Raw genomic sequence first — 54767 nt, 5'->3', positions numbered from 1 at the left:
AGATATCACTCAGCTTGCCGTAGAGCGGGGTGCTGACCGTGGACGTGATCAGGTACGCCGTGGTGGCCCACGCCTGGAGCGAGAGGCCGTCCAGGTCGTTGGCGATGGTGTAGATGGACGTGGACACGATGGTCTGGTCCAGCGAGGCCAGGAACATGCCCAGCATCAGGCCCACCATCACGGTGACGATCTGGCGCTGCGTCAGGGTATCTCCGGCGCCGGGCGCGGCAGTGGCTTTGGACATAGGTGCTCCAGGGGAAGAAAAGGGAAGTAAGCATTTGATAGTTGCTTTCAGTAACTATCTTACCCGTACTTCCATTCCCCGGCGCGGGAATTTTTTTGGCCGCCGGGTTACGGCTCCACGAGGATGCCGTCCGGATCGCACCAGATCATGGCGCCCGTGCGGATGGTGACGCCGTCGATCACCACGTCAACGTCCACTTCGCCCGCTCCGGCCTTGGCACTCTTCCGGGGGTTGCTGCCCAGCGCCTTCACGCCGAGGTCCAGCTTGGCGATGGCTTCGCGGTCCCGGATCGCCCCATTGATCACGACGCCGGCCCAGCCGTTCGCCACGGCGCTTTCGGCGATCATGTCCCCCATCAGGGCGGTCCCCAGCGAGCCGCCGCCGTCCACCACCAGCACGTTGCCGTTGCCGGGGGTTGCCAGTGTGGACTTCACCAGGGCGTTGTCCTGGAAGCAGCGGATGGTCCGGGCCTGCCCGGAGAAGTGCGTGCGGCCGCCCAGGGACTGGAACTGCAGCGCCACGGACGCCAGCTCATCGCCGCGCTCGTCGTAGAGGTCCGCCGTGTTGATGGCAGGGGTGGTAGCAGCGTTCATGTGGTTCTCCTTCGAGCCTCGGGGTGCCGCGCGCTCACAACCGCCCCGGCGTGCGGCACAGACGCCGGGCAAGGCCCACGATAGTCTGATTTCCAGCATCAGCACCTGCCCCGGGGGGAACCAGCAATGAGCACGTCCAACACACCGGTCCCGCCGGACGTTCCACGGACCACGTCCGCGGCGCTCGCCGAGCCGACGCAGAAGGTCACCGCGCGCTGGGTCACCGGGCTGGTGCTGGTCAACGTGGGCATCAACGCCGCGTTCTTTGGACCCATCAATGTCTTTATCGCCCAGCAGGCCACTGGCATCGACGAAGCCAACAAGGAAGCCATCGCCTCCCTCATACTTGGGTGCGGAGCCGCCGTATCCCTAGTGGCCAATCCGCTCTTCGGCGCTCTGTCCGACCGGACGGTCTCAGGTTTTGGCCGGCGTTCCCCCTGGGTGCTGGCGGGTGCCATCCTGGCCGCGGCAGCGTTGCTGGCAATGTCCGGGGCTACGGCTGTCGCCCTGCTGGTCTTGTTCTGGTGCCTGGTCCAGCTGGGCGCCAACGCGGCCTACGCGGCCATCACCGCCGCCATCCCCGACCGCGTGCCAGTGCTACAGCGCGGCGGCGTGGGGGGACTGGCCGCCCTTGGCCAAACGGCGGGAATCCTCCTCGGGGCAGTCTTCGGGGCGGTGGTTTCCGGCAACTTCATGGTGGGTTACTGGCTGTGCGCCGGAGCCCTGCTGGTCTCTGTGCTGCCCTACCTGTTCCACCGGAATGACCCGCCGCTGCCCGGGGAGCTCCGCCCGCCCTTCTCGTGGGGCAAGTTCCTCCGCGGCTTCTGGATCAGCCCGGCCCGCCATCCGGACTTCGCATGGGCGTGGCTCACCCGCTTCCTGGTCAACGTCTGCAACCAGCTCACCATCGTCTACCTGATCTTTTTCCTCACCGACGTCATCAAGCATGAAAATCCGGCGCTGGGTGTCCTGACCCTTACCGGCATCTATGCGGCGCTGGTGATGATCACTGCGGTGATCGCGGGGCCGTGGAGCGACAGAGTGGGCAAGCGCAAACCATTCGTGATCGCCTCCTCCGCCATGATCGCCATGGCAGGCCTCACCATGGCGTTCTTCCCCGTGTGGACCGGTGCCCTGATTGGGGCCGCCATCCTCGGCATAGGCTTCGGCGCCTACCAGGCCGTTGACTTCGCCCTGCTGACGCAGGTGCTCCCGCAGGCCGCGGACCGCGGCAAGGATATGGGGGTCATTAACGTGGCCGCCTCACTGCCGCAAGTATTCGCGACGTACCTCGCTTACCTGGCGGTGACGCAGTTCGGCGGGTACGGCACCCTCTTCACCACGGCGGCCGTTATCGGCCTGCTGGGCGCCGTTTTCGTCGTCAAGATCAAGGGCGTGGACTGACCCTTCCGGCGGCCGTTGGTAAGGCCACTGACGAGTTGCAGCGCCGGCTGGTGCCGTATAGTTGAGCCGGCTGCGGGGCTGTATGGATGGGGGAGCTCCGGCAGCAGTAACCCCAGGACACAACCCCGGAAAATGCTGATGACCGAGACTGTTTCAGACCATCCGCCCATGGCCGCCAGGCCCACTGCACCACGCCAGCGCCTTCGCTATGCACGCATGCTCGAAGCCGCTGCCTCCTCTGCCCGGAAGGGCCTGGACTCCGTGGACCTGTCAGAGATCGCCGAGAAGGCAGACGTTCCGCTGGGGACGGTGTACCGCTATTTTCCGTCCTCCACGCACCTGGTGCTGGCTCTGTACCGCCACCAGCTGGAAGAGCTGGAGGCCGCTGCGCGGCGCGAGTCGGACCGGTTCCGCGGCCGCGCCCTCCCCGGTGTCGTGATGGAGATCTTCCACATGCGGGTCATGCAGCCTGCCGTGGAACGGTGCCTGAGCCGCGGGGTCTACCTTCCCGACCGGGACACCACGGCCCTGCTGCGCGACATCGACGCCCTGGGCGAAAAGGCCGTGGAGGCCGCTGCCGGCGATGCCGTGGCGGCCAGGGTCCTGCTGCTGTCCGTCACTGGTCTGGTCCAGTCTGTCCGGAACCGCCGCCTGTCCCTCTTCGAGGCCGAAGAAGACCTAAAAAAGGCCTGCGCCCGGCTCTCCCCGGCCGCGGATGCCCGGTTCACACTCCACCAGTCGGCGTAACCGGTCTAGACCAATTCGGCATTAAATACGCCTTTATGGCGTGTCGTGAGTCACAAATAAGCTTGAATAAACGATTTGGCGGCTGTTTCCGCTGTCAAGACCGCCGTTGCGGGCTCCGGCGCTTGCCTACCATTGATCCAGCGGAGCAGCAGGGAGCGAACATCCCCGGGGGCTCCTACGGACCCGCCACCCCTGGGTTTCCTGTCGCACCATTTTCCCTGCCGGAGCCCGCATGGGTCCGGCCCCATGTGCCGTGCGTGCACGGCGAGCACCAGGAGACAACGACGTGTCCATTGACGCAGCCACAGCCACTGATAATTCCGCAGCCACAGCACTGACCGAAGCCGAGATCTTCGACGCCCATCAGGGCGGAAAGCTCTCCATCGCCAGCACCGTCCCGCTGTCCAACAAGCGCGACCTGTCCATTGCCTACACCCCCGGTGTGGCCGAGGTCAGCCGCGCCATCCACAAGCAGCCCGAGCTCGCCCGCACCCTGACCTGGGCCGAGCGCCTGGTGGTCGTTGTCAGCGACGGCACCGCAGTCCTGGGCCTGGGCAACATCGGTGCCAGCGCCTCCCTGCCCGTAATGGAGGGCAAGTCCGCACTCTTCAAGAGCTTCGGCGACCTTGATTCCATCCCCTTGGTGCTGAACACCAGCGACGTCGACGAAATCGTGGAGACCCTCGTCCGCCTGCGTCCCAGCTTCGGCGCCGTCAACCTTGAGGACATCGCCGCTCCGCGCTGCTTCGAGCTTGAGGAAAAGCTGATCGAGGCCCTGGACTGCCCGGTCATGCATGACGACCAGCACGGCACCGCGGTGGTAGCACTGGCCGCCCTGACCAACGCCGCCAAGGTGACCGGCCGCAGCCTGGACAGCCTGAAGGTAGTGGTTTCCGGGGCCGGTGCCGCGGGAATCGCCGTCGCCGAAATCCTCCTGGCCGCCGGCATCCCGGATGTCGTCCTGCTGGATTCCCGCGGCGTCATCAACAGCACCCGTGCCGACCTGGCTGCAGACACCTCCAGCAAGAAGGCGGACATCGCCGGCCGCAGCAACCCCCGCGGGGTGGAAGGCGGCCCGGCCGAGGCGCTTGCCGGAGCGGACGTCTTCATCGGCGTTTCCTCCTCCAAACTGGACGAGGCACACCTTGCCCTGATGAACCAGGACGCCATCGTGTTCGCGCTCTCCAACCCGGACCCCGAGGTCCTGCCGGAGGTCGCCGCCAAGTACGCCGCCGTGGTGGCCACGGGCCGCAGCGACTTCCCCAACCAGATCAACAACGTCCTGGCGTTTCCCGGCATCTTCCGTGGCGCCCTGGACGCCGGCGCCCGCCGGATTACGCCGGCCATGAAGCTGGCGGCGGCCAACGCCATCGCCGAGCTTGCCGCCGAGGACCTGGCCGCCGACTACATCGTGCCCAGCCCCCTCGACCCCCGGGTTGCCCCCGCGGTGACAGCGGCCGTGGCCGCGGCGGTGGAAGCGGAGTAGTCCACCCCCCGTAATGCGCGACGGCGGTGCCTCCTTCCCCGAAAGGAGGCACCGCCGTCGGGCTTTAACGCGGTCCGGGCCGGCAGCTGCGCCACCCTAGACTGGGTGCCATGACTTCCGAGACCGTGGTGACCATCCTGTGCGGCCTTGCGATCCTGGTGGGTGTGGCGGGGACCATCATCCCCGTCCTGCCCGGCAGCATCCTGATCGGGGCCAGCCTGCTGGCGTGGGCCATCTGGGGCGGCGCCGGTCCCGCCGGCTGGGTAGTGTTCGCCGTCGGCATCATCTTTGTGGCCGCCGGGATGGCCGCCAGCGCCGTCCTCACCGGGCGGAAGCTCAAGGAGCATGCCATCCCCAGCCGCAGCATCGTGGTGGGACTGGTGGCCGGTGTGGCCGGCATGTTCATCATCCCGGTGGTGGGCCTGTTCGTCGGGTTCGCCGCAGGCCTGCTCCTCAGCGAAGTCCTGCGCACTCGCAACCTGCCCACCGCGGCCCGGTCCAGCTGGGCCGCACTCAAAGCCACCGGCATCGGGATGCTCGCCGAATTCGGGCTGGCGTGCCTGGCCGCAAGCGCCTGGGTCATCGGGGTGTGGATTGCCGCGGTGAACGGGTAGTTCCCTTGCGCCGGGTCAGGCAGGCGCGTACAACGGGGGGATGACCGAGCCCGTGGAAGCAGCCCTGCACATCGCCACGTGGATGGACAACTACCAGGCCGCATGGTCCAGCAACGATCCGGAGCACATCCGCGCACTTTTCACGGAGAATGCGCGGTATGAAACCCGGCCGCACGACCCCGACGCCTGGACCGGCCGGGACGGGATCGTGGACGGCTGGCTGGCTGCCCGGGACGAACCCCAGGACTGGACCTTCAGCTGGGACCTGCTGGGAACCGACGGCCCCACGGCCTTCGTTCAAGGCGTGACCGTTTATGCCGGGGACCAGCCCAGCTATGACAATCTCTGGGTGGTGCGCTTTGACGGGTCCGGCCGCGCCGCCTCGTTCACCGAGTGGTTCATGGCGAGGCCCTGAGCCCGGCCGGCAGCGGAAAACCTGCCCCGCGTGGGCAGCGGCCGGTCTTTCGTTAGCATGGAAAGATGACTGCCGGGGACAGCGCACCGATCTACTGGGACAGCCGTGACCTGACGCCGTTCGGCCAGGCGCACCTGCGCACGCCTGTCCACGACCTTGCCGGGGGAGTGGGTGGCCTGCTGACCGGGGTGCTGGGCGCCCGCAACCCGTCGCTGCTCGCGATCAACGGCGAGGTGCCACGGCTCCGGCGGATGCCCCGGCCGGCCAAGGAGGTTCACGACGCTGTCTTCTCCAGCCGTGAACCCGAGCGGCTGATCGCCCTGGCCCGCACCTACCCGGGCTGGGCCGGCCTGTGCTACCTGATGTCCGGGCTGCTGGTCTACCAGCACGGCGGGTACCTCCGCGCCTCGGAGCTGCTGCAGCGCGGGCTCACCACCCGGAACGACGACGACGCGAACCGCTACTCCGCCACCTACCTGCGGCGCATTGTCACCCGGATCGAACTGGCGGAACGGGTGGAGGTTCCCGTCCTGTTCAGCGAGGAATCGGTGTTCCTGGCGCTGGCCCACGCGTTGCGCGAGACCGGCCGGACCGAGGCGGCGCTGGACGCCCTCACCGGGCTGCCGCCGTCGCTCCCCATGGCCCTGGCCCGGTGCTCGCTGGCGCTCAGCCTGGGCCGGAGCCGCACCGTGATCGACTGGACTGAGGGGCTCCTGAATGCCGATGACCTGTCTGCCGCGCTGCTCCTGGTCCGTGCCCGCGCCCTGCGCCGGGAAGGCCGGCTCGACGCCGCTCAGCAGGCCATCACCGAGGTGCTGCGGCGCCGCAAGACTCACCTGGTGCTCCGGAACGATGCCCTGACCGACAAGGCGCTGCTCCTGCTCGACGCCAGCCGGCGCTCGCTCAATCCGCGCGACTGGGGCAGGCGGCACGAGGACCCGGTGCCGCAGCGGGAAATCGCCGCTCCGGTTCCCATCCGCAAGGACCAGGAAATGCGCCGCATCTGGGAACAGGACTGGAAGAACCTCAGCGAGGACTAGGCGCGGCCCGCCACCAGGGGAACCAGCTGTTCGCCCAGCAGCACTGTCCCCAGCAGGACCATGATGATCCCGCTGGCAAGGGTCACGGCCCGTGCTGCCCCGGGCCTGCTCTGCAGCAGCGTGCGGGACAGCAGCGCCACGGCCGTGTAGACCAGCCCGGCCAGCGCCACGAACGTCATGCCCAGAAGCCCGGACTGCACAGGTACCGGCAGTGAGGCGTCCGCGCTGACGAACTGCGGGATCAGGGCCACGTAGAACAGCAGGCCCTTCGGGTTGATGCCGCTGGTGCCCATGCCCTGCAGGAAAGTGCGCAGCCGCGTTGCGCCGGGACGTCCGACGGCGCCTGCCGCACTGAAGGACGCCCCGCGCCACGAGCGGAGCGTGCTGATGCCCAGCCACATCAGGTAGCCGGCGCCCGCCAGCGTCAGCCAGCCCAGCACGCCGGGCATGCCCGTCAGCACCGCGGCGAGCCCAGCCACCAGCAGGGCGGTGTGCAGGACGTAGCCGCCGCACAGCCCGGCCACGGCGGGCACGAAACTGCGCTGTCCAAGCCCTGCCGTGATGGAGTAGGCCCAGTCCACGCCGGGGGTGCAGGCGAGGGCTGCGGCCACCAGCACAAAGGCCAGGAACAGCTCCGGATTCATGGGTTCTCCTGTCAGGGGATCGTTCAGGAGTAACTGTAGGAAGTTTCAGGCCGGAAGTGCTGTCCGGTTTTCGCGCGGCACGCTAGCCACGCAGTAGGATTTTTGCGTGATAGATGCCATCGACAGGAATATCTTGCGCCACCTCAAAGAGGATGGGCGGATGACCGCCACCGCGCTTGCCGCCAAGGTGGGGCTGACCGTGGCCCCGTGCCACCGCCGGCTGCGCGACCTGGAGCAGTCAGGGGTGATCCGGGGCTACAAAGCGGACATCGATCCAGGGGCCGTGGGCCTGGGGTTTGAGGCGATTGTCTTCGTCACGCTGCGCCAGGTGGACCGGCCCACCATGGAGATCTTCGAGAACCGCGTGGCGGACAACCCGAACATCGTGGAGGCGCAGCGGCTCTTCGGTTCGCCGGACTACCTGCTGAAGGTCATCGCCGAGGACCTGCCCGCGTACCAGCGCTTTTACGACGCAGAGCTGACATCCCTGCCCGGCGTGGAACGGCTGACCTCCACCCTGGTGATGAAGAACCTCAAATCGAACGCCGGGCCGCCGGTGTAGCGGCTGCCCGTTCCCTCAGTCGGCCGGGCGGACGTGGACGATGATCACCTGGGTGTCCTTGCCGCCGTCGTACCTCAGGTCGTAATTCACGTCCAGGCCGGTGGCCGTTCCGGAGGTGATGGAGAAATCGCTCTTCCCCTCCGGGTCGCTTTCGGTGCTGCTGATCCACCGCTCGGCGGAGTCCCCGTCGATCCCGTAACGCTGCACGCCGTCACGGATCAGGGCGAAGTACTCCTCGGCGGATGGTGCGGTGAGGAAGTAGGTGACCTCGCTGAAGTCCGTGCGCTTGTCAGTGGTGTTGAACCGGATGCGGTCCGTTTCGCCCGTGATTTCGCCGCTGGGCGCCACGATGGTCAGGTTGATCTTTCCGGCGCCGCGGGTGTTGATCTCGGGGCCGTAGCTGTCCGGAGTCACCTGGACGGCGGCCTTGTCCAGCGTGCCGGAGCTCATGTCCAGCCGTGCGGCCCCGGTGCTGCGGATGGTCTCTACGCCGGCGGCATCAAGGGTGGAAAATTCAGAGGTTTTCACGGTGCTCCCTGCAGAAGGTGATGTGGCGGAGGACGGGGTGGCGGGATCGGGCGCGGACAGCTGGCAGCCGCCCAGGGCCAGGCCGGCGGCCAGGACCGGCAGGAGGAGTACGACGCCGGATGCGCGCCTTTGCTTCCCGGCTGCGGCTGTGTGGGTGGTGCTCACTGGTGGACCTCCGCGTCGAAGCCGTCCAGGAATCGGTCCATGATCTGGGGGATGTTGTTGGTGGGCCGGTACTGGTCCACCCGGGAGTCAAAGTCGGAGCCGATGATCTGGGCTGCCCGGTCCGGGTCAGAGGCCAGCAGGTCCTGGTAGGCGGGCAGGGTGTCCTGCCGGATGAGTTCCCAGCGCTGGTCCGCGTTGGCAATGTTGCCGTCCGGGAAACCCGTGGTGAAGTCGGTGCGGAACTGCGTGGGGTTGTCCCAGTTGGTGAACGGCACGTTCTGCGGGCCTGGGCTTTCCACGCTGAAGGTGTAGGGGAACACCTCTGCGTAGCTCCTGGCCCCCGGGATGGAGGGCTCGCCGGCCAGGGTCACCATGTAGGTCACGGCTTCACCGCCGGGGTGGCTGCGCATGTTGTCGTAATCGTCGGCAATGATTTCGTTCTGCTCGCGGTACAGGAGGGCGGTGTTGCCTTCCTGGACGCGGTCCGGGTCGCCGGAATCGATGTTGGCCCAGGCCTCCGCCGTTCCGGCATCGATGGCGCCGGAATCATGGAGCCGGTTGATCTCGTCCAGGCCGCCGTTGAGGTACGCCTGGTGCTGGCGCGCCTGGTCCAGGAAGATTTCCTTGTTCATGTCCAGCATGCTGGTTTCGTAGAAGCGGATCTCGTCATCGGTCATTCCGGCCAGCTGTTCGATCTGGTCCAGGATGGGCAGCGGGATGTTGGACGCCGGATTGTTGGCGATCTGCTGCGCGAGGTCCCGCATCATGGCCATGTCGCGGAAGCCGCCCGCGAAGGACGGTCCGATCATGTTGGCCATGCCGGCCCACTGCAGGTCCGGGTTGGCCAGGTAGGCCTGGCCGTAGAAGTCGTAGACGCTGCGGATGGTGTCCCAGTTGGCTTCGGTGCCGTTGGCGGTATCCCAGGTGGCCGGATCGATGCCCATGTCCAGCATGGCCTGGTTATTCCAGTAGTCGCTGAGGAAATCGGCGTACTCCGGGGAGTTCTTGTCGATCAGGCCGGAGTCCGCTGCCGCATCCATGGCGGCCTTGGCGGCTTCCGGGTTGGCCAGCGCCCATTGCCTGAACTCTTCGCTCTGCAGGTAGTCCCGGCGCTCGTCCGGCGTCATCGAGTTCAGGGTGTCGGTCAGGTCCTGCGCTGTTCCGCCGCCCCCGCCCGACTGGCCCGGGCCACCACCGCTGCCGCCGCCGGCGCCATTGCTGGCCCGTTCCTGTTCGTCCGCGTTGGCCAGCAACGCCTTTGACGCCGATTCGAGCCCGGCCGTGGCGGACCTCAGCAGCTTGATGTGGGAGGACGTCCATTCGCTGCGGAACCTGTCGCCGTCGTGCCCCTTCCACAGCCCGGAGCTGATGGTGCTGTTGAGCTGCTGGCCCAGGGCGTTGAGCCGGTTGGCACCGCCGGCGAGGTCCTTGGCGAGTTGCCGGAGCTGGGCCACGTCGCCGCCGTAAAAGGTACCCGCCATGATGATTCCCCCTGTGTGGATGTACCGTGCCAGCCTATCCGGGAAGGTTCAGCGGGGCGATGGGGAGGGCTATCCGTCCAGCAGACCCGTGGTGCGGTAGGGAATGACTTCGCGCAGGAACATGCTGGTGGAGGTGCGTACGATTCCCGGGCACAGCCGGATTTCCTCCGATACCCGGTACAGGTCATCCGGGCTTGTGGCCACCACCCGAATCAGGAGGTCGGTGTCTCCGGCGGGTGCGTGGCATTCCAGGACCTCCGGAATGTTCCGCAGGGCGGCGATGGCCTCATTGAGGTGGCTTTGGTCCAGTTCTGCGCTCACCGACGCCGCCACCCCGCGGCCCAATGCCGCGGGAAGGACCCTGCTGCTGTTGGGCCGGAGCGCGCCGGCCGCCGTCATCCGCTCCAGGCGCGACTGCACAGTGCCGCGTGCCAGCCCCAGCCGCTGCGCCAGCACCATGATGGGAACCCGCGGGTCCTCGTCCAGCGCCCGGAGGATCCGCCGGTCCGTGGTGTCGAGTTCCTGCAATTTGCCTACTTTCGTCTGACATAGTGCGCATGGATTAGTCAGACTGACTAACGAACGCGCGGCCGGTTGCACCAACTGTATGGCTGGTGCTGAAATGTTGGCAACACGGCAGCGGTTACCGCCACTGCCCGCAGGCCACCGGCCTCCGGTACACCACCCGGGCGCCGCGAACAGCTTCCCGCAAGGAGGCCGCCGCTGATTGACTCTTGTTCACGCATCGTCTTTCCGCACCCACTGACGAGAGCCCCTGGGCTACCGATCCACCGGATGTCCGGTCATATCGGTGGCTGAGGGGCTCTTGTGCTGTTCCGCATAGGCTGGATGCATGACTTTGGCCGGCCGCTTCGCCCCTAGCCCTTCCGGCGAACTGCACGTGGGCAACCTTCGTACCGCCATCCTCGCCTGGCTCTTCGCCCGCTCCACGGGCCGCAGCTTCCTCCTGCGCGTTGAGGACCTGGACAGGGCCCGCGCAGGGGCCGAGGCCGTCCAGTTGCGCGACCTCGCCGCGGTAGGGGTGGACTGGGACGGTGCGGTGGTCCGGCAGACTGCACGCGGATCCTTGTATGAGGAGGCCATCGGGCGCCTGCAGTCCGCAGGCCTCACCTACGAGTGCTTCTGCACCCGCCGTGAAATCCAGGAAGCCCCCTCCGCCCCGCATGCACCCCAGGGCGCCTATCCCGGCACCTGCCGCAACCTTGAACCCGCAGAGCTGGAGTTCAAGCGCTCCACCCGGCCAGCGGCCATCCGGCTGCGCGCCGACGTTGCGGAGTTCACTGTCCGGGATGTCCTGCACGGCGCCTACACCGGTGTGGTGGATGACTTCGTGCTCCGCCGCAACGACGGTGTCACCGCATACAACCTGGCGGTGGTGGTGGACGATGCCGACCAGGGCATTGACCAGGTGGTCCGCGGCGACGACCTGCTTCCCTCGACCCCCAGGCAGGCATATCTCGCCTCCCTCCTGAATATTCCAGTTCCGGAATATGCCCACGTCCCGCTGGTGGTGAATTCCGACGGCGTCCGGCTGGCGAAGCGCGATGGTGCCGTGACGATCGGCGACCTCGACGCTGCGGGCGTTCGGGTGGACCAGGTCCGGAACCGGCTGCTGGCGTCACTCGGGCTCCCCCCGGTGCCGCTGCGCCAGGCGCTCGGCGCCTTTCATCCCGCCCGGGTGCCGACCTCGCCCTGGGTTTGGGAGGGCTTCGTCAACAATCGTTGACGCGCACCCACGCCGTCAACTAATGTTGACGGCGTGGAGGTGGACCGGATGAAGACACTCGTTGGATCAATGGACGGCAAGGGCCCCGCCGAGGCCCTGCAGGCCGTTGCCGAATTGCAGAAGGAAGTCAGCCGGGCGGAGGCGGCCCTGGTGCGCGGCGCCAGGCAGGCCGGCTTGTCCTGGGAGGCCATTGCGCTGTGCCTGGGCGTCACCAAGCAGGCGGTACACCGGAAGTACGGCAAGCAGTAGCCCGGCCGGACTGCTTTGCCCTACGCCGGAAGCCCCGGCTCCGCGCCCGTCTCAAGCTTCGACAAGGCCGCATGCACCCGGTCGCTGCCGCGTTTCTCGTCAATGACGATCGAGGCGGCCAGGGCGGCCACGATGACCAGCAGGCACACGGGGACAGAGGTGCCAACCGCGGCCAGGGCCACGGCACCGCCCTGGACAGCGATGACACCCGCCGCAACCGCGATGACCATCCGGTCGGTTCCCATCATCACGATGTACAGCCAGGTGAGGGTTGCCTTGAAGACTGCCACCGGAATGGCGATGCTCGCCACGGCTGCCGCAGCGCTGATGTGGGCCTCGTGGTCGATGTAGTACGCGGCGACGTGGAGGCCGGCGCCGGTGGCGGCGATGGCCGCGAAAATGGGGATATGGCCGTAGCCGAACAGGTAGGACCGGTGCCGCCGCAGGTGCAGCGCCCGCCCGGCAGGCAGCATGAAGTACACCCACCACATGCCAAAGGCCAACGCCGTTCCGCCGAATCCCACCAGGGCCGCGTCCATGGTCCACCCGCTGTTGGCTACAAACGCGCGCAACGTCTCGATGGCACCGATCAGGCACTCACCCAGGGCAATGATGGCGAGCAGTCCGTACCGTTCGGCGATGTGGTGTGCATGCCATGGGGTGGTTGCCCTGCGCTCGGCAAAATAGGGCGTGGCCATCTCCAGTGCCACCAGCGGAACCACCATCAGGAGGGTGGCGGCAACCCCGGTGTCGAGGATCAGCACCGCCACCCAACCCAACTGGACGATGGCCAGGTACCGGGCGTAGCGCAGGCACGTCTCGCGGCGGGCAGGATCCTGGCGCGCAGCCCGCATCCACTGCGCCACCAGGGCCAGGCGCATCAGGATGTAGCCGCCCACAATGACCCTGTTGTCCACGTGCTGCCCCTCGACGATCGAGTGGAACATCGGTTCGATTCCCATGGTGAGGATCAGGACGCCCACGATCTGGACCATGGTGACCACGCGGAACACCCAGTCGTCCGTGTCGTAGGCGCTGGCGAACCAGGTGAAATTGATCCAGGCCCAGATCACGGCGAACATCGCGAAGGCGAACCCGATTAGCCCGGGCAACACGTGGGCTTCTGCGATTTCATGGGCGAACTGGCTTCCCGCCACGCCAAAGGCAATAACGAACGTCAGGTCGAAGAAAAGCTCCAGCGGGGTGGCTGCCCGGTGTTTCTCATGAGGATCGCGGCCGCCCATGCGCGCGAACGCATGCCGAAGGGGGTTTGAGGACATGCCTCAAAGATAGCCGGACCGGACCCGTTCAGACCCTGCCCAAAGCGTCTATGTCTTCGAGGAAGTCCTGGTGCACCTCGGCGCTGACGGTGGTGCGGGTTTCGGCGATCGCCGCGAGGTAATCCTCTGTGGAGGGCCCCTTCCGTACCGCCTCCCGGACGGACGGCCGCGCATCGGAGGCCAGCCCGCCGTCGCTGTCCTTGCCGTAAACAACGTTTTCGAGAGCCCGCTGGGAGGCGCTCCGCGCGGCATACTCGATGTCCGCCGGGGAGAAGCCCTCGGTCCGCTCCACGAGGAGTTCCACGTCCACGTCATCCACCACGGGGGCGGGGATGAAGCGCTGCCACATGGCCTCGCGGGCCTGCCGGTCCGGCAGGCCGATGGGAATGACGTAGTCGAACCGGCCGTGCCGCAGGAACGCGGTGTCCAGGGCACGGATGAAGTTGGTGGCGCAGACCAGGATCCGGCCGGGCTGTTCCCGGAACGCCGGAATGATCTTCAGCAGCTCATTGGTGACGCCCTGCAGGGGTGAGGGCGGGTCCCCGGCGCGCTGGGAGGCGATCTCCTCCACCTCGTCGATGAAGACCACCGCGTGCTCGAGTTCGGCGATCTCCAGAAAGGTTTCCCGCAGTGCCCCTGCCAGGCCCTGCGGATCCGCGGCGAGGCGGGACGGGAACACCTCCACGAACGGCCACTCCAAGCGGGAGGCGATGGCCTTGGCGAAGGTGGTCTTGCCGGTGCCGGGAGGGCCGAAAAGTACGACGGCGCGCGGCGGCACCACGCCGAATTCGTCCGCGAGATCCGCCTCGGCCAGCGGCAGTACCAGGCGGCGTTCCAGGAGTTCCTTTTCCTTCCGCATCCCGGCGACGTTTTCCCAGAGGTCGCGGGCGAGGACGCGGCCGCCGAGCTGGCCCAGCGCACCGAGCTCCTGCCGCTGCACGGGGATGGTGCGTTCGAAGTAGCGCAGGTTCTTCTTCAGCGCGAAGCCGCGGCCCAGGAATGCTTCCACCCGGGTTTCGGATTCAGGCATCAGGGCGGAGAGCTTGTTCAGCCCGTGCGGGGCCATCCGGTTTTCGACGGCGGCCAGCAGTGAGGTGCCGATGCCCCGGCCGCGGTACTCCGGCAGGGTGGCCAGGAAGACAATCCAGCCCTGGTCGTGCGCGGCACGCCCCACGGCGGCGCCCACCACCTGGTCACCCAGCACCGCCACCACGGCATGGTCCTTCTCGCACGAGGCCAGGACCTCGGAGAGCGCGTACACCGGTTCCACGTTAGTTGCCTTCAGCGTCTCCCACAGGTGCAGGATCCCGTCCAGGTCCGCCGAATGGAAATCCCTGATCCGCCAGTTGGTCATGCCGTCACTCCTGTTGGTTCCCCGTTGAACTGCCCATGGTCTCTACTGCAGCGAGCATAAGCGATGCGATGGACGTTCCCCGTTGCGGTCCCGTTGCATGACGGGCTGCCGGCAGCAGTTCCTTTGGGTGCCAAGCAACTCCGGGGTGCTCCGCAGGGTAGCCGGGGGCGTTGAGCCTGTCCGGCACGAGGAGTAGCGTGTGATGCACATCACCCAAACCCCTAGGAGCAACCATGCCACATCTGGGACGCCGGGTAGGAGCCTTAACGGCTGCACTGGCGATGAGCGTGACGTCCGGAGCCATCATGAGCCCGGCCTCGGCCCACAAGTGGGACGACGAGCCCGAGAAGAAAGCCACAGCCACCGGATACGGGGGAGCGGTCAGCACGGTGGACGCCGATGCTTCCGCTGCCGCCATTAAGGTGCTCCGCAAGGGCGGCAACGCCGTGGACGCCGCCGTGGCCGCGGCAGCAACCCTGGGGGTGACGGAGCCCTACTCAGCCGGCATCGGCGGAGGCGGCTACTTCGTGTACTACGACGCAAAGAGCGGCGAGGTGCACACACTGGACGGCCGCGAAACCGCACCTGCGGCAATGCCGAACGATGCGTTCATCGATCCCAAGACCGGCAAGGCGTACAACTTCTCCCCGGAACTCGTCACCAGCGGCGTCTCCGTAGGCGTCCCCGGCACGGCGGCCACGTGGGAGCGGGCCCTCGAACGCTGGGGCAGCCTGAGCCTCGGCGATGCCCTAAAGCCTGCCATTGACGTGGCAGACAACGGATTCACCGTGGACGGCACCTTCAACCTCCAAACCGAAGAAAACAGGGTGCGCTTCTCCGCCTTCCCGTCCACCAGCGAGCTCTATCTTCCGGGCGGCAAGGCGCCCGCTGTCGGATCTGTCCTGAAGAACCCCGACCTCGCCGCCACCTACCGCTTGCTCGGCGACGAGGGCACTGACGCCTTCTACGAGGGGCCGCTGGCCGAGGAAATCGCTGCGACGGTCCAGAACCCGCCCAAGACGGCAACCACCAAGCTGCCCGTCCCCAAGGGCTACATGACCGCCGAGGACCTGGCCAACTACGAGGTCCTGAACCAGGACCCCACTCATGTGGAATACCGGGGGTACGACGTCTACGGCATGGCACCGTCCAGCAGCGGCGGCACAACCGTGGGCGAGGCCCTGAATATCCTGGCCCCGTTCGAACTGCCTGACCTGGTGAGGGGCAAGGGCAACGCCAAGAACCAGTCCGACGTCCTGCACCACTACCTGGAGGCGTCCGCGCTTGCCTTCGCTGACCGGGCCAAGTACGTCGGCGATCCCAATTTCGTGGAGGTTCCCACGGAGGCGCTCCTCGATGACGTGTTCGGCAAGGAGCGCGCCTGCAAGATCGATCCCCGGAAAGCGGCAGCGAAGCCCGTGCCGGCCGGCGACGTGGCCAATTACGACGGCACCTGCGATGTCGCGCCTGCGGTTGGCGAGGACGCCAAGGACACCGAGAACATCAACACCACCAACCTCACCGTCTCGGATCAGTGGGGCAACGTGGTGGAGTACACGCTCACCATTGAACAGACCGGTGGATCGGGCATTGTGGTTCCCGGCCGTGGCTTCATACTGAACAACGAACTCACGGACTTCTCCACCGAGTACAAGGCGGACGACCCCAACCGGATCCAGCCCGGCAAGCGCCCCCGGTCCTCGATGTCGCCCACCATCGTGCTCAAGGATGGCGACCCATTCCTGGCCCTCGGTTCCCCCGGCGGCTCGACGATCATCACTACTGTGCTGCAGACGCTGGTTAACCGGATCGACCTCGGCATGAGCATTGAAGACGCCGTGGCGGCTCCCCGCGCCTCGCAGCGGAACACCGCCAATGTGACAGCGGAACAGGGCTTCATCGACTCGCCCTCCGGCAAGGTCCTGGCGGCCAAGTTCGGCCACAAGTTCGTAGCGGCCGGCAGTCCCGGCACATCGGCGGCCGAGATCGGCGCAGCAACGGCCATCGAGTTCCATCGCGACGGTGGTGTGACGGCGGTCGCTGAACCCGAACGGCGCGGTGGCGGATCGGCCATGGTGGTCAAACCGGCCAGGTGAGCCGGCGGCTGCCCGCGGGCAGCTGCCCTTAAACCCTGACGGCGGCACCCGGGTCCTGTAGTTCCAGAACCCGGGTGCCGCCGTCGGACGTTAAGAAGCGCTACTTCTTGAAGGTGCCTGCCGGAGGGTTGGCGACCACCGGCGCGACGCCGGTGTGGCCTTCGCGGGTTGCGGCGATCTCATGGATGCGCTTGCGGCACGCGAACCAGCCGAACACCATCAGCACCGAGGCGATGGCTGTGACCATCATGGTCAGCGGTGAGTCGATGAACACCATCACCAGGACACCCACCAGGAAGACCAGGGAGAGGTATCCGGTGAACGGGGCCCCGAACATCCTGAAGGACGGCCGCTCCACCCATCCCTTGTCGGCCCAGCGTTTGAGCTGGATCTGGCACAGGACGATGGTGGCCCACGTCATGATGATGCCTACGGAGGCGATGTTCAGCACGATCTCGAAGGCTTCGGCCGGGACCAGGTAGTTCAGCGGAACACCGAGCAGCGAGACGCCGGCGGTGATGGCGATGCCGCCGTAGGGGACGCCGGCCTTGTTCATGCGGGACGCGAACTTCGGGGCGGATCCGTTCACGGACATCGAGCGCAGGATGCGGCCGGTGGAGTACAGGCCGGCGTTCAGCGAAGACAGCGCCGCGGTGAGGACCACCAGGTTCATGATCACGTCCACGCCCTGGACGCCGATGGAGCCGAAGAACGTCACGAACGGGCTGACGCCCTTCTGGTAGGACGTATACGGCAGCAGCAGGGCCAGCAGGATCACGGAGCCCACGTAGAAGACGGCGATGCGGAAGACCACGGAGTTGATGGCCTTGGGCATGATCTTTTCGGGGTTCTCGGTCTCGCCGGCCGCGGTGCCCACGAGCTCGATCGAGGCGTAGGCGAACAGGACGCCCTGCATGAGGATGATCATGGGCAGCAGGCCGTTGGGGAAGACGCCGCCGTTGTCCGAGAGGAGGCTCAGGCCTACCTGCTGGCCGTCCACCGGGGTGCCGAAGATGACGAAGTACGTGCCCACCAGGAGGAATGCCACCAGGGCGGCGACCTTGATGAGGGCGAACCAGAACTCCATCTCGCCGAACACCTTCACGGACACCAGGTTCAGGCTCAGGACTACCACCAGGGCAATCAGGGCCCAGGCCCACTGCGGGACATCAGCCATCCAGGGGACGTAGTTGCCGAAGAAGTGCATGTACAGCGCGGCCGCAGTGATGTCCACGATGGTGGTGGTGGCCCAATTGATCCAGTAGAACCAGCCGGAAACGAACGCGGCCTTTTCCCCGAAGAACTCACGGGCGTAGGAGACGAAGGAGCCGGACGAGGGCCGGTGCAGCACCAGTTCGCCGAGGGCGCGCAGAATCAGGAACGCGAAGAAGCCGCAGATGGCGTAGGCGATCACCAGCGACGGGCCGGCAGCGTTCAGGCGGCCGCCGGCACCGAGGAACAGGCCGGTGCCGATGGCGCCGCCAATGGCGATCATCTGGATCTGCCGCGGTTTCAGGCTCTTGTGATAGCCCTTGTCCTCGGCATGCAGCGAGGTCTCGGTGGCGTGGGCGTGACCACCGTCGATGACGTGGTCTGGGAGTGGGGACTGACTCATGGGTGTCCTTACAGACGGGGAAAGTTGGGGACTTTACTTGCTGAGGTTGGCGAGCCGTTCCGGGCTCAGGAGTTCCTGCAGTTGGGTGGCTGTGAGCAGTCCGTGTTCCAGGACCAGTTCGGCCACACCCTTGCCGGTGGCGAGGGCTTCCTGCGCGATGGCGGTGGCCGTGGCGTAGCCCAGGTGGGGGTTCAGGGCGGTGACCAGGCCGATGGATTGCTCCACCGTGAGCCGCAGGTGTTCGGTGTTGGCAGTGATTCCACGGATGCAGCGCGCCGTCAGGGTGCGGCAGGCTGCTTCGAGGTGGGAGATGCTCTTGTGGAGGCTGTGGACAATGATGGGTTCGAACGCGTTGAGCTGAAGCTGCCCGGCTTCGGCGGCCATGGTGATGGTGACATCGTTGCCGATCACTTCGTAGGCCACCTGGGAGACCACTTCCGGGATCACCGGGTTGATCTTGCCGGGCATGATGGAGGAACCGGACTGGACGGCCGGAAGGTTGATTTCGCCCAGGCCGGCGCGCGGGCCGGAGGACAGCAGGCGGAGGTCGTTGCAGATCTTGGAGAGCTTGACGGCTACCCGCTTGAGCACGCCGGAGAGGTGCACGAATGCGCCCACGTCCTGGGTGGCTTCGATGAGGTCGACGGCGGTGACCAGCGGCAGGCCGGTGACCTCGGCCAGGTGCCGGCAGGCGGCGTCGGCGTAGCCGGCCGGTGCGTTGAGGCCGGTGCCGATGGCGGTGGCGCCCAGGTTGATTTCGTGGATCAGGAGTTCGGCTTCTGCCAGGCGCAGCCGGTCTTCGCCGATGGTGACGGCGTAGGTGCCGAACTCCTGGCCCAGGGTCATGGGGACTGCGTCCTGGAGCTGGGTGCGGCCCATCTTCACCACGGTGCGGAACTCCAGGGCCTTGGCGGCGCAGGCCTCTTCCAGCTCGGCCAGGGCGTCCAGGAGTTCCCGGGCGGCGAAGATGGTGCCCAGCTTCACCGCGGTGGGGTAAACGTCGTTGGTGGACTGGCTGAGGTTGACGTGATCGTTGGGGTGCAGCCGCGCGTATTCACCCTTGGGATGGCCAAGGATTTCCAGGGCGCGGTTGGCGATGACCTCGTTGGCGTTCATGTTCGACGACGTTCCGGCACCGCCCTGGATGACGTCCACCACGAACTGCTCACCAAGCTTGCCGTCCAGGATGTCCTGGCAGGCCTGCTCGATGGCGGCGGTGCGTTCGGCATCCAGCAGGCCAAGGTCCCGGTTGGTGCGGGCGGCGGCGAGCTTGACCGCTGCCAGGCCACGGACCAGGTGCATGTTGGAGGAGAGCGGCTGGCCGGTGATGGGGAAGTTCTCCACGGCGCGCAGGGTGTGCACGCCCCAGTATGCCTCCGCGGGGACGTCGCGGTCACCCAGCAGGTCGTGTTCGGACCGGAAGTTTTCGGCGGTTGGTGTGATGGTCATGGGGGTCCTTACGGGCTTCGTTGTCTGGTTCGGACAGAAATTAGTTGAGGAAGTCGGTGGCCTGCAGCCGGCCCACTTCGTGGCCGCCGCCCAGCACGGGTGCGGTGGCGATGGGGGCCAGTGGGCCGGTGTCAAGTCCCAGCGCGTCGAGGAGCCGGACCGTGGCCGGCATCCTGGCGCGGTCGCCGCCGTCGGAAATCTTTACGGCCGCTGCACTGCCGTCGGCCAGGCCCACCAGCTGGACGCCTTCGAAGCCGTCCTTGGCCACGGCACCCGGCACCAGGCGCATGAGCTCGGTGACGTCGCGTCGCTCGCCGGCCACCATGTGGGGGTGCTGCTGCATGGCGAGCCCGACGGCGGCTTCCGCGCTTCGGGAAGCGGGCCCGCCGTCGTCGGGGGTTCCCTCGGCCTGGCCGGCGGCGCGCGCAATGAGGCCGAAGGCGCGGGCCATGCCGCGGAGGGTGAGGGCGAACAGCGGGGTTCCGCAGCCGTCGGTGCTGATGGCAGCGGGTTCTTCGCCGGTCAGTTCGGTGACGGTGGCGGCAACGAGCTGCTGGAGCGGGTGGGACGGCTCAAGGTAGTCGCGGACCGGCCAGCCGTTGATGGCGCAGGTGGCGGCCATGGCGGCGTGCTTGCCGGAGCAGTTCTGGGTGAGCTGGGTGGTTTCGCCGCCGTTCCGCAGCCATTCTTCGCGTTCGGCCGTGCCGTAGGGGAGGTCCGTGCTGTTTTCGAGGTCGGTGGCGCTGAGGCCGTGCTGTTCCAGGATGCGGAGGGCGCCGTCGCGGTGGCGGCTGTCGCCGGAGTGGCTGGCGGCGGCCAGGGCCAGGAGGTCTGCCGGGAGGTCCAGCCCGGCCCGGACCATGGCCACGGCCTGGAGCGGCTTGAGCGAGGAGCGCGGGTAGAAGGGGGCCTCCGGGTTGCCGGCGGTTGCGGCGGTGGAGCCGTCCCTGCGCAGGGCGAGGGCCGATCCGTAATGGACGCTTTCCACGAGGCCGCTGCGGACGGCCGCCACCAGGGGAGCGTGCTGCGGCAGGGCCAGGTGGTCCGGGGCAGGGGTGCGGGCAGCGGAAAACGCGGGGGAGGGCATGGTGTCCTTGGGGTTGCTGGTGGGTTATTTGTTGAGGATGGAATCGAGGGCGTGGCCCACGGCTTCCAGGTGGCGGGCCATGGCGGTCCGCGCGTCCCCGGCGGATCCGGCCTCGATGGCGGCGAGGATGTGCTGGTGTTCGATGTCCGAGGCGTGCTGGCGGTCAGCCACCATGTTCAGGGTCTCCGACTGGTGGGCCAGGGCGTCGCGGATATCGGCCACGACGCTTTCGAAGACCTTGTTCCCGCTGGCGCGGGCAATGGCGGCGTGGAAGGTGGAGTCCAGCGCCACCCAGGATTCGGGGTCGGTTTCGGTGGCCATGGCGGCCATGATCTGGCGGAGGGTGTCCAGCTCGTCGTCGGTGCGCCGCTCGGCGGCCAGGCCGGCGGCGGGGATTTCGATGTGCGGGCGGGCCTCGGTCAGGTCGCGGGCGGAGTACTGCCCCAGCGTCAGGTCGTTGGCCACCTTGTTGGCCACCACGAACGTGCCTTTGCCGGTCTTGGTGACCGTCAGGCCCAGGGCGGTGCAGGAGCGGAGCGCCTCCCGGATGACGGAGCGGCTCACGCCGTACTGCTGGGCGAGTGTGGCCTCGGAGCTGAGTTTGCTGCCCACGGGAACCAGGCCGGATTCGATGTCCACGCGGATCGCGTTGAAGACCGCTTCGGCGGCGCTGAGCCGCGCGAGGGGGAACGCAGGCTGTCCTGCTGTCCGGCTGTCTGACAGGTTCACGCTTAAAATATGGCACCGGTCACACGTAGGTGTCAAGCCCCACTTTCCACCGGCTTGGGACGACCGGCACGAACGTGCCGTATTGCCGGACTGGGCTCTACCGCCGCATCACCAGTACTGCTACATTGACCCTAACCGGCACGATCGTGCCTCAGGAGGTACGCATGACGTCAGCAATGAACCTGATTGCAACGGAGGTCCGGGCAAGGCGCACTTCGCTGCGTCTCACCCAGCGGGACCTGGCGGACATGGCGGGTGTATCGGAGCGGTTCGTCCGGTTCGTGGAGCGGGGAAAGCCAAGCGTGCAGCTGGATTCGTTGCTTGCGGTCCTGGACACGCTGGGCCTCGAACTGCGCATTGCCGGCAGGGCCAGCCAGGCGGAGCGTTCCCTGAGCGGCCCGAGCCGTGCCGGGAGTGAAGCGCCGTGAGGCACCGCATCGCCGACGTCTACAAGGCAGGGATCCTGGCCGCCCGGCTGGAGCGGTACGACGGCGGAACGAGGTTCAGCTACCTCCCCGCCTACCTGGCCGGCGGCGGGCCCGCCGTCGCGTCCTCCCTTCCCCTCACCGCCGAACCGGTCATGTCCGCCGCGGGTGCCGCCCCGCCGTACTTCACCGGCCTGCTGCCGGAAGGACGGCGCTTGAATGCGCTGCGCCGGTCCATCAAAACCAGCGCCGACGACGACCTGTCCCTGCTGATCGCGGCTGGCGGGAACCCTGTGGGCGACGTCCAGATCATTGGCCACGGCGAACCCCTGGATCCGGACGAGCATGCGGTGGAACTGGACCCGCGGCAGCCGGTGGATTTCGACGAACTCCTCGGCGACCCGGACCTGATCGATCCCGTGGCGCTCGCCGGCGTGCAGGACAAGCTGTCCGCCGGGATGATCTCGCTCCCCGTGGCCGCCAAGGGGAAGCGGTTCATCCTTAAGCTCAACGCCCCCGAGTTCCCGCATGTGGTGGAGAACGAGTTCGCCATGTTCCGCTACGCGGCCAAGCTGCGGATTCCGCTGAGCCGCGTGGGGCTGATCCGGGACGTCGCCGGGCGGCCGGGCCTGCTGGTGGAACGCTTCGACCGCGTGCCGCCGCTGGAGGCGGCGGCCGGAGCCGGGTCCGACGAGGTGCTGCGGCTCGCCGTCGAGGACGGAGCCCAGGTGCTCGGGCTGTACCCCGCGGACAAGTACAACGTGGGGTACGGGCAGGTGTGCCGGGCACTAGCTGAGCACTGCGCCGCGCCGCTGCCGGCCCTTCGCAACCTTGCCCTCCAAGGTGCGTTCGCCTGGCTGACTGGCAATGGCGACCTGCACGCGAAGAACGTGTCCATGGTGCAGGATCCCCGGGCCGGCTGGGTGATCGCGCCCGTCTACGACATCCCCTCCACGGTTGTTTACGGCGACAAGACGCTCGCCCTGGCCATCGACGGCAAGCGGACGGGCATCTCCCGCCGCCACTTCCTGGGCTGGACCGCGGGCCTCGGGCTTCCGGAGCGCGCCGCAACCAAGGTCATCGAGCTGGCGCTAAGGGCCTCGGGGCCGCTCGTTGCCGACCTTGAGCTAGGGACCGCCTTTACCGGTAACGCGCCGGCGGGAAAGAACGACGGCGGCAGGTCGCCGTTCCCGGACATGGTCACCAGGGCCTGGGTCAAGGAGTTGAAGCACCGCCGCCGGCTGTTCGAAGGGTAGGTCTCCGCGGCCCTGGGCGGGCGAGATGCCCCGCCGGGGGTGGTTCACAGGTGCTGAATGCCTGCCCGCTGCATCGCGTCCTTGTAGATCTCCACGTTCTTGGTCAGGATTTCTTCCTGCTTCGTGTCCGAAACGGCGAAAGCCCGGCCGCCAAGTGCGGTGGCCTTGTAGATCTTGATGCCGTTGTTCTTCAAGGCAGCGTGGTAGGTCTTCTCGTACAGCGTCAGGAAGGTGGATGCGTCGGTTCCGTGGGCGATGATCGCCGAGACGCGGGAGTTGATCTTGAGGAACTGGCGGAACGGGCGGAGGCCGTCCGTCTTTTCCTGGATGCTCAGTGCCGAGGGGCTGCCGCTTTCCCGCACCCAGGGGTACGCGTTCCAGGGCATGACGTAGCGGGGGTCCAGCTCGGCCAGTTCGTAAATCTGGGTGGCGCGGCGTGCGGCCTCATCGTCATTGTTGTGGGACACGAACCCGGATTCGGTGCCCTTACCGGGGCTGACCTGAAGGCTGACGATCCGGCATTCGTCCTCGTCGTGCACCGGATCGATGTACGGGACGGTGGAGCCCGGCTTTTTCTCCATGAGTTCCTCGCAAAGCTGGGTTACCTTCGCGATGTTCGGTTCCTGTAGCAGGGCTTTCTTTTCGTCCCAATCAATCGTCACGATCTCTCCCTCAGCAGCACGGCGTCCAGAAACAGGCGTCTGATGCCACTCTACGCTTCTCCGCAGAGGGGTGGGCAGGGGAAAAACACTGGCGGGGTCCGGCCGCCGTGGTGGCCGCCGTCGGCGATGCTGTTCAATAAGGAGCGTGCAGTTCACCAGGAAAGGCCTGAAAACCGATGGTTTCGCAGGCTTCAGGCCCATCGACGATCTCGACATCATGCGCATCCCGCAGGGAACCGGGCTGTTCGTCGTCGTTGCGCCGGCAGGGTTTCTGCCCCGCTTCCTGAAAAGGAGCACCGCCGGCGTCTTCAAGAAAAGGCAGCCGACCCTCCCCGAACCGGAGCTCCGGGCCGAGTGGGTCGAATCGGCATCGGTCCTTTACATCGGCAAGGCCGGCCCCGGCAGCAAGGGCAACCGGGGACTGAGGCGCCAGATCCAGGAATTCGTTGATTTCGGTCGAGGGAAACCGCCGGGCCACTGGGACGGAAGGCTCATTTGGCAGCTGGCCCAGGCGGCTGACTTGGTTGTGGCCTGGAAAGAGCTGCCGGCTGAGAACCTGAACCAGGTGGAGGCCGCCTACCATGCAGGCTTTGTGGCGGAGTTCGGGAAACTGCCGTTCGCCAATCTTGTCCAGGCACGCGGCAGCGCTCCCGCCTGACCTGGAAGGCTGCCTGGGGCGGTCACGGTTCAGCCGTCCTGCGGAGCCGCCCATCCGGCGTCGTACGTGAAATGCCCGCCCACCAGCGTTGCCGCGACGGGCATGGCAGCCAGCCCGGAGTCCGGAACCGCCAAAGGGTCGGCGTCAAGAAGCACAAGGTCGGCCGGGCTGCCCACCTGCACGGTGCCGCGGCCCCGGGTGGAGGCGGCCAGCGCCTGTTCGCGGGTGATGGCTTCCTGCGGCTGCCAGGGATCGCGGCCGTCGAAGGAAGACCGGGTGGTGGCAGCCGACACCGCTGTCCAGGGATCGAGCGGAGCCACCGGCGCATCCGATCCCAGCGCCAGCGTGGCACCGGCGTCCAGGAGCGACCGCAGCGGAAAGGCCCGGTCTGTCCGCCCGCGCCAGTTGGCTTCCGCGGCGTCCCGGTCGTCGAGCGCATGCACCGGCTGCACACTGGCCACCACGCCCAGGGCTGTGAAACGGGCAAAGTCCTCCCGCAGGACAAACTGGGCATGCTCGATCCGGCCACCTGTGCCTGCATGCCCGAACGCGTCCAGGGCCACCCGGTTGGCGGCATCACCGATGGCGTGGACTGCCGGGACGAACCCGGTGTCCCGCGCCCGCCGCAGCAGGGCACGCAACTCGTCAACGGGAACGGTCAGCAGGCCGTGCCCGCCAAACGGATACGGATCCACGCAGTATGCGGTCCGGGTGTTCAGGGACCCGTCAATCAGGATCTTCAGCGGGCCGGTGCGCAGCAGGCCATTGCCGCCGGAAACCTCCCGGCCCGTCCGCAGGCCTTCCGCCGCAGCCCGTTCCAGGTCCGCCGGGTACACGCCGGCCTCCACGCGCAGGCTGTCGAAACCGGCGGCCATCCGCCGCAGCCACGGATCGCGGTTCCACGTCATCTCAAAATCCACCACACCCACCACGCCCCTGGCGGCGGCACTCCGGGCGGCCTGGCTGACCCAGCCGTCCACCACGGCATCCGGCAACCGGCCCAGCTCGCGGGTCAGGAGGAAGGCAGGTTCCTCGCGGAGCAGCCCCGAAGCGTCCACCTGGAGCGCGTAGCGGCGGGCGGCAGCCGTATTCACCCACACGCAGTGCAGGTCGTGGCTGATGAGCGCGGCCGGCCGTTCCCCGGCGGCGGCATCGAGCATGGCCAACGTGGGCGCATCCGGCCAGAGGGCATCACGGAAGCCCACCCCCACAGCGGTGATCGGGTGGCCGGGTCCGCTCCCCTCCGCGCCAGCGGTATCCGCGGCAATGAAGCGCCCGACGGCGGCGGCGGCCTCCCGCGCGGACGTCACTGCGGCGAGGTCAAGCCGGTTCGCGTGAAGGGCCCATTGGGTGAAATGGACATGTTCGTCCCACAGGCCCGGGATGAGGAACCGGCCGGCGCAGTCAACAGTCCGTAGTGGCCGGGCCTTGTGCGCCAGCGTCCCCGCCGGGCTGATCCCCGCCACCACCCCGCCGCGGAGGTGCACATCGAGGGGTGCCTTCGAGCCGGGGCGGCGTACGGAGGCCAGGACGAGGTCCGCAGCAGCCGCCGTCACCGTGTTGCCGTCACTGGGTTGGTGTCACCGTGCTGCAGCCACGGGATCTGGTCACTGCCCACGGCACGTCACGCGGACCCGCGGAGGCGGTCCATCTCCCGGCGGTCCTTCTTCGTGGGCCGGCCGGTGCCCCGGTCCCGCTGCGGGATGCCCAGCGCGGGGGCCACGGGCCGTGGCGGGGTGTGGTCGGTGAAGCAGTGCGACGCCACTTCGGCACCGACGCGTTTGACGATCAGGCGGCGGACCTCGAGGATCCGTTCGTAGCCGGGCATCCGGACGGTCACCGTATCGCCCGTGACGAGGGTGGCCGATGCCTTGGCCGGTGTTCCGTTGAGGCGGACGTGGCCGGCGCGGCAGGCCGCGGTGGCGGCTGAACGCGTCTTGTAGGCGCGGATGGCCCACAGCCACGCGTCGATGCGGGCGCTGGCGGGGGAGGAGGGAAGGCTCGTCATGGTTGGCACCGAGTATAGCCCCGGCGCCCGGGCCCCAGCCCTAGGCGACCGTCACCCGGACCTGCTGCACCAAGTTGTTGGCCATGCCCTGGTAGTTCCAGTTCTGATCCAGTGGCTGGGTGGCGCCGGTGGCATCGGTGGCGCGGCAGGACAGCACGTGTTCGCCGGGCTCGGCCACCCACGGCAGGTTCCACTTCCGCCACGCGAATCCGCCAAGCGGCTTCTCGAGCTGCGCCGGCAGCCAGGCCCCGTCGATGCCGATTTCCACGCCGGTCACCGCACCCTCCCCGGACCACGCCCTGCCCTGCAGCAGGACAGGGCCGGCGGCCAGGGTCCGGTTCCGTGTGAGGAAGTCCGGAATGCCCGGCGGAACCATCAGCGAACGTACCCTGATGCGCGAAACCGGCGTGCCGGCGTCGTCCGCGGAATCCTGGTAGCGGTAGGCGATGTGCTGCTGATAGCCCGTAAAGGGGGTGGTGACCACTTCGATGGACTCCAGCCACTTCACGCTGGCCATGCCGTACCAGCCGGGCACCACAAGGCGCAGGGGGTAGCCGTGCTGGGGCGGGAGCTCGTGGCCGTTCATCGCGTACGCAAGCACGATGTCGGCCCGCATGGCCTCGCGGATCGGCAGGCTGCGTGCGTACCGCTGGCGGACGCCGCCCTGGATCCCGGCATCGGCACCGGTAAAGACGACTTCCCGGGCGCTGGGCAGGACGCCCGCTTTCCCCAGCAGGTAGGCGAGCGGGACACCCGTCCAGTTCGCCGTCCCCACGGCTTCGAGGACCCAGGGCTGGCTGACGGGGCGGGGACTGAGCAGGGACCGTCCGTTGCCGGCGCACTCAAGCGTCACGGGAACGGTGATGGCCGGGTCCTTGTGCAGGGCCGCCATGCCCAGTTCCAGGGACCGTTCCACCGCCCCGCCGATCAGCAGGTGCCAGGACGCCGCATCGATGTCCGGAATATCGAAGTGCGTGAGGACATAGTGCAGGCCCGGTGGCGTGACATCACGGCGCAGCGCCTCCAGCGGCATGGAGTGGTTGCGGGCCGAAAGTTGGAGTTCCTCCGCGGTCAGCGGGCCGGTGGTGGGCCCGGAGGGCACCGTGCCCTCCGGGGTTTCCGCCTGGGTGGACTGCAGGTTGGCTTGGGTCTGCGTCATGGCGCTGCGATTCTGTGGGCGGACGGCGGGGCGGTGCTCCCTTTGCCTCTGGTTTACGCCCGCCCCGCGCGCCCGTCAACGCCCTAAAGACGCAAGAACAGCTACAGCACGGGCCGGGTCAGGAACTCCGCCAAGCTGATGGGGTCCCTGCCGGTCAGGCCGTGTATGTCGGGGGAAACGCCCGCCATCTCGCCGGCCGCCATGGCGGTGTAGGTGCTGACCCAGGCATCCACCTGCCATTTTGGTGCGTTGTAGGGTGCCCGCGACGCGTAGGCTTCCTCCAGCGTCTCCGCCTGGTAGGTGACGTTCCTGCCCGTGCCTTCGCTGATGATCTCCGCAGCCCGTGCCATGGTGAGCTCTTCGGGGCCGGTGAGCTGGTAGGTCTTGCCATTGTGGATGGCGGGGTCGCGCAGCACTGCAACCGCACTGCGCGCAATGTCCTCCCGGGCAACTCCGGAAAACACGCCGTCACCGGCCGGGCCCCTGATTACCCCCTGGTCATCGGTCATCAGGGGCAGGAAGTCCAGGTAGAAGTTGTCCCGCAGGAACGTGTAATCCATCCCGGAGGACCGGATCCGTTCTTCGGTGGCGTAATGGTCCCGGGCCAGCGTGAACGTGGCATCCGGGGCCGCCCCGTAAAAGGACGTGTACACCACGTGCTCCACCCCGGAGCCGGCCGCGGCATCCACGAACGCAAAGTGCTGCTGCAACCGGTCCTCCGCCTCGGCGGCGGACACCATGAACAGCACCCGGACCCCCTCAAGGGCCCTCCGGGCGGCATCCGCGTCCCCGTAGCTGCACACGGCCGCGGCCGCCTGCTCCAGGTCGGGCGCGCGGGACGGGTCCCGCACCAGCAGCCGCTGGGCGAAGCCGGCGCCCGCAAGCTCCCGGGCCACCATGCCGCCCAGCCCGCCGGTAGCGCCGGTGACCGCAAGGCCCGGCAGGTCCGCCGCCATGCGCCTAGGCTTCCCGCGTGGCGGGTGACTTGGTCTGGGCGGGGTCGCGTTCGGCAAGTGCGCCGATGGCGTCGTCGATCTTCTTCAGCACGTCCGGTTCCAGCCTCACACCGGCGGCAGCCACGCTATCGGCGATCTGCTCCGGCCGGGAGGCGCCCACAATGGCGGACGCCACGTTGGGGTTCTGCAGCACCCATGCGACAGCCAGCTGCGGCATGGACAGGCCTGCCTCCTCGGCGACAGGCTTGAGGTCCTGCACACCCTGCAGGACGTCGTCGCGCATCCACCGCGAAATCATCTTGGCGCCGCCCTTTTCGTCGGTGGCGCGGCTGCCCTCAGGCGCGGGCTGGCCGGGCAGGTACTTGCCGCTCAGGACACCCTGCGCCATGGGTGACCAGACGATCTGGGACACGCCCAGTTCCTCCGACGCCGGTACCACCTCGGCTTCGATGACGCGCCAGAGCATGGAGTACTGCGGCTGGTTGGAGATCAGCTGGAAACCCAGTTCCCGTGACAGCTTGTGCCCCTCCCGGAGCTGGTCCGCGGTCCACTCGCTGACGCCGATGTAGAGTGCCTTGCCCTGGCGGACGATGTCCGCGAACGCCTGCATGGTTTCCTCGAGCGGCGTTTCGAAGTCGTACCGGTGGGCCTGGTAGAGGTCGATGTAGTCCGTCTGCAGCCGGCGCAGCGAGCCGTTGACGGAATCCATGATGTGTTTGCGGGACAGGCCAAGATCGTTCTTGCCCTTGGGGCCGGTGGGGCCGAAGACCTTCGTGAAGATCTCCAGCGATTCGCGGCGCTCGCCCTTGAGGGCCTCGCCCAGGACCGTCTCCGCCGCGGTGTTGGCGTACACGTCGGCGGTGTCGAAGGTGCTGATGCCGGCGTCGAGGGCGGCGCGCACGCACTGGGAGGCGACGTCATTCTCCACCTGGGAGCCGTGCGTCAACCAGTTGCCGAACGTGATTTCCGAGACTTTGAAACCGCTGTTTCCGAGGTATCTGAATTCCATGGGCTTCACGCTAGCGGAGATGGTTGCTCAGGGTAAGGGCCGTCCGCCGTTCCGTGCGGCGTCGGATTCCGTCCGCTTCTGCTCCTGGCCATGCTTGAGTACCTGCTGGGCGGAAAGGGACACCAACGATCCGGTGTCCAGCGGCGGCAGCACCTGCGGAGCCTGTGGCTTCGTGAAGGAATGCGGGACTTCGCGGACGGGGCGGTGGTTGTGCAGTGCTGATTCCACGAGCGGCGCCACAGACTCCACTTTCTCCGCCGGAACGCCGGGATCCGGGAGGTCCCGCACGGAGAGCTTGATTTCAGGGTTCGCGGCGCGCTCCCGGGCCGTGGCGCGGGCGTCGGCTTCGGCTACGGCGGAGGCCCAGTCCTCGGCCAGGACAGGTTGTTCGCGGCGGGTTGGGGATTTACGGACGACGGCGGCGCCCAGCGCCGATTTCGCCAGGGCGGACTTCGCGAAAGCGGACTTCATGCGCGCTGGCTTGAGTGCCGCAGGCCAGCCCCGCGGTGCGGACGCGGATCCTGCCGGAGCGCCGTCGCCGGACTCGGAACCGGGCTCGGCAAGGCGGGTGCCGTACAGCTGGACCAGGGGCATCCCGTCCTTCCGTTTGCCTTTGCCGAACAGCCGCATCATGACGACGGCGGCCAGCCGGCCCACACCAGCGAGGAGCAGGGTGATGACGCCCAGGAGGAAGAGGATGAAGAAGATCAGGAAGGCGACGCCCACCGTGCCCAAAAAGGTGAGGTTGAGGACGAGCGTGTCCGGATTTTCCACGTGTCATCTCTCCTCTCTGCCTTCAGCTGGGCCCGCGGCGGCGCCCCCACGAACGGCAGCAGCTTCGTATCCACCTTACGGATTTTTGCGCCGCCGTGCCCCCGGCGCGGCGGCCGTCCGCGGGGTTGTAGCAAAGCCGTTACCGGATATGACAGCATCCCGGTATGACAAAAATCGGAGCACAGGACCGTTGCCCCTGCCTGTCCGGGGATCAGTACGCCTCCTGTTGCGGCCGGTTCCATTCAGGCGGGGCCGAAGCAGCCACAGCGGAGCAACTGATGCGCTCCCGGTACACGGCTTTTGTGCTCCTGGACCGGGACTACCTGCTCCAGACGTGGCACCCGGACACGGCCCCGGGGAACCTGCAGTTGGACCCGGACATGCAGTGGCGGCGGCTGGACATTGCAGCCACCGGCGGTGGCGGGCCTTTCGACACCGCGGGAACGGTGGAGTTCAAGGCGCACTACCGGCACACGGGTGAGCGCGGGGTGCTGCATGAGGCCAGCAGGTTCGTCCGTTCGGACGGCCGGTGGTTTTACGTGGACGGGGACATCCTGGACTGACTATTCGTCGTAGTCGCTGTCCGGTGTGAATCCTGCCCGGTCAACCTTCCGGTGGAAGTGCATCCCGGCCAGCCCGCCCAGCACGGCGCCCACCAGCGCAACCGCGGCCACCACGACGGCGGCGATGATGCTGGTGGTGGTCAGTTCACCCTCGTTGATGGGGATCCGCGGGAAGCTGTTGAGGTTGGCCAGCACGTTAAACTGCTGTCCGGCCACCAGGCCCAGGATGGCGATCGCGATGGCGGCAATCAACGCCCAGACCCACACCATGAGGCCCTGCTTGGCGCCGTTGAAGCGCGCCATCCGGCCGGCCACGTAGCCGCCGGAGTAATAGGAAACAAACAGGATCACCAGCAGCACAATGATGCCCACCAGGCCCACCGTGCCGCTGTTTTGGGTGGCCTGGTTCACAGCTTCATTGACATCTGTGTTGTTGGCCAGCCCCACGGCGGTGCCGGCAGCGGCCACCAGGGCGGTGAGCAGGACGGCCATGCCGGTTGCAGTCAGCCAGCCAAAGAAGGCGGAACCCACCTTGATGCCGCCGAACTGCTCCTTCTCCCGGGCGATCGCGGTTTCGCGGTCGGTCAGGTTGGGGTTCACGGCTGCGGCCGGGACAGCTGCGGTCCGCGTGGCCCCCGCGGATCCGCTGCGGTCCGCATAATCCCGGTCGGTGTCGGCCCGCTCGGCGTAGACCTCCTGGGGGTAGTCGCGTTCCGCGGATGCGGCCGGCGCCTCGGAGTACGGCCGCGTGGCATCTCCGGCGGACGTCCGGTCGATGGGACGCGTTGCATTGTCCGCCGGGGTCCGGTCGATGGAGCGGGTGGCCTGGCTGTCCGCGTCACCGGCACGGCCGTTTTCGCTGCGCCCGTCCTGCCGCGCTCGCCGGGGAGGGAGGTTCTCTGGGTCCGTTGAGCTGCTCATGGATCCACTCAACCACCGCCCCACCCCGATAGCAAGGATGCTTACGGTTCCGTGACCTGCGGTTCTACCGGTATCTGCGGTGCAGGTTGTCCTTCGCCGAGGGCCCATGGGAGGCGTCGGCAATCCACGGCCCGGTGCCCTCGGACTGGTCCAGGACCCCTTCCTCCAGCCAGGCGTAATCCCCGGCGAGGACCTTGCGCGTGAGGCGGTGGTCGCCGTCGTCCGTATTCCGCCAGAGCTGGTCGAAGTATTCGTCCACGCGCACCCGCGCCTGCTCGCAGTAGGCTTCGGCGAGTTCGTAGGCGCTCGCCGCCCGCCCGGGATCTGTGCGCAGCAGCATCTCCGCACGCGAGCAGCACGCGGTCATGGCGAACAGTTCAGCACCGATGTCCACCACGCGGCCCAGGAAGGCCTGTTTGCGCTCGAGCTTCGCCTGCCACCTGCCCATGGCATAGAAGGTCTGGCGGGCGAGCCGCCGGGAGGAGCGTTCCACGAACCGCAGCTGCCGGGCCAGCCGGCCGAACTCGCTGTAGGAGCGCGGGTCCATCCCGGCGCCGGCCACCAGCTTGGGCAGCCACTTGGCGTAGAAGCCGGAGGCGCCGACGGCGGCCTTGGCCTTATCGGACAGGCTCGCATCCATTGAGGCCAGGTCCCCCGCGGCGGCCAGGTGCGCATCGACAGCTTCACGCGCGATCAGCAGCCGCATGATCTCGGAGGACCCCTCAAAGATCCTGTTGATCCGCAAGTCCCGCAGCTGCTGCTCGGCGGGTACTGCACGCTCGCCGCGTGCGGCCAGGGACTCCGCGGTCTCGAAACCGCGCCCGCCACGGATCTGGACCAGCTCATCAGCGATCTGGCAGCTGATTTCCGTGGCCCACAGCTTGGCCAGGGCGGCCTCGATCCGCACGTCCTTCTGGCCGGCGTCCGCAAGCTCGGCGGCGAGCTCGAACACGGCATCCAGTGCGAAGGCGGAGGCCGCGATGAAGGCGATCTTCTTACCCACCGCTTCGTGCTCGCCCACGGGCCGCCCCCACTGGGTGCGGGCGTTGGACCATTCGCGGGCGATCTTCAGGCTCCAGCGGCCGGAGGCGACGCACAGCGCAGGCAGGGCGAGCCGCCCGGTGTTAAGGGTGGTCAAGGCAATCTTCAGGCCCTGCCCCTCGCGGCCAAGCCGGTTGGCCGCGGGCACCCGGACCTGATGGAAGCGGGTGACGCCGTTTTCGATCCCGCGCAGGCCCATGAAGGCGTTCCGGTTCTCCACCGTGATCCCGGGTGAGTCCATTTCCACCACGAAGGCGCTGATCCCGCCCTTATGCGGGGTGCCGTCGGCGTCCGTGTGCGCCGGGACCACCGCCATCACCACCACCAGTTCCGCGATCACCCCGTTGGTGGTCCACAGCTTCACGCCGTCCAAAAGGTAGGCCTCGCCGTCGTCCGTGGGTGTGGCGGTGCTGCCCAGCCTGGCGGGGTCGCTGCCCACATCCGGTTCGGTGAGGAGGAACGCGGTGATGGCGCCGGCCGCGCACCGCGGCAGGTACTCCTTTTTCTGTTCCGGGGAGCCGAACACCTTGACCGGCTCGGGTACCCCAATGGACTGGTGCGCCGAAAGGAGCGCGCCGAGGCTCGGGTGGACGCTGCCCAGCAGTGCAAGTGCGCGGCCGTAGTACACGAGTGAGAGGCCCAGCCCGCCGTATTCCTCGGGGATCTTCATGCCGAAGACGCCCAGGTCCGCCAAACCGCGGATGTATTCGTCGGGAATCTGTGAAGCACGCTCGATCACCCGGCCGTCCATGGTCCGGGCATATGCGGTGAGCCGGGCCATGAACGCTTCACCACGCTCCACATCCGCAGAATCGGACGTGGGCCACGGGTGGACCAGGCTGAGGTCGAAGGTGCCCAGGTAGAGGCCTTTGGCGAAGCTGGGCCGGTCCCATCCGGTCTCCCGCGCGGCCTCGGCCACGGCACGGGCTTCATCCGCGGTGACTCCGGAGCCGATCTTGCCGGCGGGGACGGGCGTTTCTTCAGCCGGCGCGTCAGTGGACGGGCTGTGCGTGGCGGAGGTCATGGGTTATCTCCTTGGCCCGAATGGCCGGTGAAGCCATGGATCCGCCGGGTTGGAGAACCCTTCAGCTGTCCCTCAATATTACCCGCGGGTAAGTTCCGGTGCTAGGGGAAGGCTGGGCCGGAAAGTCCGCAGCCACGTCCACGCTCTTTGCATGATGCACCAGCCGGTCCCAGCCGGCATTGATGCCGTGGACCACCGCCAGGAGCGTGCTGGACACCACCACCCACGCGAGCTTTCCCGTACCCAGCAGCAGGAGCGCAACCAGCCCCGATGCCAGGACGAAGGCGGCCAACAGGCCGCCAAAAGCCAGGGTCCCGATGAAGACCAACGTGGATGTGTCCAGAGCGCTCAAATCAAACTGCATGTGTCCCCCTGCGGCGTTGCTGTGGTGAGAATCTGCTGTGGCCAAGCGGCGAAGGCCGGTAGCAGAAACTGTAGGGTGGGCCCCGCGCGGCGAGCCAGAGCGCGGCAGCAGGAAACAGCTGTTGATACGGGATCGATACCCTACCGCCAGGTAGGTCACGGAGTGGTTGCGGCGGTCCCCCCGAACGCGCTGCGTTAACCTTGTAGTTGGCCGTTTTCCGGTCCGACCCCGTAGCCCGCCCCGCCAACAGCCCAAGGAGAATGTGTGCCCCGCTCCGCCAGGTCATCCGCTGACGCCATCAGCGCCCGGCTCCGGGACCTCGAACTCCTCACCAAGGGACCCGCGTGGGCCCTCACCCGCTCGGCGCCGTGGGTCATCGCGGTGCTGCAGGCGTCCTTCACCCGCACCCGGCCGCAGCTTCCGCTCGAGGAATTCCATGCCGACGTCGACTCCTTCCTTGAGGAGCTCCGCCGGCAGGACCCCGGGCTGGGTGGCGGCGCCAACGGCAAGTCGTTCGGCGACGAGTGGACGCGCCGGCAGTTCCTGACCCGCCGGAACCAGTCGGGCCAGATCGTCTACGAAGTCACCGAACCCGCCGCCCGCGTGCTCGCCTTCCTGGACAGCCTCTCCAGCGAACGGTCCACCCTCAACGGGTCCCGGCTGGGTACGCTGCTAGGCGATGTCGAGAAGCTCGCCAATGAGACCAACCCGGACCAGAGCGCCCGGCTTGAGGCCCTTGAGGAGGAAATCGGCGAGCGGCAACAGCTGATCGAGGACATCAGCAGCGGCGAGTTCGACGGCCTGCTCGATGACGACCAAGCCGTGGAGGCCGCGGGCAACATCCTGGACCTGGCCGCCAGCCTGCCCGCCGACTACAAGAAGATGCGCGACCGGATCGAGGAACTGGTGGGCGGCCTCCGCAACCAGATCATCGAGGAGTCGCTGACCAAAGGCGCCACCATGGCGCAGGTGCTGGAAGCGGACAAGCGGCTCCGCCAGAGCCCGGAAGGCAGGACGTTCCGGTCCTTCACCGCGTTCCTGGAGGATCCGCAGCAGCAGCTTCGCTTCCGCTCGGCCATCGGCGAAGTCCTCGGCCGGCAGTTCGCGGACGACCTCTCGCCGGAAGACCGCGAAACACTGAAGAACTTGGTGGCCGAACTCCGCCAGCAGCACAGCCAGATCCAGCGTATCTACGGCAAGCTCAGCGAAAGCCTCAACACGTACGTCCAGAGCGACGACTTCCGCCAGTCGGTCCGGCTGCGGCAGGTCCTGCGCGAAGCCGAGCACGCCATCCGGTCCCTGCCGTACGAACGCGACCGGCCAGGCTTGGTTCCCGGACCGGTCCTGTACAACGCGGGCTTCGAGGCGCTGTCCATGGTGAAGCTGTTCGACCCCGACGAATTCGCCGCACCGCCCAAACTTGCCGATCCCATCGCGTTCAGCGACTCGGACCGTGTGCGCTCGCCGAGGACCGGCAAGGCCAAACCGGCGGTGGTCCGCGCCGCCATGGCAGGAGCCAGGACCCTGGGCGACGCCTGGGAGCAGCTGCCGCAGGAAGAGCAGCACATCAACTCCATCCGCGCCCTGCTGTCGGAGGCCCTGCACGCCGGGGCCGACTTCAACCGCAGCGATTTCGAGGGCCTGGACTTCGAACAAATAGACGGCTCCATCCGCAGGGCCTACCTCCCGGTGGTCACGCTCGCAAAGGATTCAGATGACTGAAGAGATCACGACGCCGGCAGCTGAGCAGGTGGGGAGCGAAACCCCCGAGCCGGTGGTTGAGCCCGTCGAAACCGCGGACGCTCCGATGCCGGCCAGCCACGTCACCGCAGCAGTCTCGCCCCGCGACACCTTCGTGGACGGAGCCGCGCTGTTCCCCGGCGACACCGGGGTGCTGAACATGAAGGTCCGGCAGGCGCTGGTGAAGCTCCTCAAGGGCCCGTACATTGATGGCGGCCGGGACGAGAAGCTGTGGACGGTCCTCCTGGACAACCAGGTGATCCTGCGCAGCCGCCTTTCGGAGCTGTTCCTCAGCATGCAGCTGGACCATGAACGGAAAATCGCCGTCCTGCGCCCGGTGGATCCGGACGTGATCGGCGGCAGCGCCCGGTCCAGCATCCTGCGTCAACAGCGGGCCCTCAGCCGGGTGGAAACCATCGTGCTGCTCCGGTTGCGGCTCCTGCTGGACCGGCACGTCACCGCCCAGACTGACCCCACCATCACCCGCGAGGAAATCACGGACCTGGTGGCGCACTACCAACCGTCCGGCCAGCAGGACGCCCTCCGCGACTCGGACGTGGTCACCCGTGCGATCACCAAGCTCCTGGCCCGCCAGCTCCTGCTGCCCACGGGCCTTGACGACGTGTACACCATCTCCAACGCCCTGCCCCTGGCACTGCCGTTCGAGAACATCGGAGACATCCCGGCCCACATCGAAGCCCTGGTGGCCGCGTCAACGGACCAGTCCGGAACCGAACCCCTCCTGGACCTCGAAGCAGATCCGGTGGCTGAGCCCGCCGATAACGGGGACGACGACACCGACGACACAGAGGCAGCGAAGTGACCATTCCGAGCATGCTCCCGCTGGGGGAAGAGACGAACCCCGGCCAGATGCGGCTGGCGCTGGTCCAGGTGGTCAACTGGGGCACGTTCCACGGCGCGCACACCATGCGCGTGGACCGGAACGGAACCCTGCTGACCGGTAACTCCGGCGTGGGAAAGTCCACCCTCTTCGACGCCATGCTGCGCGTCTTCGATGCGAGGCCGCGGTCCAACGAGGCCGCCGCCCAGCGGTCCGGCGGTGCTGTGGAGGACAAGCGCACCACGTTCACGTACATGCGCGGCAAGGTGGGCGACAAGGCCGTGGGCGAGGGCTCGGCAAGTGCCTTCCAGCGCCCGGGTGCCACCTGGTCCGCCGTCGGGCTGACGTTCGACAACGCTGCGGGCACCCGGGTGACCGTCTCGGCACTGTTCGACCTGCCGAAGAACGGCACGGAATCCAGCGTGGGCCGGTTCTACCTGATCGACAATGTTCCGCTGGACCTCGATGCGATCGAAGGCATCGCGGACAAGCGGTTCACGAAAGGCGCGCTGGAAACGATTTTCCCGCACGCCCAGGTGTTCGATGTCCACAAGGCCTTCGCCGAGCGGTTCCGGCGCCTGCTGGGCATCAGCTCGGACCAGGCGCTTCCGCTGCTTCGGGTCATCCAGGCGGGCAAAGGCCTGGGCGGCAGCGTCAACACGTTCTTCCGCGACCAGGTGCTGGACGCCCCGGCAACACTGACGGCGGCTGACGACGTGGTGGAAGAGTTCAGCAACCTGATGTCCATCCGCCAGCGCCTCGAAGACGTCCGGCAGCAGCGCGACCAGTTGGCGCCGGTTCCGGGGCTGAACCGCGAGTACGCCCAGTCGCTCCTGGACGCCAACCGGCTCCGGGAGCTGGCCGGCGGCGAATTCGAGTCGTACAGGCAGCGGCTCGCCGTCACCGTCCAGCAGAAGATCCTGGCCCGGTTCAAGGAACTGGCGCAGGCCAAAGCCAAGGAGCTCGGCGCCGAGCGTTCGGTCCGCGACGGCCTGGCCAAGGACCTGCGGCAGCTGGAAACCGACTACAACAGCCAGGGCGGCAACGCGATTTCCGCCATCGAGCAGTCGCTGGAGAACGCCAGGGTGGGGCTGCGCCTGCGCAGGCAGGTGGAGCAGGCTGCCCAGCAGGCATTGTCCGACGCCGGGCTGCAGCTTGAGTGGACGGCCGCGGGCTGGGAGCAGGCACACGAGCAGGCCGCCGCCCGATCCGCGGAACTGAAGGACGATTCGCAGGCGCTGCAGGAGCTGCGGTTCGAGGCGTTCGACGCCCACGCCAGCCGCAAGCGCGAACTGGCCGCGGCTGAGCAGGAACTGGTGTCGCTGAAGACGCGAAAATCCCTGCTGCCGCCGTCGAGCATTGAAAACCGTGCCGCCATTGCCGCGGCCACCGGCATCCCGGAGGACAGGATGCCGTTCGCCGGTGAGCTGATGGACCTGGCCGAAGGGGAGGAGCGGTGGCGGCCGGCGGCTGAGCGTGCGCTCCGCAACCTGGCCACCACGCTGCTGGTCCCGGGCGAACATTTTGGTGCCGTCACCCGCTACCTCAATGACCACAACGTCCGGGGTGCGCTGCGGGCCGTGGACGTCTCCAAGCCCCTCGCCGGCGGTGCGCTGGCAGTGGAGGACGCGCGCGACGGCGACCTGCTCACCAAGCTGGACATCCTCGCCAGCGGTGCGGCTGCCGAGGCCGGGGAATGGGTGCGCGAACGCATCGCCATCGACTTCGCCTACCCCTGCGTGGAAGACCCGGACCAGCTCGCCGCGCTGGACAGGGGCCTGAGCCTGGGCGGTGTGGTCAAGCGGAACCGCCACACCGTGGAGAAGGACGACCGGTTCACCAGCCGCCAGGACTACGTGCTGGGGTTCGACAACGCCGCGAAGCTGGAACTCGTGGCCGGCCAGGTGGAGGACCTCCGGCAGGAAGTGGCCAAGGCAGCCGAGCTGGCGCAGAGCCGGGAGGATTCCCACCAGGGCATGAGCCGGCAGCTCGAAGCGCTCCGCCGGATCGCCGAGGACGACAGGCCCTGGGACCAGGTCTCGGCAGCCGTCGCAGCCGATGAACTGGCGGGCATTGAGCAGCGGCTCAAGGATGCCCTTGCAGCCCAGGCGGACCTGGAGCCGCTGCGGGCCACCATCGAGGAGGTCCGGCAGAAGCACCAATCCAGCACCGAGTCCGCGGCCGTGCTGCAGAGCGAGTACAAGGCCCTCGACAGGCAACTGACCGCTGCCGATTCGCTGCTGGAAGCCGCGCGGCACCGCCTGGCCGGGGCGCCGCCGTCGGACGCTACCGTGACGGCGCTGGAACCGTACTTCGCCGACTTCGGCGACGTGACGGAGATGCACGAGCTGGACAACCTTGCCAACCGCGTACGGACCGCGCTCCAGGGCGAGCTGCACACCGCAGAATCCCGTGGACAGGCCACCGCGGAGCGGCTCACCCGCATCTTCGAGGGGTTTGTGCGGGAATGGGGCAGCGCCATCTCCGCCGATCATGGCACCAGCATTGGCGCGGCCAGCGAGTTCGAAGCCCGCTACCACGCGATCGTCAATGACGGCCTGCCGGCGCAGGAAGCCGAATTCAGGCAATTCTTCAACCAGCGCACGCATGAATCCTTCAGCACCCTGCTGCACCTCCTGGACGAGGAACGCCGCTCCATCACCAGCCGGATCCTGCCCCTGAACGGCATCCTGTCGCAGGTGAACTTCCACGAGGGCAGCTTCCTGGAACTGGACATCAAGCAGACCCTGCCGCCCACCGCCAAGCAGTTCAAGGACGCCATCCAGAACGCACTGAAGGCCCGGCATACCAGGCCCGCCAAGACGGAACCGGGTGCGGAACGGGACGACGACGCCGAGCTCACGGCACGCTACAAGTCCCTGGAAACGCTGGTGAAGCGCCTGGGCTCGCAGGCTCCGGAGGACCGGCGCTGGAGGGCCGAGGTGCTCGACGTCCGCGGGCACCTGTTCATCCAGTGCAAGGAGCACCGCGAGGTCACCGCCCCCTCGGCCAAGGGAAAGAAGGCCGCCAAGAAGACCGAGGTGTTCATGCACGCGGACACCGGCTCCATGTCCGGTGGTGAGCGGCAGCGGTTTACGGCGTTCATCATGGCCGCCGCCCTCAGCTACCAGCTGGGCATCGCCGAACAGGGCTTCACCACCTACGGCACGGTGATGATGGATGAAGCCTTCGTGCTCGCCTCGGAGGAGTTCGCCGGCGCCGGGATCAAGGCACTGCACGAGTTCGGGTTCCAGCTGCTGCTGGCCGCGCCCGAGAACGTGATCGACCTGTCCCGGCACCTGGGCTCCGTGACCGAGATTCTCCGGGACCGGCGCACCAACCGTTCCGGCGTGCTGACCGCGCCGGTGATCCGCCCCAGCGAGGGCGACGAGGGGGCCTGGCGGTCCGAAGCGAATCCGGTGGACATCGTGTTGCGCTGACGGTGCGCCGCCGCAAACCCGAGACAGGGGTAACAAACTGATGGATTTATCCGTCAGGTTCTGGTGTGCCGCGATTTGGTTGTGCCACCCTTGGGAGCAAAACACCACCACGCCATCCCGATCCCCCTAGGCGCTGCGGAACGCTGGGTCCCGCAGTTGCCTTCGAAAAAACTCACGGCGCCCTCGTGAAAGGCAGCCACCATGCACCCAGCCCGTCGCCTCACCGGACCCGTCGCAATGGCCACTGCGGCCGCGTTCTTCCTGGCAGGCTGCACCTCCGGCGGGCCGGCAGAACCCGGCGGCGGGGGCACCTCACCGGCCGCCTCAGTTCCCCCTTCAACGGGGGCACCGGAGTCGGCAGCTCCGTCCGCGACGCCGGGCCAGCCCGCCCCCCAGACACCGTCCCCGTCTGCGTCCAGTACCGATCCTGCTGCGAGCGGGCTGGTGACCTTCACCTTCCCCGACGGCAGGCTCTCCTTCACGCGCCCGGCGGACTGGAAGACCGAAGTCTTCGAGGCCTCGGCGTCACCCTATGTGGGAACGGCCACCATCTACGACGCCAGTGACAAGCAACTGGTCAGTATCTATTACGGGCAAATCGCCGATGGCGTCTCCGGACCTGTGACCAGGACGGTTTTTGAATCCGTGCCGGTGCCTGGGTTGCAGGGCAGGTCCACCCCGGAGGCGCATGCATCGTTCTACGTGGACTGGGACGACGAGGATGCCACCTACCACCTGCAGCTGACGGCTGGCGCACCGGCAACGGGCCCCCGGGACGCGGTCAAGGGAATCATTCTCCTGGGCGACCGCGTGCTGACGGCCGAAGTGCTCTTCGATGACCAGCAATTCCCCGACGACAAGTCCGCCCGGGCATGGTTCGCCGGCAGCCAGGGGCAGGCGCTGAAGGCCATCCTGGCGAGCTTCACCTTCCGCTGACCGGACCGGGGAAGGCCCTCCCGTAATTCCGGGAAGGACTTCCCAGGTATGGCGTCCGGACAGCTACTTGGACTGCACCCTGCCCAGGAACTGCGCGGTGCGGTCTTCGAGGCCCCGGATCTGGCGGACCACGACGGCGGCCGGGTCCGGATTGATCTCGTTGGCCGGGGGTTCCTTGCGGACATTGCCGGAGCACAGGAAATCTGCGCAGATCAGGGTGCCCACGGTATTGCCGTTGCGGCCGGACTGGCCGGCGCGGCGGGCCACCCAGAGCAGCACGTCCTCCTTGGAGAACACGTCGCGGCACAGCTCGCACAGGACGGAGCGGTTCTTCCGGCCGCCGCCTTCGGGCGCCCGGAGCAGGACTCCGGTGAGGCCCTTGGGGCCGGGAACCACAAGATAACCGCGAAGCGGCATCTTGGGGTCCCGCCAACCGAGGAAGTCCAGGCTGTCCCAGCCCAGGTTGTCGAAGTGCTGGGGCAGGTTGAGTTTGGCGGCCTCGGAACGGCTGGCGTTGACGAAGGATGAGCGGATTTGCTGGGGCGTGACTGATTGCATGGCTGAACTTTCGTGAGAAGGGGCCCGGCAGCGGGCAGCAGCCCGGGATGCGGGCTCGATGAAAAGGGAGTCAGCAGTTGTCCGCGAGGCAGGCCAAAACGGCCACCCCGCATTCCGCGGCAGCGGCGGGGGGGAAAGCCTCCGGCGTGCGCATTGCTCCTCGATGTCCCGATCTCTTGAGAGTTTGTCCAGGCCGTTCCGTAGCGGACCCGGTCCCTGCCATCCTGCCAAACCCCGGAAATCCTGTCCAAGGCCACGGTGGCTGTGTCCTTCGTCACCTTGGGGAATAAGATACGAAAAGCTTTCGTAATAGCTGTAAGCATAGGCTAGCCTTACTTAAGTTCGCATCGCTCACTTAAGGAATTTCATGGCTTCCTCCCTGTTCACGGGCCCCAGCACCACCCGCCGCACGCTGCTTAGGTCAGCGGGGGCGTCGGCCATTCTGGCCGCCGCGGTGACGCTCTCCGCCTGCTCCACCGGCCCGGCAACGTCCACTTCCGACGCCAGCGCATCCACGTCCAGCAGCGCACAGTTCCCGGTCACCATTGACCACGTGTTCGGCAAGACCGTCATCGAGAAGCAGCCCACCCGGGTTGCCACGGTCTCCTGGGTCAATGACGACGTCGCCATTGCCCTGGGCGTTGTCCCCGTGGGTGTTCCCAAGAACGAATGGGGCGGCAACGACAAGGGCTCCACCCCGTGGAAGGACGCCGCCCTGGAAGAGCTCGGCGCCGGCTTCGGCACGGATAAGGCTCCGGTCCAGTACTCGGAGGCCGACGGCATCAACTTCACCGAGATCGCCAAGCTCACCCCGGACGTCATCCTGGCCGCCTACTCCGGCCTGACCGAAGAGGATTACAAGAAGCTCAGCGAAATCGCCCCGGTGGTGGCGCACCCCGAGCTGGCCTACGGAACGTCCTGGCAGGATGCCACCACCATCGTGGGCAAGGCGCTGGGCAAGGACGCCGAAGCCGCCAAGCTGGTCTCGGACACCGAAGCCACCGTCAAGGAAGAGGCGGCGAAGTACCCGCAGATCAAGGACAAGACCTTCATCTACGGCTACGCCCTGCCGTCCGACCGCACCCAGACCGGCATCTACACGGCCAACGACAACCGGCCCAAGTTCCTGTCCTCCATCGGCATGAAGCTCGCCCCCGTTGCGGAGCAGGCATCGGCCGGATCGAAGGAATTCTTCGTGCCGTGGTCCGCAGAGAAGGTCAACGAGCTTGATTCGGACATCTTCCTCAGCTCGGTGGAAGACGCCAGTGAAGCCGACGCGATCAAGAAGGACCCCCTGCTGGGACAGATCCCTGCCGTCAAGAACGGCGCGTTCGTGGCAGACGCCAACAAGAGCCTGGTCCTCGCGATTTCCGCTTCCTCACCGCTGAGCCTTCCCTGGGCGCTGGACACGTTCCTGCCCGAGCTGGCCACCGCAGCGGATGCCGTGAAGTAGCACCGGTTCCGTGACGCAGAGTTCGACGACGACGGCCCGCCAGGCCGCAAGCCCCGGCACTTCGGTGCCGGGCGCGGCAGCCCGTGCGCCGGGGAGCGCCCACGCGTTCCCTGGTAAGCGCGCCGCCTGGCTGCTGGCCGCCGTCGTCGTACTCGCCGTTCTGGCAGGTGCATCCCTCGCAGTCGGAGCGAGGGGCCTGCCGCTGGGCACCGTCTGGGACGCGCTCACGCAGTTCGATCCCGCCAACGGTGACCACGCAGTGGTCCACGCCCGCATTCCCCGCACCATCCTCGGCCTGCTGGCCGGCGGTGCCTTGGGCCTGGCCGGCGCCGCCATGCAGGGCGTGGCCCGCAACCCCCTTGCCGACCCCGGAATCATGGGCGTCAACGCGGGCGCCGCACTGGCCGTGGTGACGGGCATCTATGTCTTTGGCGTCGGCTCGCTGTCCGGCTACATCTGGTTCGCGTTCATCGGCGCCGCCGTGGCCGCCGTGGTGGTCTATTTCATCGCGTCCCTCGGCCGGGATGGAGCCACCCCGGTCAAGCTTGCGCTGGCGGGTGCCGCACTCAACGCCGGCCTGTACTCGCTCATGAGCGTCATCCTGGTCTCCAGCCAGGACACCTTGGACAAGTTCCGGTTCTGGCAGGTGGGCGGCATTGCCGGCCGCGACTGGTCCGTGGTGCTGGCGGGGCTGCCCTTCCTGGCCGCAGGGGCTGTCATTGTGCTGTTGACGGGCCGGATCCTCAACAGCCTGGCGCTGGGTGATGACATTGCCCGCGGCCTGGGACAACGAGTGGGCCTTGCCCGGGGCATCACTGCCCTGGGCATCGTGCTGCTGTGCGGATCCGCAACGGCGATGGCTGGCCCCATCGCCTTCGTTGGCCTGGTCATCCCGCACGCTGTCCGTTTCCTGACCGGCCCGGATTACCGCTGGATCCTGCCGTTCTCCCTGGTCCTGGCGCCCGTGCTGCTGCTCGGCGCGGACATTGTGGGACGCGTGGTGCTGCTTCCCGGCGAAGTGCCGGCCGGCATCATGACCGCTCTGATCGGCGCTCCGGTGTTTGTGTGGCTGGTCCGCCGCGGGAAGGGAGCCGGACTGTGACACCGAAAACAGCTACCCCCACAACCGCGGTTGCCTCATCAGATAAAGCTGCCAAAACCGCCCCTGAAGGACCCCACGTGATGGGGCAACGCCGGGGACGGATCCTCCTGAACCGGACCGCGTTCCTGGCCGCCGGCGTCGTGATCCTTTTCTTCGTTTCAGTGCTGCTGGGCAGTTACACGGTGACCATCCCTGATTTCTTCACCATCGTCTTCAACCACCTGACCGGCGGCCCCAGGATCCCCGGTGCCAGCTTCATCGTCATGGAGAACAAGCTCCCGCGTGCGGTCATCGGAACCATGATCGGGCTGGCCTTCGGATTGGCCGGCGCACTCTTCCAGACGATGCTCCGCAACCCGCTGGCCAGCCCGGACATTATCGGCATCAGCTACGGCGCCAGCGCAGCCGCCGTGGTGGCCATCGTGATTTTCGGTGCGTCAGGTGCAGTGGTGTCCGGCGCCGCGCTGGTGGGGGCCCTGGCCGTGGCGGGCCTGATCTACGCGATTTCCAGCGGCGGGATCCGCGGTGGCGGCCGGGGCAATGCCGCCGGCAACCGGCTGGTCCTGGCCGGCGTCGGAATCGCTGCCGCCCTGCACGCCGTGGTCAACTTCCTGATGACACGCGCTGACATCCGCACCGCTGCCGACGCCCTCGTGTGGCTCAACGGTTCCCTGAACTCAGCCAACTGGGACCGCGCCGGGATCCTGTTCCTGGCACTCGCCGTGCTCCTTCCCGCCGTGGGCGTCATCGCCGGGCCGCTGCGCATCCTCGAGCTGGGCGACGACACCGCGGCAGGCTTGGGCATCCGGGTCAACGCCGCCCGCCTCGCCCTGGTCATCATCGCCGTCACCCTCGCGGCGGTGGCGACGGCGGCAGCCGGGCCGGTCTCGTTCGTCGCCTTCCTCGCCGGTCCCATCGCCCGGCGCTTCACCGGGAAAGCCAGCCTGCCGGCGTCGGCCCTGGTGGGTGCCGTCATCGTCCTGGCCGCGGACTTCCTCGCCGCCAACCTTGCCCCGCTGGTGCTGGACGGAACCGTCCTGCCGGTGGGCGTCATCACCGGCGCGCTTGGTGCCCCGTTCCTGCTGTGGCTCCTGGTCACGAACAACCGAAAGGATGCCTGACGTGGCAGTTCTGAACGCCAAGGACCTGACGCTGAAGTACGACCAGCGCTGCGTGGTGGACGGCCTCAGTGTCGAAATCCCCGAAGGCAGGGTGACCATGATCGTGGGCGCCAACGCCTGCGGAAAGTCCACCCTGCTCCGCGGACTGTCCCGGCTCCTTAAACCTGCCGGCGGCGCTGTCACGCTGGACGGCAAGGACATCCACACCCGCCCCGCCCGCGAACTGGCCCGCACCCTTGGCCTGCTGCCGCAGCATCCCACCGCACCGGACGGCATCACCGTCCGTGACTTGGTGGGCCGCGGCCGGTACCCGCACCAGGGCTTCTTCCGCAGTTGGAGCGCCGGGGATGACGCCGCGGTGCAGCGTGCGCTGGAAGCCACCGAAACGCTGGCCCTCGCTGAGCGGAACGTGGACGAACTCTCCGGCGGGCAGCGCCAGCGGGTGTGGATCGCGATGGCCTTGGCGCAGGAAACCGACGTCCTGCTGCTGGACGAACCCACCACCTACCTGGACCTTGCCCACCAGGTGGAGGTCCTGGACCTCGTCACGGACCTGAACCGCAGGCGCGGCACCACCGTGGCGATCGTCTTGCACGACCTCAACCTCGCGGCACGCTACGCAGACAACGTCATCGCCATGAAGGCCGGCGCCGTGGTGGCCGAGGGTACCCCGCGCGAGGTTGTCACCGAGGACCTGGTCCGCAGTGTCTTCAACCTGGAATCCCGCGTCATCCCGGATCCCGTCTCCGGAACGCCCCTCATCATTCCCATCGGCCGCCATCACGTCCCCACCGAACTGGAGCTTGTTTCATGAAGACCCGCGACGCCGCATCCACCAGGCCCATGAACACCAGGACCATGAACACTGAACCCATGACGCTGGCCTTCGAGGTCACGGTCTCATCGGTGCAGGAGCTCAGCCCCAACTTCCGCCGGATCACGTTCGGCGGCTACTGCCTCCGCGATTTCGGCGTCCACGGGGACACCCTGGACCTCCGGATCAAGCTGATGATCCCGTCCGTCGCTGCCGACGGAACGCAGATCCCCCTGCCGGTCTTCGAGATGAGCGAATCGGGCTGGTACCGCGAATGGCTGGCCATGGACCCGGCCGTGAAGGGCTCGATGCGCACCTACACCGTGCGGGACGCCCGGCTGGACGAGGTGTACCCGGAGATCGACGTGGACTTCGTCATGCACTTTGACAGCCACGGAAACGGCGGGCCCGCCGCCAACTGGGCCTTGAACGCCAAGCCTGGCGACGCCATCACCATCATCGGCCCCAACAACCGTGCCGCGCACTGCGTCACCGCCGAAATCTACTCCGGCATCGAATGGCGGCCAGGCTTGGCACAGCGCGTCCTGCTCGCCGGTGACGAGACCGCCATCCCGGCCATCTCCGCCATCCTCGAAAGCCTCCCGTCCTACATGACCGGCCACGCGTTCCTCGAGGTCCCGGAAGCCGGCGACTTCCAGCAGCTCAGCTCTCCGGCGGACATCGAGATCACTTGGCTGGCCCGCGGTGCCGCAATCGGGCGTTCCCGCCCGCACGGCCAGCTGCTGCAGGACGCCGTACGCAAAGCCGTCCCCGTGCCGGGCTGGGTGGGCATCAAAGCCTCCGACGCCGGCGCAGGCCCGGAGCCCGAAGACGTCAACGTGGACGAGGACATCCTCTGGGAGACACCGTCCCGCATGGAAACCGCCGCCATCAGCGCCACCAAGAACCCGGACATGCCCGCCGGTGCCATGCCGTTCTACGCCTGGATCGCCGGTGAAGCAGCCGTCATCAAGGACATGCGCCGCTACTTGGTCCGGGACGTGGGCATCGACCGGAAGCAGGTTGCGTTCATGGGTTACTGGCGGCAGGGCAAAGCCGAGGGCTAACTCCGCCCTCGACGCGCGCTCACTTGTGGTTGCTCTCAACCCAAACGCCCGCTCACTTGTGGTTGCTCTCAACCCAAACGCCCGCTCACTTGTGGTTGCTCTCAACCCAAACGCCCGCTCACTAACTGTTCATCCCGGCGTCGTACTTCCTTTTCCTTGTCCGGTTAGCGTGGCGCTGTGCCCTCTGAATCTTTGCTTCCCAGCTCCGGGCGGCGGGTGTTTGTTGCCCTGGGCGATTCGTTCACCGAGGGCGTGGGGGACAGGGACGAGCGGTTGCCCAACGGTGTCCGCGGCTGGGCGGACCGGGTGGCCGAGAAGCTCGCCAAGGCGCATCCGGGCTGGAAGTACGCCAACCTCGCCATCAGGAGCAAACGGCTCCGGCACATCATCGATGAACAGCTGGAACCGGTTCTGCGGATGCGGCCGGCGCTGGTCACGCTGTACGCGGGCGGCAACGACATCCTGGACCTGAAAACGGACATGTCCACGCTCATGGCGGACTACGAGGAACTGGTGGCCCGGCTCGCCGCCACCGGAGCCACGCTGGTCCTCTTCACCGGCTTCGACGTCAAGGTTTCCGCCCTGCTCGAGCCGCTGAAGAAGCGGAACACCTTCTATAACCAGCAGGTGCGGGCCATTGCGAATAAATACGGTGCGGTGCTGGTGGACTACTGGTGCCTGGACGCCTTCCACGACAGGCGCATGTGGGACTCGGACCGGCTGCACATGTCCAAGGCCGGCCACAAGTACCTCGCCGGGCAGGTCCTGGACCAGCTGGGTGTGCCGCACAAGATCAGGCCCAAGGACTGGGAGCCGCCCACCCCGCTGACGCTGCGGGAATGGGAACGGCGGCAACGGCGGTGGGTCCACGACTGGGTCCTGCCCCTGTTCGGGCGCAAGCTGCGCGGCGTCACCCTGGGGGATGAGCTCACGGCCCGGTGGCCCGAACCCGTCAAGGTGCCGCGCAAAGGCGGGCTGAAGAAGCTCGTTGCAGAGGCGTCCGACGGCGGCGCCGCGCCTTAGCGGTCTGGGGCCGCCTCAGCCGGGGGTGCCGGCGGGTTGTCCAGCAGGATCTCGTAGCCGGGGGCCACGCGTCCGGCATGGAACTCCACCACTTCGAAGTCAGCGACACCGTTCGAATAGAAGGGGTCCTGCTGCAGGCTCGCGTCCAGGACTGACCGGTCGGCCTGGGAGAGCAACAGCCCGCCGGTCCGGGGGACTTTGCGGCCGGCGGCGATGAAGACGCCGTCGTCGAAGGCCTTTTGCAGCCAGGCGATGTGGGCGTCGTTGTGGAAGTCCACAATGTCCTGCGGAACCCGGTAGGTCAGGGAGACAACATACATGCGCCCAGATTACCGGCTTGCCGGCCCCCGAGGCTGTGGACCGCCTGCGGACCGGCTTGATCGGCCTGTCCGTCGGTTGAAGGATCAATCGTAGAATGGGTGCATGACCGAACCGCGCTGGCTGAGTGCCGACGAACGCCGTGCCTGGCTGGCCCTGGTAACCATCAACACCCTGCTACCCGCCGCGCTGGACACCAAGCTTCATGCCGCAGGCAAGCTTTCCCTGTTCGACTACACCGTGCTGGCCATGCTGTCCGAATCGGAGCAGCGGTTCCTGCCCATGAGTGAACTCGCCGCGCGCACCAGCGCCTCCCTGTCCAGGCTTTCGCATGTTGTGACAAAGCTGCAGAAGCGCGGCTGGGTGGAACGCCGCCCCCACCCGCGCGACGCCCGGGTCACCATCGCCCACCTCACTGAGGAAGGAATGTCCACCATCGTGGGCCTCGCACCCGGCCACGTGGAGGACGTCCGTAACCTCTTCCTCGATGCCCTGACGGAAGAAGACGTGGAGGACCTGGCCCGGATCGGTGAAAAAGTGGTGGGCCGCCTGGATTCAGACCACTGGATCCTGCGCGAAACCCAGCCCTGACCCCGGGACGCCGCCCGGGATTGGTTGCTTCCGGCAACGGGTGGCAAACTAACCGGATGGACTTCACATCCCGGTTTGTTGCCCTCGGCGATTCCTTCACGGAGGGCGTGGGCGACGATGACCCGGCCCGCCCCAATGGCGTCCGCGGCTGGGCTGACCGCGTGGCCGAGCAGCTCGGCGCGGGGGACCCAGGCTTCGGGTACGCCAACCTCGCCATCCGCGGCAGGAAACTCCGGCAAATCCTCGAAGAACAGGTGGACGCCGCCGTCGAGCTTAAGCCCACCCTGGTGAGCATTTACGCCGGCGCCAACGACATCCTGCGGCCCCGGATCGACATCGACGACCTCATGGCCGAATACGACGACGGCGTCCGCAGGCTGAGTGCCACGGGCGCCACCGTGGTGATGTTCACCGGTTTCGACGCCCGCGGTTCCAAGGTTTTCGGCACGATGCGCGGCCGCACTGCCATCTACAACGAGCTGGTGCGCGGGATCGCGGGGGACCACGGCGCCCTGCTGGTGGACTACTGGCGCTTCAGTGAGTACTACGACTGGGGCATGTGGGCGCGGGACCGGATGCATATGTCCGCCGCGGGGCACGCCAACATGGCCAAACGGGTGCTTGAAGTCCTCAAGTACGAGCACTCCATTGATGTTCCGCCGATGACTCCGGTTCCGCAGCTCAGCGGGACGGATGCCCTGTGCGCCAACGCCCAGTGGTTCCGCGAATATGCCGCGCCCTGGGTGGCCCGGCGGGTTACCGGGAAGTCCTCGGGCGACAATCTGGCCCCCAAGTACCCGCGGTTCACCAGGCTCCAGCAGCAGGCCTGACCGTCTCAGGCGTGGAACGCCGGGGTGGCCAGCAGTGAGCCGTCGGCGTGGACGGCCAGGACCGCAACATCCCACTGGTCCGTGGCGAGATTGAGCATCTGCATCCCGCCGGAGATGATTGCCGTGGCCAGGATGTCCGCCGTCACCACGTCCGCGGCTGCAACAGTGACCTGGACGAAGTCGGAGCCGCCGTCCACCCGCCAGATGTGTTCGCCGCGTTCGGCCGAGCCGGACGTGGCCAGGGCCGCGTGCCCCTCCACCCCGCCCAGCGAATAGCCGCCGATCAGGGCGTGCCGGTCGGCCGGATCGACGATGCCCGCTTTCCACGCTGCGCCGGAGCGCGGAATGGGCGAGCCGCTGACCAGGATGTCGCCGCCGGCATTGAGGCACCAGTCGCCGCGGCCCAGGGCAAGCAAGGACCGCCCCGCCTCGCGGATCGCGTGCCCCTTGATGAGCCCCGAGAGGTCCAAAATCCCGTCCGGCCGCTCGGGCGAGAAGGAGCCTCCGGTCAGGAGCCGCCATTCGTGCGCCTCCGCATACCGGGCGCGCATCTCCGGTGAGGCGCTGCGGAGCGTCAGTTCGCCGCGGGCCAGGCGGCTGGCTTCCGACGCCGGGCGGTACAGGCTGAACGTCTCGTCCAGTTCCCGGAACAGGCGTTCGACGACGTCGGTTGCTGCTGCGAGTTCGTCCTGATTTTCCTGCCCTGCCGCGGGGGAGTCCGCGAGGGTGAGGCTGATGACGGTTCCCATGCACTCAAAGGTCCGCGACGAGAGGTTGCTACCGGTGTCCGATGACCGGAGGGGATCAGAGGTTCGCGGCATCGATTGCTGCCTGGAGTGAGGTGAGGTAGGCATTGCTGGTGACGGTGGCACCGCTAATGGTCTGGACGTCCGCCGACTGTGCGGCCAACACCTCGGTCCGCAGGAGGGGCGCCGCACGGTTGCTGATCTGGATCGATTTACGGTCGTCATCGGTCAGATGCAGGGCCGTCACGTCCGTGATCTTCCCTGCGGCCACCGTGATCTGGACCTGCACTGCACCGAATCTCGTCTGGACTGCGGCGCCCTGGTAGGTGCCGGCCGTTGCCGTCGTTCCGCTGCTTGAAGAGCCTGAGCTGCTCGAACTTCCCGAAGAGCTGGAACCGCTGGAACCGCTGGAGGAGGAGCTGGACCCGCTCGAGGAGCCAGAGGATCCGGTGGTCCCGGAGCTGCCCGACGAACCCGACCCCGACGAACCCGCCCCGGACGTGCCCGTCCCTGTCGAACCCGTGGATCCTGCCGTCGTCGTACTTGAACCTGACGCGAGGGTGCTGGCGCCCCCGGCCTGGGTGCCGGCCTGCCAGCCTGCCAGGAGGATGCCGGCGGACGCGACCGCTGCGGCGAGTGTTCCGCGTGCTTTCACCAGTCGAACCTTTCGTGATGGATTTGTTCTTCGGGGACTCCGGCCTGCCGGACGTCAGCGATGACGCTGTCCGCCCAGCCTGTGGGGCCGCAGACATAGACGTCGGATTCTGCGACGTCGGGGACGAAAGCCGTGAGCCCGTAGCCGCCCCGGACTGCGTCCTGGGGCAACCAGCTGGAGCGGACGCGTGACCTCGGGCCCGGAAGGTGGAAGAGGCGCACACCCCGGGAGCGGCACAGGTCCAGGATTTCGCTGCTCAAGTAGAGTTCCTGCTCCGTATGGCCCCTCAGCAGGACGCTCGCCCCGCCGGGAGCGAACGGTGTTGTTTCGAGGAGGGCGCGCAGCGGCGTGATGCCGATGCCGGCGCCGATCATCACCACTTTGTTCCGGGTCCGGGCGCCGGTGCTGAGAAGCCCGTACGGACCTTCGACGGCAACCCTGGTCCCCTTCCTCAGCCGCACCAACTGTGCGGAGCCGGTGCCAAGGTTCCGCACGGTGATGCGCAGGGTGCCTTCGCCGCGCGGTCCGCTGATGGTGGGTTCGGCGGACAGGCTGAACGGGTGCGGATGCCACCACATTCCAGGCGCCAGGAACCGCCAGATGAAGAAACGTCCGCCCGTCTCCGCCAGCCGGTCCAACTGCCGGCAAGCCATGAAGATGTTGATTACTCCCGGTGCCTCCACCTCCACCCGGGACACCGTGAGCTGGTGCCGTGACGTTGCCATGATGGGTTGCAGCACCCGGAAGTACACCAGCGCCGCACCGGTGGCGATGCAGATGGCCAGCCAGTACCAGCGCTGCCAGGTACCTTCCGCAAACAGCCCGCCCACGCTGAACTGGTGCGGCAGGGACGTGCCCACCGCGGCGTACGTGAGGAGGTGGACCACGTACCAGAACTCGTACGGGAAACGGCGCCGGACTGCCACCAGGGAAGTCACCACCACGGCGATGAAGAGCGCCATGGATACGAACGCAAGCCACATGTCCGGGACCTGCTGCCAGAGGGAGATGGACTCGCTGACCGGGTCAAGGCCTTCCGCCATGCCGTATCCCACGGCCAGCAGGAAGCCGTGCGCCAACAGCAGGTACAGAGACGGTTTGCCGAGTTTGCGGTGGAACTCCAGCGCCCGGTCATGGCCAATGGTGCGGTCGATGTACGGAATCCGGGCTGCCAGCAGCAGCATCAGCAGGACCAGGTCCATACCGGCCAAACCGGCCACGATCCCGGCCGCGGTGAACGCGGCGGCGACGGAGCTGACTTCGGTTGCACCGCCGTCGGCAAGCCAGAGGGCCACGGCGGCGGCTACGGAACCCCAGGCAATAACCGTCAGGAGGTCCGCCCTCAGCAGCCGTTGCCGGCGCTGGCGGCTGAACCATCCGCTGCTGTCCTGGACGGGAAGCGGAGTGGCGGAACCGGATAGGTGCGAAGACCCCGGCCGGCCGGAGCTGTTGTGCGCCGGAGGTGCCGGCAGGGACTGCGTTCTCATGTACCTAAGATGCGCCGCCAAGCTTTCATTCAGCTGTGAAAACGGGTGTCCGCCACCTGTGACACCGTGGCCTTGCAGGGGGCGTTCGCGGGACGCCCTTATACACCTAAACGCCCCGGATTGGTCTTTAATTGCGCCACCTCGTAGACTTGGGAGGCGCTAAGTGCGCGGAGCGTGCGCAATTGCTCCGGTGGCCCGGTAATTTTCTCCAGGGTAGCCGGTAGTTAGGGGCTCAAGTTGCGTGACTAACCGTTCACCCTGATCACTTTGGGTCGCTCTTAGACGCATGATCCTGCAGCAGATATGCGGATCATTACATTCAATTCTTGAGGAGAAGTCATGGCAGCACACTGCCAAGTGACCGGAGCCGAGCCGGGCTTTGGGCACAGCATTTCGCACTCGCACCGCCGCAACAAGCGTCGGTTCGATCCGAACATTCAGAAGAAGCGCTACTGGGTTCCGTCCCTGCGCCGTAACGTCACGCTGCAGGTTTCTGCTCGTGGCATCAAGACCATCGACGTACGCGGCATCGACGCAGTCGTCGCCTCGATCCTGGCTCGTGGGGTGAAGCTCTAGTGGCTAAGGACAAGGACGTACGTCCGATCATCAAGCTCAAGTCGACCGCGGGCACGGGTTACACCTACGTAACCCGTAAGAACCGTCGTAACGATCCGGACCGCATGGTTCTGAAGAAGTACGACCCCAAGATCCGCCAGCACGTCGAATTCCGAGAGGAGCGCTAAACATGGCTAAGAAGTCCAAGATTGCTCGCAACGAGCAGCGCAAGGTCATCGTTGAGCGTTACGCTGCGAAGCGCCTCGAGCTGAAGAAGACCCTGGTTGACGAAAACTCAACCGACGAAGCACGCGAAGCAGCCCGCCTGGGCCTGCAGAAGCTGCCCCGCAACGCGTCCCCGATCCGTCTGCGTAACCGCGACATCATCGACGGCCGTCCCCGCGGTACCTTCCAGAAGTTCGGTATCTCCCGTGTTCGCTTCCGCGACATGGCTCACCGCGGTGAGCTCCCGGGCATCACCAAGTCTTCCTGGTAATCCAGCACCGCTGATTCCAGCTGCTTGAGAAGGGCCGGCAACCAATTGGTTGCCGGCCCTTCTGCGTTTAACCCACTCGGCGGGTGGTGATGGAGCATGTCTCCGCCCATGTGCGGCAGCACACACAGCGGAATTACGACGGCGGGAGGCGGCTTGGGTGCCTGTCAGTCCGTTTCGCCGCGGAATCCCGGGGATGTTCTGCGTTGGGAGGGCCGGTTTGCGGTGACGCTGCAGGGCGTGTATTGTTTTCTAAGTCGCCGCGGGGGAGACAGTGAAGAACTGATCACCGGGCGGCCAAAAACCCAAATCAAAGCCAAAATCTGGTTGCTCTTCAAGGCGCTGGAAATGGGTGGGGACGGTCTTCAATTCGATGCAGATCCTGAAAGATGGATTTGCTTCGTAGCGGGTGATCGGGTAAGTTTGGAAAGTTGCTCCGGAGCGATCTTGGACCTTGTTGGTTTGGGTGGTGCCGGGTGTGTCTGTTGTTTGAGAACTCAATAGTGTGCCAAGTTTGTTGATACCAATTTTTTTATGGATTGGTTGAATTGACTGGATTGTCCACCCCGTGGATGGTCTGGTTTTTACAGCTGGTTTCAAATTTTGTGCATCCATTTTGTCCCGTTATTTCCGGGGTTGGTGGGTGTG

Annotated in this window: 57 protein-coding genes (1 of these 57 running past the window's edge); 29 read left to right on the top strand and 28 right to left on the bottom strand. The window is 67.0% G+C overall.

Annotation, left to right across the window (positions count from 1 at the left end; translation table 11 throughout):
• Window positions 1-244, bottom strand: partial view of an MDR family MFS transporter gene (locus ACFV4R_RS09690; RefSeq protein ID WP_377202336.1) — the 5' portion only. Its footprint begins 1424 nt before the window's first position; 244 of the gene's 1668 nt are visible here — the first part of the coding sequence; it begins with the start codon at window positions 242-244; the stop codon falls past the left edge of the window.
• Between the two features lie 107 nt (window positions 245-351).
• Entirely contained in the window at window positions 352-837 is a 486-nt protein-coding gene (gene rraA, locus ACFV4R_RS09685) for a ribonuclease E activity regulator RraA (protein ID WP_377202335.1), read from the bottom strand.
• 126 nt (window positions 838-963) lie between these two features.
• Here rraA and ACFV4R_RS09680 point away from each other — a divergent pair, with 126 nt between their 5' ends.
• The 6 genes from ACFV4R_RS09680 to ACFV4R_RS09655 all read left to right on the top strand — a co-directional run bounded on the left by ACFV4R_RS09680 (window position 964) and on the right by ACFV4R_RS09655 (window position 6543).
• Entirely contained in the window at window positions 964-2241 is a 1278-nt protein-coding gene (locus ACFV4R_RS09680) for an MFS transporter (RefSeq protein WP_377202334.1), read from the top strand.
• Window positions 2242-2379: 138 nt separating this feature from the next.
• Window positions 2380-2988 carry a TetR/AcrR family transcriptional regulator gene (locus ACFV4R_RS09675; protein ID WP_377202333.1) on the top strand — a complete coding sequence of 203 codons (609 nt, stop codon included), beginning with the start codon at window positions 2380-2382 and terminating at the stop codon, window positions 2986-2988.
• A gap of 286 nt (window positions 2989-3274) precedes the next feature.
• Window positions 3275-4474, top strand: coding sequence for an NADP-dependent malic enzyme (locus tag ACFV4R_RS09670; RefSeq protein WP_091716690.1), 1200 nt, complete (start codon window positions 3275-3277; stop codon window positions 4472-4474).
• A gap of 110 nt (window positions 4475-4584) precedes the next feature.
• A complete protein-coding gene (locus tag ACFV4R_RS09665) occupies window positions 4585-5088 on the top strand; it encodes a DUF456 domain-containing protein (RefSeq protein WP_377202332.1) in 504 nt (167 codons plus the stop codon).
• Between the two features lie 40 nt (window positions 5089-5128).
• Entirely contained in the window at window positions 5129-5503 is a 375-nt protein-coding gene (locus ACFV4R_RS09660; RefSeq protein ID WP_377202331.1) for a nuclear transport factor 2 family protein, read from the top strand.
• 65 nt (window positions 5504-5568) lie between these two features.
• Complete coding sequence (locus tag ACFV4R_RS09655; RefSeq protein ID WP_377202330.1) at window positions 5569-6543, top strand: hypothetical protein; 975 nt, start codon at window positions 5569-5571, stop codon at window positions 6541-6543.
• Here the strand turns inward: ACFV4R_RS09655 and ACFV4R_RS09650 are convergent.
• Window positions 6540-7187, bottom strand: coding sequence for a LysE family translocator (locus ACFV4R_RS09650; RefSeq protein ID WP_377202329.1), 648 nt, complete (start codon window positions 7185-7187; stop codon window positions 6540-6542). The genes ACFV4R_RS09655 and ACFV4R_RS09650 overlap by 4 nt on opposite strands.
• A 106-nt stretch (window positions 7188-7293) precedes the next feature.
• Here ACFV4R_RS09650 and ACFV4R_RS09645 point away from each other — a divergent pair, with 106 nt between their 5' ends.
• Window positions 7294-7749 carry an Lrp/AsnC family transcriptional regulator gene (locus ACFV4R_RS09645; protein ID WP_015938915.1) on the top strand — a complete coding sequence of 152 codons (456 nt, stop codon included), beginning with the start codon at window positions 7294-7296 and terminating at the stop codon, window positions 7747-7749.
• Window positions 7750-7764: 15 nt separating this feature from the next.
• Here ACFV4R_RS09645 and ACFV4R_RS09640 read toward each other — a convergent pair whose 3' ends face one another.
• From ACFV4R_RS09640 to ACFV4R_RS09630, 3 genes are all read right to left on the bottom strand, one after another.
• Window positions 7765-8442, bottom strand: coding sequence for a hypothetical protein (locus ACFV4R_RS09640; protein ID WP_377202328.1), 678 nt, complete (start codon window positions 8440-8442; stop codon window positions 7765-7767).
• A complete protein-coding gene (locus ACFV4R_RS09635) occupies window positions 8439-9923 on the bottom strand; it encodes a WXG100 family type VII secretion target (RefSeq protein WP_377202327.1) in 1485 nt (494 codons plus the stop codon). Before ACFV4R_RS09635 ends, ACFV4R_RS09640 begins: the two co-directional genes overlap by 4 nt.
• Window positions 9924-9992: 69 nt before the next feature.
• Window positions 9993-10451, bottom strand: a complete 459-nt coding sequence (locus ACFV4R_RS09630) for an Lrp/AsnC family transcriptional regulator (RefSeq protein ID WP_056080624.1) — start codon at window positions 10449-10451, stop codon at window positions 9993-9995.
• Between the two features lie 325 nt (window positions 10452-10776).
• Here ACFV4R_RS09630 and gluQRS point away from each other — a divergent pair, with 325 nt between their 5' ends.
• Window positions 10777-11670, top strand: a complete 894-nt coding sequence (gene gluQRS, locus ACFV4R_RS09625) for a tRNA glutamyl-Q(34) synthetase GluQRS (RefSeq protein ID WP_377202326.1) — start codon at window positions 10777-10779, stop codon at window positions 11668-11670.
• Window positions 11671-11718: 48 nt separating this feature from the next.
• Entirely contained in the window at window positions 11719-11919 is a 201-nt protein-coding gene (locus ACFV4R_RS09620) for an AsnC family protein (protein WP_377202325.1), read from the top strand.
• Window positions 11920-11939: 20 nt separating this feature from the next.
• Here ACFV4R_RS09620 and ACFV4R_RS09615 read toward each other — a convergent pair whose 3' ends face one another.
• Complete coding sequence (locus ACFV4R_RS09615) at window positions 11940-13199, bottom strand: low temperature requirement protein A (protein ID WP_377202324.1); 1260 nt, start codon at window positions 13197-13199, stop codon at window positions 11940-11942.
• Window positions 13200-13227: 28 nt separating this feature from the next.
• On the bottom strand, window positions 13228-14553 hold the full coding sequence (locus ACFV4R_RS09610) for an ATP-binding protein (RefSeq protein ID WP_377202323.1): 1326 nt from the start codon (window positions 14551-14553) through the stop codon (window positions 13228-13230).
• Window positions 14554-14786: 233 nt separating this feature from the next.
• Between ACFV4R_RS09610 and ggt the strand changes: the two genes are divergently transcribed.
• Window positions 14787-16649 carry a gamma-glutamyltransferase gene (gene ggt, locus ACFV4R_RS09605; RefSeq protein ID WP_377202322.1) on the top strand — a complete coding sequence of 621 codons (1863 nt, stop codon included), beginning with the start codon at window positions 14787-14789 and terminating at the stop codon, window positions 16647-16649.
• A gap of 100 nt (window positions 16650-16749) precedes the next feature.
• On the opposite strand, the gene ACFV4R_RS09600 is transcribed toward ggt, so the two are convergent.
• The 4 genes from ACFV4R_RS09600 to ACFV4R_RS09585 are packed head-to-tail and all read right to left on the bottom strand — an operon-like array spanning window position 16750 to window position 21529.
• On the bottom strand, window positions 16750-18264 hold the full coding sequence (locus ACFV4R_RS09600) for an amino acid permease (protein ID WP_377202321.1): 1515 nt from the start codon (window positions 18262-18264) through the stop codon (window positions 16750-16752).
• 33 nt (window positions 18265-18297) lie between these two features.
• Window positions 18298-19713 (bottom strand): aspartate ammonia-lyase, encoded by a 1416-nt coding sequence (locus ACFV4R_RS09595; protein ID WP_377202320.1) that lies wholly within the window; start codon window positions 19711-19713, stop codon window positions 18298-18300.
• A 40-nt stretch (window positions 19714-19753) separates the two neighbouring features.
• Window positions 19754-20800, bottom strand: a complete 1047-nt coding sequence (locus ACFV4R_RS09590) for an asparaginase (RefSeq protein ID WP_377202319.1) — start codon at window positions 20798-20800, stop codon at window positions 19754-19756.
• Window positions 20801-20824: 24 nt separating this feature from the next.
• Complete coding sequence (locus tag ACFV4R_RS09585; protein ID WP_377202318.1) at window positions 20825-21529, bottom strand: FadR/GntR family transcriptional regulator; 705 nt, start codon at window positions 21527-21529, stop codon at window positions 20825-20827.
• A 164-nt stretch (window positions 21530-21693) separates the two neighbouring features.
• Between ACFV4R_RS09585 and ACFV4R_RS09580 the strand changes: the two genes are divergently transcribed.
• Together ACFV4R_RS09580 and ACFV4R_RS09575 are read left to right on the top strand one after the other, a co-directional pair.
• Window positions 21694-21957 (top strand): helix-turn-helix transcriptional regulator, encoded by a 264-nt coding sequence (locus ACFV4R_RS09580; protein ID WP_377202317.1) that lies wholly within the window; start codon window positions 21694-21696, stop codon window positions 21955-21957.
• Window positions 21954-23210, top strand: coding sequence for a type II toxin-antitoxin system HipA family toxin (locus ACFV4R_RS09575; RefSeq protein WP_377202316.1), 1257 nt, complete (start codon window positions 21954-21956; stop codon window positions 23208-23210). Before ACFV4R_RS09580 ends, ACFV4R_RS09575 begins: the two co-directional genes overlap by 4 nt.
• A gap of 44 nt (window positions 23211-23254) precedes the next feature.
• On the opposite strand, the gene ACFV4R_RS09570 is transcribed toward ACFV4R_RS09575, so the two are convergent.
• Complete coding sequence (locus ACFV4R_RS09570) at window positions 23255-23872, bottom strand: uracil-DNA glycosylase (protein WP_377202315.1); 618 nt, start codon at window positions 23870-23872, stop codon at window positions 23255-23257.
• A gap of 145 nt (window positions 23873-24017) precedes the next feature.
• Between ACFV4R_RS09570 and ACFV4R_RS09565 the strand changes: the two genes are divergently transcribed.
• Complete coding sequence (locus ACFV4R_RS09565) at window positions 24018-24530, top strand: hypothetical protein (RefSeq protein WP_377202314.1); 513 nt, start codon at window positions 24018-24020, stop codon at window positions 24528-24530.
• Between the two features lie 29 nt (window positions 24531-24559).
• Here ACFV4R_RS09565 and ACFV4R_RS09560 read toward each other — a convergent pair whose 3' ends face one another.
• The 6 genes from ACFV4R_RS09560 to ACFV4R_RS09535 form a co-directional block, all read right to left on the bottom strand.
• A complete protein-coding gene (locus tag ACFV4R_RS09560) occupies window positions 24560-26086 on the bottom strand; it encodes an amidohydrolase (protein ID WP_377202313.1) in 1527 nt (508 codons plus the stop codon).
• A 68-nt stretch (window positions 26087-26154) separates the two neighbouring features.
• Window positions 26155-26538: an RNA-binding S4 domain-containing protein gene (locus ACFV4R_RS09555; protein ID WP_056078390.1), complete on the bottom strand. Its 384-nt coding sequence runs from the start codon at window positions 26536-26538 to the stop codon at window positions 26155-26157.
• 40 nt (window positions 26539-26578) lie between these two features.
• Entirely contained in the window at window positions 26579-27697 is a 1119-nt protein-coding gene (locus ACFV4R_RS09550; protein WP_377202312.1) for a sulfite oxidase, read from the bottom strand.
• 101 nt (window positions 27698-27798) lie between these two features.
• A complete protein-coding gene (locus ACFV4R_RS09545; RefSeq protein WP_377202311.1) occupies window positions 27799-28653 on the bottom strand; it encodes an SDR family oxidoreductase in 855 nt (284 codons plus the stop codon).
• A 4-nt stretch (window positions 28654-28657) separates the two neighbouring features.
• Window positions 28658-29662 (bottom strand): aldo/keto reductase family protein, encoded by a 1005-nt coding sequence (locus ACFV4R_RS09540; RefSeq protein WP_377202310.1) that lies wholly within the window; start codon window positions 29660-29662, stop codon window positions 28658-28660.
• A 27-nt stretch (window positions 29663-29689) separates the two neighbouring features.
• Window positions 29690-30436, bottom strand: coding sequence for a hypothetical protein (locus ACFV4R_RS09535; RefSeq protein WP_377202309.1), 747 nt, complete (start codon window positions 30434-30436; stop codon window positions 29690-29692).
• A gap of 164 nt (window positions 30437-30600) precedes the next feature.
• On the opposite strand from ACFV4R_RS09535, the gene ACFV4R_RS09530 reads away from it, so the two are divergent.
• Window positions 30601-30999 carry a YchJ family protein gene (locus ACFV4R_RS09530; RefSeq protein WP_377202308.1) on the top strand — a complete coding sequence of 133 codons (399 nt, stop codon included), beginning with the start codon at window positions 30601-30603 and terminating at the stop codon, window positions 30997-30999.
• On the opposite strand, the gene ACFV4R_RS09525 is transcribed toward ACFV4R_RS09530, so the two are convergent.
• The 3 genes from ACFV4R_RS09525 to ACFV4R_RS09515 form a co-directional block, all read right to left on the bottom strand.
• A complete protein-coding gene (locus ACFV4R_RS09525) occupies window positions 31000-31920 on the bottom strand; it encodes a TIGR04086 family membrane protein (protein ID WP_377202307.1) in 921 nt (306 codons plus the stop codon).
• A gap of 64 nt (window positions 31921-31984) precedes the next feature.
• Window positions 31985-33985, bottom strand: a complete 2001-nt coding sequence (locus ACFV4R_RS09520; RefSeq protein WP_377202306.1) for an acyl-CoA dehydrogenase family protein — start codon at window positions 33983-33985, stop codon at window positions 31985-31987.
• Between the two features lie 61 nt (window positions 33986-34046).
• A complete protein-coding gene (locus ACFV4R_RS09515) occupies window positions 34047-34349 on the bottom strand; it encodes a hypothetical protein (RefSeq protein ID WP_377202305.1) in 303 nt (100 codons plus the stop codon).
• Window positions 34350-34613: 264 nt separating this feature from the next.
• Between ACFV4R_RS09515 and ACFV4R_RS09510 the strand changes: the two genes are divergently transcribed.
• The 4 genes from ACFV4R_RS09510 (at window position 34614) to ACFV4R_RS09495 (ending at window position 41306) form a co-directional block, all read left to right on the top strand.
• Window positions 34614-36071 (top strand): DUF3375 family protein, encoded by a 1458-nt coding sequence (locus tag ACFV4R_RS09510; protein WP_377202304.1) that lies wholly within the window; start codon window positions 34614-34616, stop codon window positions 36069-36071.
• A complete protein-coding gene (locus tag ACFV4R_RS09505) occupies window positions 36064-36912 on the top strand; it encodes a DUF4194 domain-containing protein (protein WP_377202303.1) in 849 nt (282 codons plus the stop codon). The genes ACFV4R_RS09510 and ACFV4R_RS09505 overlap by 8 nt, the downstream gene beginning before the upstream one ends.
• On the top strand, window positions 36909-40370 hold the full coding sequence (locus tag ACFV4R_RS09500; protein WP_377202302.1) for an ATP-binding protein: 3462 nt from the start codon (window positions 36909-36911) through the stop codon (window positions 40368-40370). Before ACFV4R_RS09505 ends, ACFV4R_RS09500 begins: the two co-directional genes overlap by 4 nt.
• 201 nt (window positions 40371-40571) lie before the next feature.
• A complete protein-coding gene (locus ACFV4R_RS09495) occupies window positions 40572-41306 on the top strand; it encodes a hypothetical protein (RefSeq protein ID WP_377202301.1) in 735 nt (244 codons plus the stop codon).
• Window positions 41307-41369: 63 nt separating this feature from the next.
• On the opposite strand, the gene ACFV4R_RS09490 is transcribed toward ACFV4R_RS09495, so the two are convergent.
• The gene (locus ACFV4R_RS09490; protein ID WP_377202300.1) at window positions 41370-41864 is read right to left on the bottom strand and encodes an FBP domain-containing protein; all 495 of its coding nucleotides are present in this window, start codon (window positions 41862-41864) and stop codon (window positions 41370-41372) included.
• Between the two features lie 367 nt (window positions 41865-42231).
• On the opposite strand from ACFV4R_RS09490, the gene ACFV4R_RS09485 reads away from it, so the two are divergent.
• From ACFV4R_RS09485 to ACFV4R_RS09460, 6 genes are all read left to right on the top strand, one after another.
• On the top strand, window positions 42232-43317 hold the full coding sequence (locus tag ACFV4R_RS09485; protein WP_377202299.1) for an iron-siderophore ABC transporter substrate-binding protein: 1086 nt from the start codon (window positions 42232-42234) through the stop codon (window positions 43315-43317).
• A gap of 64 nt (window positions 43318-43381) precedes the next feature.
• Complete coding sequence (locus tag ACFV4R_RS09480) at window positions 43382-44419, top strand: FecCD family ABC transporter permease (RefSeq protein WP_377202491.1); 1038 nt, start codon at window positions 43382-43384, stop codon at window positions 44417-44419.
• An 80-nt stretch (window positions 44420-44499) separates the two neighbouring features.
• A complete protein-coding gene (locus ACFV4R_RS09475; protein ID WP_377202490.1) occupies window positions 44500-45540 on the top strand; it encodes a FecCD family ABC transporter permease in 1041 nt (346 codons plus the stop codon).
• A gap of 1 nt (window position 45541) precedes the next feature.
• Entirely contained in the window at window positions 45542-46354 is an 813-nt protein-coding gene (locus ACFV4R_RS09470) for an ABC transporter ATP-binding protein (RefSeq protein WP_377202298.1), read from the top strand.
• Entirely contained in the window at window positions 46351-47421 is a 1071-nt protein-coding gene (locus ACFV4R_RS09465) for a siderophore-interacting protein (RefSeq protein WP_377202297.1), read from the top strand. Before ACFV4R_RS09470 ends, ACFV4R_RS09465 begins: the two co-directional genes overlap by 4 nt.
• Window positions 47422-47598: 177 nt before the next feature.
• The gene (locus ACFV4R_RS09460) at window positions 47599-48444 is read left to right on the top strand and encodes an SGNH/GDSL hydrolase family protein (RefSeq protein WP_377202296.1); all 846 of its coding nucleotides are present in this window, start codon (window positions 47599-47601) and stop codon (window positions 48442-48444) included.
• On the opposite strand, the gene ACFV4R_RS09455 is transcribed toward ACFV4R_RS09460, so the two are convergent.
• Window positions 48441-48764: a YciI family protein gene (locus ACFV4R_RS09455; RefSeq protein WP_377202295.1), complete on the bottom strand. Its 324-nt coding sequence runs from the start codon at window positions 48762-48764 to the stop codon at window positions 48441-48443. The two genes, ACFV4R_RS09460 and ACFV4R_RS09455, sit on opposite strands and share 4 nt — an antisense overlap.
• A 103-nt stretch (window positions 48765-48867) precedes the next feature.
• Between ACFV4R_RS09455 and ACFV4R_RS09450 the strand changes: the two genes are divergently transcribed.
• Together ACFV4R_RS09450 and ACFV4R_RS09445 are read left to right on the top strand one after the other, a co-directional pair.
• Window positions 48868-49353, top strand: a complete 486-nt coding sequence (locus tag ACFV4R_RS09450; protein WP_377202294.1) for a MarR family winged helix-turn-helix transcriptional regulator — start codon at window positions 48868-48870, stop codon at window positions 49351-49353.
• A gap of 56 nt (window positions 49354-49409) precedes the next feature.
• Window positions 49410-50183: an SGNH/GDSL hydrolase family protein gene (locus tag ACFV4R_RS09445; protein ID WP_377202293.1), complete on the top strand. Its 774-nt coding sequence runs from the start codon at window positions 49410-49412 to the stop codon at window positions 50181-50183.
• A gap of 5 nt (window positions 50184-50188) precedes the next feature.
• On the opposite strand, the gene ACFV4R_RS09440 is transcribed toward ACFV4R_RS09445, so the two are convergent.
• From ACFV4R_RS09440 to ACFV4R_RS09430, 3 genes are read right to left on the bottom strand one after another with little or no spacing between them, the layout of a single operon-like run.
• Window positions 50189-50932 (bottom strand): FAD:protein FMN transferase, encoded by a 744-nt coding sequence (locus tag ACFV4R_RS09440; RefSeq protein WP_377202292.1) that lies wholly within the window; start codon window positions 50930-50932, stop codon window positions 50189-50191.
• 55 nt (window positions 50933-50987) lie between these two features.
• Window positions 50988-51584 carry an FMN-binding protein gene (locus tag ACFV4R_RS09435; RefSeq protein ID WP_377202291.1) on the bottom strand — a complete coding sequence of 199 codons (597 nt, stop codon included), beginning with the start codon at window positions 51582-51584 and terminating at the stop codon, window positions 50988-50990.
• A complete protein-coding gene (locus tag ACFV4R_RS09430; RefSeq protein WP_377202290.1) occupies window positions 51581-53071 on the bottom strand; it encodes a ferric reductase-like transmembrane domain-containing protein in 1491 nt (496 codons plus the stop codon). Before ACFV4R_RS09430 ends, ACFV4R_RS09435 begins: the two co-directional genes overlap by 4 nt.
• A 339-nt stretch (window positions 53072-53410) precedes the next feature.
• Between ACFV4R_RS09430 and rpmB the strand changes: the two genes are divergently transcribed.
• Genes rpmB through rpsN form a run of 3 tightly spaced genes read left to right on the top strand, consistent with a single transcriptional unit; the run spans window position 53411 to window position 54122 of the window.
• Window positions 53411-53647, top strand: coding sequence for a 50S ribosomal protein L28 (rpmB, locus tag ACFV4R_RS09425; protein WP_015938871.1), 237 nt, complete (start codon window positions 53411-53413; stop codon window positions 53645-53647).
• Entirely contained in the window at window positions 53647-53814 is a 168-nt protein-coding gene (gene rpmG / locus ACFV4R_RS09420; RefSeq protein ID WP_013602737.1) for a 50S ribosomal protein L33, read from the top strand. Before rpmB ends, rpmG begins: the two co-directional genes overlap by 1 nt.
• A 2-nt stretch (window positions 53815-53816) precedes the next feature.
• Complete coding sequence (rpsN, locus tag ACFV4R_RS09415) at window positions 53817-54122, top strand: 30S ribosomal protein S14 (protein WP_377202289.1); 306 nt, start codon at window positions 53817-53819, stop codon at window positions 54120-54122.
• A 249-nt stretch (window positions 54123-54371) separates the two neighbouring features.
• On the opposite strand, the gene ACFV4R_RS09410 is transcribed toward rpsN, so the two are convergent.
• Complete coding sequence (locus ACFV4R_RS09410; RefSeq protein WP_377202288.1) at window positions 54372-54734, bottom strand: hypothetical protein; 363 nt, start codon at window positions 54732-54734, stop codon at window positions 54372-54374.
• Window positions 54735-54767 lie beyond the last annotated feature (33 nt).

Origin of the sequence: Pseudarthrobacter sp. NPDC059871 (assembly GCF_042731175.1) — a bacterium.
Taxonomy (GTDB): Bacteria; Actinomycetota; Actinomycetes; order Actinomycetales; family Micrococcaceae; genus Arthrobacter.
Note: the sequence above shows the minus strand (reverse complement) of the source record. Positions and strands in the feature narration are given on the sequence as shown.

What these genes read in the sequence shown, in the direction of transcription:
- ACFV4R_RS09675 (WP_377202333.1), top strand. Translation starts at nt 2,380, where the DNA reads ATGACCGAGACTGTTTCAGACCATCCGCCCATGGCCGCCAGGCCCACT.
- ACFV4R_RS09545 (WP_377202311.1), bottom strand. Translation starts at nt 28,653, where the DNA reads ATGGCGGCGGACCTGCCGGGCCTTGCGGTCACCGGCGCTACCGGCGGG.
- ACFV4R_RS09490 (WP_377202300.1), bottom strand. Translation starts at nt 41,864, where the DNA reads ATGCAATCAGTCACGCCCCAGCAAATCCGCTCATCCTTCGTCAACGCC.
- ACFV4R_RS09410 (WP_377202288.1), bottom strand. Translation starts at nt 54,734, where the DNA reads ATGGATGCACAAAATTTGAAACCAGCTGTAAAAACCAGACCATCCACG.
- ACFV4R_RS09550 (WP_377202312.1), bottom strand. Translation starts at nt 27,697, where the DNA reads ATGACGCAGACCCAAGCCAACCTGCAGTCCACCCAGGCGGAAACCCCG.
- ACFV4R_RS09530 (WP_377202308.1), top strand. Translation starts at nt 30,601, where the DNA reads ATGACAAAAATCGGAGCACAGGACCGTTGCCCCTGCCTGTCCGGGGAT.
- gluQRS (WP_377202326.1), top strand. Translation starts at nt 10,777, where the DNA reads ATGACTTTGGCCGGCCGCTTCGCCCCTAGCCCTTCCGGCGAACTGCAC.
- rpsN (WP_377202289.1), top strand. Translation starts at nt 53,817, where the DNA reads ATGGCTAAGAAGTCCAAGATTGCTCGCAACGAGCAGCGCAAGGTCATC.
- ACFV4R_RS09610 (WP_377202323.1), bottom strand. Translation starts at nt 14,553, where the DNA reads ATGACCAACTGGCGGATCAGGGATTTCCATTCGGCGGACCTGGACGGG.
- ACFV4R_RS09450 (WP_377202294.1), top strand. Translation starts at nt 48,868, where the DNA reads ATGACCGAACCGCGCTGGCTGAGTGCCGACGAACGCCGTGCCTGGCTG.
- ACFV4R_RS09615 (WP_377202324.1), bottom strand. Translation starts at nt 13,199, where the DNA reads ATGTCCTCAAACCCCCTTCGGCATGCGTTCGCGCGCATGGGCGGCCGC.
- ACFV4R_RS09520 (WP_377202306.1), bottom strand. Translation starts at nt 33,985, where the DNA reads ATGACCTCCGCCACGCACAGCCCGTCCACTGACGCGCCGGCTGAAGAA.
- ACFV4R_RS09590 (WP_377202319.1), bottom strand. Translation starts at nt 20,800, where the DNA reads ATGCCCTCCCCCGCGTTTTCCGCTGCCCGCACCCCTGCCCCGGACCAC.
- ACFV4R_RS09455 (WP_377202295.1), bottom strand. Translation starts at nt 48,764, where the DNA reads ATGTATGTTGTCTCCCTGACCTACCGGGTTCCGCAGGACATTGTGGAC.
- ACFV4R_RS09620 (WP_377202325.1), top strand. Translation starts at nt 11,719, where the DNA reads ATGAAGACACTCGTTGGATCAATGGACGGCAAGGGCCCCGCCGAGGCC.
- ggt (WP_377202322.1), top strand. Translation starts at nt 14,787, where the DNA reads ATGCCACATCTGGGACGCCGGGTAGGAGCCTTAACGGCTGCACTGGCG.
- ACFV4R_RS09485 (WP_377202299.1), top strand. Translation starts at nt 42,232, where the DNA reads ATGGCTTCCTCCCTGTTCACGGGCCCCAGCACCACCCGCCGCACGCTG.
- rpmB (WP_015938871.1), top strand. Translation starts at nt 53,411, where the DNA reads ATGGCAGCACACTGCCAAGTGACCGGAGCCGAGCCGGGCTTTGGGCAC.
- ACFV4R_RS09525 (WP_377202307.1), bottom strand. Translation starts at nt 31,920, where the DNA reads ATGAGCAGCTCAACGGACCCAGAGAACCTCCCTCCCCGGCGAGCGCGG.
- ACFV4R_RS09655 (WP_377202330.1), top strand. Translation starts at nt 5,569, where the DNA reads ATGACTGCCGGGGACAGCGCACCGATCTACTGGGACAGCCGTGACCTG.
- ACFV4R_RS09650 (WP_377202329.1), bottom strand. Translation starts at nt 7,187, where the DNA reads ATGAATCCGGAGCTGTTCCTGGCCTTTGTGCTGGTGGCCGCAGCCCTC.
- ACFV4R_RS09515 (WP_377202305.1), bottom strand. Translation starts at nt 34,349, where the DNA reads ATGCAGTTTGATTTGAGCGCTCTGGACACATCCACGTTGGTCTTCATC.
- ACFV4R_RS09540 (WP_377202310.1), bottom strand. Translation starts at nt 29,662, where the DNA reads ATGGAATTCAGATACCTCGGAAACAGCGGTTTCAAAGTCTCGGAAATC.
- ACFV4R_RS09495 (WP_377202301.1), top strand. Translation starts at nt 40,572, where the DNA reads ATGCACCCAGCCCGTCGCCTCACCGGACCCGTCGCAATGGCCACTGCG.
- ACFV4R_RS09440 (WP_377202292.1), bottom strand. Translation starts at nt 50,932, where the DNA reads ATGGGAACCGTCATCAGCCTCACCCTCGCGGACTCCCCCGCGGCAGGG.
- ACFV4R_RS09555 (WP_056078390.1), bottom strand. Translation starts at nt 26,538, where the DNA reads ATGACGAGCCTTCCCTCCTCCCCCGCCAGCGCCCGCATCGACGCGTGG.
- ACFV4R_RS09430 (WP_377202290.1), bottom strand. Translation starts at nt 53,071, where the DNA reads ATGAGAACGCAGTCCCTGCCGGCACCTCCGGCGCACAACAGCTCCGGC.
- ACFV4R_RS09665 (WP_377202332.1), top strand. Translation starts at nt 4,585, where the DNA reads ATGACTTCCGAGACCGTGGTGACCATCCTGTGCGGCCTTGCGATCCTG.
- ACFV4R_RS09465 (WP_377202297.1), top strand. Translation starts at nt 46,351, where the DNA reads ATGAAGACCCGCGACGCCGCATCCACCAGGCCCATGAACACCAGGACC.
- ACFV4R_RS09635 (WP_377202327.1), bottom strand. Translation starts at nt 9,923, where the DNA reads ATGGCGGGTACCTTTTACGGCGGCGACGTGGCCCAGCTCCGGCAACTC.
- ACFV4R_RS09445 (WP_377202293.1), top strand. Translation starts at nt 49,410, where the DNA reads ATGGACTTCACATCCCGGTTTGTTGCCCTCGGCGATTCCTTCACGGAG.
- ACFV4R_RS09505 (WP_377202303.1), top strand. Translation starts at nt 36,064, where the DNA reads ATGACTGAAGAGATCACGACGCCGGCAGCTGAGCAGGTGGGGAGCGAA.
- ACFV4R_RS09680 (WP_377202334.1), top strand. Translation starts at nt 964, where the DNA reads ATGAGCACGTCCAACACACCGGTCCCGCCGGACGTTCCACGGACCACG.
- ACFV4R_RS09580 (WP_377202317.1), top strand. Translation starts at nt 21,694, where the DNA reads ATGACGTCAGCAATGAACCTGATTGCAACGGAGGTCCGGGCAAGGCGC.
- ACFV4R_RS09475 (WP_377202490.1), top strand. Translation starts at nt 44,500, where the DNA reads ATGGGGCAACGCCGGGGACGGATCCTCCTGAACCGGACCGCGTTCCTG.
- rraA (WP_377202335.1), bottom strand. Translation starts at nt 837, where the DNA reads ATGAACGCTGCTACCACCCCTGCCATCAACACGGCGGACCTCTACGAC.
- ACFV4R_RS09600 (WP_377202321.1), bottom strand. Translation starts at nt 18,264, where the DNA reads ATGAGTCAGTCCCCACTCCCAGACCACGTCATCGACGGTGGTCACGCC.
- ACFV4R_RS09660 (WP_377202331.1), top strand. Translation starts at nt 5,129, where the DNA reads ATGACCGAGCCCGTGGAAGCAGCCCTGCACATCGCCACGTGGATGGAC.
- ACFV4R_RS09595 (WP_377202320.1), bottom strand. Translation starts at nt 19,713, where the DNA reads ATGACCATCACACCAACCGCCGAAAACTTCCGGTCCGAACACGACCTG.